The sequence below is a fragment of the Noviherbaspirillum sp. L7-7A genome (assembly GCF_019052805.1).
Lineage (GTDB): Bacteria > Pseudomonadota > Gammaproteobacteria > Burkholderiales > Burkholderiaceae_D > Noviherbaspirillum_A.
In genome coordinates this window covers 1-56,372 of record NZ_JAHQRJ010000002.1, presented here as the reverse complement: position 1 = coordinate 56,372, position 56,372 = coordinate 1, and the positions used below count along the sequence as shown (strand labels likewise).

Annotated in this window: 52 protein-coding genes, 5 pseudogenes and 1 riboswitch (1 of these 58 running past the window's edge); of the genes and pseudogenes, 29 read left to right on the top strand and 28 right to left on the bottom strand. The window is 62.3% G+C overall.

Annotated elements, in window-relative coordinates; translation table 11 throughout:
* The 3 genes in view from KTQ42_RS18475 to KTQ42_RS18465 are tightly spaced (at most 3 nt apart) and all read left to right on the top strand, a layout consistent with a single transcriptional unit that may run on beyond the window.
* Positions 1–392: the 3' portion of a copper-binding protein gene (locus tag KTQ42_RS18475; RefSeq protein WP_217347098.1), read on the top strand. Its footprint begins 73 nt before the window's first position; the window shows 392 of its 465 coding nt (coding positions 74–465); its start codon lies beyond the left edge, outside the window; it ends in the stop codon at positions 390–392.
* Positions 389–1,663 (top strand): hypothetical protein, encoded by a 1,275-nt coding sequence (locus KTQ42_RS18470; RefSeq protein WP_217347097.1) that lies wholly within the window; start codon positions 389–391, stop codon positions 1,661–1,663. Before KTQ42_RS18475 ends, KTQ42_RS18470 begins: the two co-directional genes overlap by 4 nt.
* A 3-nt stretch (positions 1,664–1,666) precedes the next feature.
* The gene (locus KTQ42_RS18465; RefSeq protein WP_217347095.1) at positions 1,667–2,923 is read left to right on the top strand and encodes a copper oxidase; all 1,257 of its coding nucleotides are present in this window, start codon (positions 1,667–1,669) and stop codon (positions 2,921–2,923) included.
* Between the two features lie 29 nt (positions 2,924–2,952).
* On the opposite strand, the gene KTQ42_RS18460 is transcribed toward KTQ42_RS18465, so the two are convergent.
* From KTQ42_RS18460 to KTQ42_RS18450, 3 genes are all read right to left on the bottom strand, one after another.
* A complete protein-coding gene (locus KTQ42_RS18460; protein ID WP_217347094.1) occupies positions 2,953–3,147 on the bottom strand; it encodes a hypothetical protein in 195 nt (64 codons plus the stop codon).
* Between the two features lie 648 nt (positions 3,148–3,795).
* Complete coding sequence (locus KTQ42_RS18455) at positions 3,796–6,030, bottom strand: NADP-dependent isocitrate dehydrogenase (protein WP_217347093.1); 2,235 nt, start codon at positions 6,028–6,030, stop codon at positions 3,796–3,798.
* Between the two features lie 376 nt (positions 6,031–6,406).
* Entirely contained in the window at positions 6,407–6,586 is a 180-nt protein-coding gene (locus KTQ42_RS18450; protein ID WP_249222983.1) for a YjfB family protein, read from the bottom strand.
* 281 nt (positions 6,587–6,867) lie between these two features.
* On the opposite strand from KTQ42_RS18450, the gene KTQ42_RS18445 reads away from it, so the two are divergent.
* Positions 6,868–7,215: a hypothetical protein gene (locus KTQ42_RS18445; protein WP_217347091.1), complete on the top strand. Its 348-nt coding sequence runs from the start codon at positions 6,868–6,870 to the stop codon at positions 7,213–7,215.
* Between the two features lie 54 nt (positions 7,216–7,269).
* Here KTQ42_RS18445 and KTQ42_RS18440 read toward each other — a convergent pair whose 3' ends face one another.
* The 3 genes from KTQ42_RS18440 to KTQ42_RS18430 form a co-directional block, all read right to left on the bottom strand.
* Complete coding sequence (locus KTQ42_RS18440; protein ID WP_249222982.1) at positions 7,270–7,725, bottom strand: PAS domain S-box protein; 456 nt, start codon at positions 7,723–7,725, stop codon at positions 7,270–7,272.
* A 71-nt stretch (positions 7,726–7,796) separates the two neighbouring features.
* The gene (locus KTQ42_RS18435; protein ID WP_217347090.1) at positions 7,797–8,465 is read right to left on the bottom strand and encodes a hypothetical protein; all 669 of its coding nucleotides are present in this window, start codon (positions 8,463–8,465) and stop codon (positions 7,797–7,799) included.
* Complete coding sequence (locus KTQ42_RS18430) at positions 8,462–9,868, bottom strand: selenium-binding family protein (protein WP_217347089.1); 1,407 nt, start codon at positions 9,866–9,868, stop codon at positions 8,462–8,464. Before KTQ42_RS18430 ends, KTQ42_RS18435 begins: the two co-directional genes overlap by 4 nt.
* A 392-nt stretch (positions 9,869–10,260) precedes the next feature.
* Between KTQ42_RS18430 and KTQ42_RS18425 the strand changes: the two genes are divergently transcribed.
* Positions 10,261–10,836, top strand: coding sequence for an H-NS family nucleoid-associated regulatory protein (locus KTQ42_RS18425; RefSeq protein ID WP_217347088.1), 576 nt, complete (start codon positions 10,261–10,263; stop codon positions 10,834–10,836).
* A gap of 44 nt (positions 10,837–10,880) precedes the next feature.
* Here the strand turns inward: KTQ42_RS18425 and KTQ42_RS18420 are convergent, their stop codons facing one another.
* A complete protein-coding gene (locus KTQ42_RS18420) occupies positions 10,881–11,264 on the bottom strand; it encodes a cupin domain-containing protein (RefSeq protein WP_217347086.1) in 384 nt (127 codons plus the stop codon).
* 573 nt (positions 11,265–11,837) lie between these two features.
* Between KTQ42_RS18420 and KTQ42_RS18415 the strand changes: the two genes are divergently transcribed.
* Positions 11,838–12,200, top strand: a complete 363-nt coding sequence (locus KTQ42_RS18415; protein ID WP_217347085.1) for a DUF3140 domain-containing protein — start codon at positions 11,838–11,840, stop codon at positions 12,198–12,200.
* A 220-nt stretch (positions 12,201–12,420) separates the two neighbouring features.
* Positions 12,421–12,951 carry a hypothetical protein gene (locus tag KTQ42_RS18410; protein WP_217347084.1) on the top strand — a complete coding sequence of 177 codons (531 nt, stop codon included), beginning with the start codon at positions 12,421–12,423 and terminating at the stop codon, positions 12,949–12,951.
* Between the two features lie 84 nt (positions 12,952–13,035).
* Here the strand turns inward: KTQ42_RS18410 and ttdB are convergent.
* From ttdB to KTQ42_RS18395, 3 pseudogenes are all read right to left on the bottom strand, one after another.
* Positions 13,036–13,644, bottom strand: a pseudogene (gene ttdB / locus KTQ42_RS18405) (L(+)-tartrate dehydratase subunit beta).
* Between the two features lie 5 nt (positions 13,645–13,649).
* Positions 13,650–14,573: pseudogene (gene ttdA, locus KTQ42_RS18400) on the bottom strand (L(+)-tartrate dehydratase subunit alpha).
* Positions 14,574–14,584: 11 nt separating this feature from the next.
* Positions 14,585–15,513, bottom strand: a pseudogene (locus KTQ42_RS18395) (tripartite tricarboxylate transporter substrate binding protein).
* A gap of 156 nt (positions 15,514–15,669) precedes the next feature.
* Between KTQ42_RS18395 and KTQ42_RS18390 the strand changes: the two are divergent.
* The 4 genes from KTQ42_RS18390 (at position 15,670) to KTQ42_RS18375 (ending at position 18,535) form a co-directional block, all read left to right on the top strand.
* Positions 15,670–16,602: a LysR family transcriptional regulator gene (locus tag KTQ42_RS18390; RefSeq protein ID WP_217347083.1), complete on the top strand. Its 933-nt coding sequence runs from the start codon at positions 15,670–15,672 to the stop codon at positions 16,600–16,602.
* Between the two features lie 125 nt (positions 16,603–16,727).
* Complete coding sequence (locus tag KTQ42_RS18385; RefSeq protein ID WP_217347082.1) at positions 16,728–17,768, top strand: SDR family oxidoreductase; 1,041 nt, start codon at positions 16,728–16,730, stop codon at positions 17,766–17,768.
* 176 nt (positions 17,769–17,944) lie between these two features.
* Entirely contained in the window at positions 17,945–18,103 is a 159-nt protein-coding gene (locus tag KTQ42_RS18380; RefSeq protein ID WP_217347081.1) for a hypothetical protein, read from the top strand.
* Between the two features lie 69 nt (positions 18,104–18,172).
* Positions 18,173–18,535: a hypothetical protein gene (locus tag KTQ42_RS18375; RefSeq protein ID WP_217347080.1), complete on the top strand. Its 363-nt coding sequence runs from the start codon at positions 18,173–18,175 to the stop codon at positions 18,533–18,535.
* A gap of 93 nt (positions 18,536–18,628) precedes the next feature.
* Here KTQ42_RS18375 and KTQ42_RS18370 read toward each other — a convergent pair whose 3' ends face one another.
* A complete protein-coding gene (locus KTQ42_RS18370) occupies positions 18,629–18,940 on the bottom strand; it encodes a hypothetical protein (protein ID WP_217347079.1) in 312 nt (103 codons plus the stop codon).
* Between the two features lie 90 nt (positions 18,941–19,030).
* On the opposite strand from KTQ42_RS18370, the pseudogene KTQ42_RS18365 reads away from it, so the two are divergent.
* Positions 19,031–19,456 (top strand): annotated as a pseudogene (locus tag KTQ42_RS18365) (methyl-accepting chemotaxis protein); the annotation flags it as partial.
* Positions 19,457–19,481: 25 nt separating this feature from the next.
* On the opposite strand, the pseudogene KTQ42_RS18360 reads toward KTQ42_RS18365, so the two are convergent.
* Positions 19,482–20,365, bottom strand: a pseudogene (locus tag KTQ42_RS18360) (methyltransferase domain-containing protein).
* A gap of 257 nt (positions 20,366–20,622) precedes the next feature.
* On the opposite strand from KTQ42_RS18360, the gene KTQ42_RS18355 reads away from it, so the two are divergent.
* A complete protein-coding gene (locus KTQ42_RS18355) occupies positions 20,623–23,502 on the top strand; it encodes an insulinase family protein (protein WP_217347078.1) in 2,880 nt (959 codons plus the stop codon).
* Positions 23,503–24,015: 513 nt separating this feature from the next.
* Here KTQ42_RS18355 and KTQ42_RS18350 read toward each other — a convergent pair.
* The gene (locus KTQ42_RS18350; protein WP_217347077.1) at positions 24,016–24,507 is read right to left on the bottom strand and encodes a GNAT family N-acetyltransferase; all 492 of its coding nucleotides are present in this window, start codon (positions 24,505–24,507) and stop codon (positions 24,016–24,018) included.
* Positions 24,508–24,659: 152 nt separating this feature from the next.
* Here KTQ42_RS18350 and KTQ42_RS18345 point away from each other — a divergent pair, with 152 nt between their 5' ends.
* From KTQ42_RS18345 to KTQ42_RS18320, 6 genes are all read left to right on the top strand, one after another.
* Entirely contained in the window at positions 24,660–25,013 is a 354-nt protein-coding gene (locus KTQ42_RS18345) for a hypothetical protein (protein ID WP_217347076.1), read from the top strand.
* Between the two features lie 185 nt (positions 25,014–25,198).
* Positions 25,199–25,933 (top strand): C39 family peptidase, encoded by a 735-nt coding sequence (locus KTQ42_RS18340; protein WP_217347075.1) that lies wholly within the window; start codon positions 25,199–25,201, stop codon positions 25,931–25,933.
* A complete protein-coding gene (locus KTQ42_RS18335) occupies positions 25,930–27,399 on the top strand; it encodes a RimK family protein (RefSeq protein ID WP_217347074.1) in 1,470 nt (489 codons plus the stop codon). Before KTQ42_RS18340 ends, KTQ42_RS18335 begins: the two co-directional genes overlap by 4 nt.
* Positions 27,396–28,610: a glutamate-cysteine ligase family protein gene (locus KTQ42_RS18330; protein WP_217347073.1), complete on the top strand. Its 1,215-nt coding sequence runs from the start codon at positions 27,396–27,398 to the stop codon at positions 28,608–28,610. Before KTQ42_RS18335 ends, KTQ42_RS18330 begins: the two co-directional genes overlap by 4 nt.
* Before the next feature lie 6 nt (positions 28,611–28,616).
* Entirely contained in the window at positions 28,617–29,396 is a 780-nt protein-coding gene (locus tag KTQ42_RS18325) for an N-formylglutamate amidohydrolase (protein WP_249222981.1), read from the top strand.
* Positions 29,397–29,547: 151 nt separating this feature from the next.
* Positions 29,548–31,533 (top strand): alkaline phosphatase PhoX, encoded by a 1,986-nt coding sequence (locus tag KTQ42_RS18320; RefSeq protein ID WP_217347072.1) that lies wholly within the window; start codon positions 29,548–29,550, stop codon positions 31,531–31,533.
* Between the two features lie 149 nt (positions 31,534–31,682).
* Here KTQ42_RS18320 and KTQ42_RS18315 read toward each other — a convergent pair whose 3' ends face one another.
* The 3 genes from KTQ42_RS18315 to KTQ42_RS18305 form a co-directional block, all read right to left on the bottom strand.
* Positions 31,683–33,173 (bottom strand): diguanylate cyclase, encoded by a 1,491-nt coding sequence (locus KTQ42_RS18315; RefSeq protein WP_217347071.1) that lies wholly within the window; start codon positions 33,171–33,173, stop codon positions 31,683–31,685.
* A 413-nt stretch (positions 33,174–33,586) separates the two neighbouring features.
* Positions 33,587–35,107: an alkaline phosphatase PhoX gene (locus KTQ42_RS18310; protein ID WP_217347070.1), complete on the bottom strand. Its 1,521-nt coding sequence runs from the start codon at positions 35,105–35,107 to the stop codon at positions 33,587–33,589.
* A 150-nt stretch (positions 35,108–35,257) separates the two neighbouring features.
* Positions 35,258–35,824, bottom strand: a complete 567-nt coding sequence (locus tag KTQ42_RS18305; protein ID WP_217347069.1) for a restriction endonuclease — start codon at positions 35,822–35,824, stop codon at positions 35,258–35,260.
* Between the two features lie 193 nt (positions 35,825–36,017).
* On the opposite strand from KTQ42_RS18305, the gene KTQ42_RS18300 reads away from it, so the two are divergent.
* Positions 36,018–36,581 carry a septal ring lytic transglycosylase RlpA family protein gene (locus KTQ42_RS18300; protein WP_217347068.1) on the top strand — a complete coding sequence of 188 codons (564 nt, stop codon included), beginning with the start codon at positions 36,018–36,020 and terminating at the stop codon, positions 36,579–36,581.
* 438 nt (positions 36,582–37,019) lie between these two features.
* Here KTQ42_RS18300 and KTQ42_RS18295 read toward each other — a convergent pair whose 3' ends face one another.
* Complete coding sequence (locus KTQ42_RS18295) at positions 37,020–38,240, bottom strand: YsnF/AvaK domain-containing protein (protein ID WP_217347067.1); 1,221 nt, start codon at positions 38,238–38,240, stop codon at positions 37,020–37,022.
* A gap of 171 nt (positions 38,241–38,411) precedes the next feature.
* Positions 38,412–39,038: a hypothetical protein gene (locus KTQ42_RS18290; RefSeq protein ID WP_249222980.1), complete on the bottom strand. Its 627-nt coding sequence runs from the start codon at positions 39,036–39,038 to the stop codon at positions 38,412–38,414.
* Positions 39,039–39,238: 200 nt separating this feature from the next.
* Here KTQ42_RS18290 and KTQ42_RS18285 point away from each other — a divergent pair, with 200 nt between their 5' ends.
* On the top strand, positions 39,239–39,643 hold the full coding sequence (locus KTQ42_RS18285) for a carboxymuconolactone decarboxylase family protein (RefSeq protein WP_217347066.1): 405 nt from the start codon (positions 39,239–39,241) through the stop codon (positions 39,641–39,643).
* Positions 39,644–39,713: 70 nt separating this feature from the next.
* Here KTQ42_RS18285 and KTQ42_RS18280 read toward each other — a convergent pair whose 3' ends face one another.
* Together KTQ42_RS18280 and KTQ42_RS18275 are read right to left on the bottom strand one after the other, a co-directional pair.
* A complete protein-coding gene (locus tag KTQ42_RS18280; protein WP_217347065.1) occupies positions 39,714–41,675 on the bottom strand; it encodes a diguanylate cyclase in 1,962 nt (653 codons plus the stop codon).
* Positions 41,676–42,463: 788 nt separating this feature from the next.
* Positions 42,464–44,146 (bottom strand): L-lactate permease, encoded by a 1,683-nt coding sequence (locus KTQ42_RS18275; RefSeq protein WP_217347064.1) that lies wholly within the window; start codon positions 44,144–44,146, stop codon positions 42,464–42,466.
* Positions 44,147–44,693: 547 nt separating this feature from the next.
* Here KTQ42_RS18275 and KTQ42_RS18270 point away from each other — a divergent pair.
* Together KTQ42_RS18270 and KTQ42_RS18265 are read left to right on the top strand one after the other, a co-directional pair.
* Positions 44,694–45,173 (top strand): Hsp20/alpha crystallin family protein, encoded by a 480-nt coding sequence (locus KTQ42_RS18270; protein ID WP_217347063.1) that lies wholly within the window; start codon positions 44,694–44,696, stop codon positions 45,171–45,173.
* Positions 45,174–45,290: 117 nt separating this feature from the next.
* Entirely contained in the window at positions 45,291–45,656 is a 366-nt protein-coding gene (locus KTQ42_RS18265) for an Hsp20/alpha crystallin family protein (protein WP_217347625.1), read from the top strand.
* 52 nt (positions 45,657–45,708) lie between these two features.
* Here the strand turns inward: KTQ42_RS18265 and KTQ42_RS18260 are convergent, their stop codons facing one another.
* Positions 45,709–47,226, bottom strand: a complete 1,518-nt coding sequence (locus tag KTQ42_RS18260) for a hypothetical protein (protein ID WP_217347062.1) — start codon at positions 47,224–47,226, stop codon at positions 45,709–45,711.
* Positions 47,227–47,987: 761 nt separating this feature from the next.
* On the opposite strand from KTQ42_RS18260, the gene KTQ42_RS18255 reads away from it, so the two are divergent.
* Entirely contained in the window at positions 47,988–48,431 is a 444-nt protein-coding gene (locus KTQ42_RS18255; protein ID WP_217347061.1) for a hypothetical protein, read from the top strand.
* Positions 48,432–48,478: 47 nt separating this feature from the next.
* Here the strand turns inward: KTQ42_RS18255 and KTQ42_RS18250 are convergent, their stop codons facing one another.
* From KTQ42_RS18250 to KTQ42_RS18240, 3 genes are all read right to left on the bottom strand, one after another.
* Positions 48,479–48,772, bottom strand: coding sequence for a hypothetical protein (locus KTQ42_RS18250; protein ID WP_217347060.1), 294 nt, complete (start codon positions 48,770–48,772; stop codon positions 48,479–48,481).
* Positions 48,773–49,160: 388 nt separating this feature from the next.
* Positions 49,161–49,595, bottom strand: a complete 435-nt coding sequence (locus tag KTQ42_RS18245; protein ID WP_217347059.1) for a CBS domain-containing protein — start codon at positions 49,593–49,595, stop codon at positions 49,161–49,163.
* Positions 49,596–49,658: 63 nt separating this feature from the next.
* On the bottom strand, positions 49,659–50,288 hold the full coding sequence (locus KTQ42_RS18240) for a class I SAM-dependent methyltransferase (RefSeq protein ID WP_217347058.1): 630 nt from the start codon (positions 50,286–50,288) through the stop codon (positions 49,659–49,661).
* Between the two features lie 239 nt (positions 50,289–50,527).
* Between KTQ42_RS18240 and KTQ42_RS24275 the strand changes: the two genes are divergently transcribed.
* The 3 genes from KTQ42_RS24275 (at position 50,528) to KTQ42_RS18230 (ending at position 52,350) form a co-directional block, all read left to right on the top strand.
* The gene (locus KTQ42_RS24275) at positions 50,528–50,653 is read left to right on the top strand and encodes a hypothetical protein (RefSeq protein ID WP_283093310.1); all 126 of its coding nucleotides are present in this window, start codon (positions 50,528–50,530) and stop codon (positions 50,651–50,653) included.
* 187 nt (positions 50,654–50,840) lie between these two features.
* A complete protein-coding gene (locus tag KTQ42_RS18235) occupies positions 50,841–51,740 on the top strand; it encodes a TorF family putative porin (RefSeq protein ID WP_217347057.1) in 900 nt (299 codons plus the stop codon).
* A gap of 82 nt (positions 51,741–51,822) precedes the next feature.
* Positions 51,823–52,350, top strand: coding sequence for a hypothetical protein (locus KTQ42_RS18230; protein WP_217347056.1), 528 nt, complete (start codon positions 51,823–51,825; stop codon positions 52,348–52,350).
* Positions 52,351–52,519: 169 nt separating this feature from the next.
* Here KTQ42_RS18230 and KTQ42_RS18225 read toward each other — a convergent pair whose 3' ends face one another.
* The 4 genes from KTQ42_RS18225 to KTQ42_RS18210 form a co-directional block, all read right to left on the bottom strand.
* Complete coding sequence (locus KTQ42_RS18225; protein WP_217347055.1) at positions 52,520–53,068, bottom strand: hypothetical protein; 549 nt, start codon at positions 53,066–53,068, stop codon at positions 52,520–52,522.
* A 420-nt stretch (positions 53,069–53,488) separates the two neighbouring features.
* Positions 53,489–53,866, bottom strand: coding sequence for a hypothetical protein (locus KTQ42_RS18220; RefSeq protein ID WP_217347054.1), 378 nt, complete (start codon positions 53,864–53,866; stop codon positions 53,489–53,491).
* 207 nt (positions 53,867–54,073) lie between these two features.
* On the bottom strand, positions 54,074–54,373 hold the full coding sequence (locus KTQ42_RS18215) for a hypothetical protein (RefSeq protein WP_217347053.1): 300 nt from the start codon (positions 54,371–54,373) through the stop codon (positions 54,074–54,076).
* A gap of 295 nt (positions 54,374–54,668) precedes the next feature.
* Positions 54,669–54,875: a hypothetical protein gene (locus KTQ42_RS18210; protein ID WP_217347052.1), complete on the bottom strand. Its 207-nt coding sequence runs from the start codon at positions 54,873–54,875 to the stop codon at positions 54,669–54,671.
* A 5-nt stretch (positions 54,876–54,880) separates the two neighbouring features.
* A riboswitch (guanidine-I (ykkC/yxkD leader) is annotated at positions 54,881–54,994 on the top strand.
* 50 nt (positions 54,995–55,044) lie between these two features.
* Here KTQ42_RS18210 and KTQ42_RS18205 point away from each other — a divergent pair.
* Positions 55,045–55,866, top strand: coding sequence for an ABC transporter permease (locus KTQ42_RS18205; RefSeq protein ID WP_217347051.1), 822 nt, complete (start codon positions 55,045–55,047; stop codon positions 55,864–55,866).
* Positions 55,845–56,372: ATP-binding cassette domain-containing protein (locus tag KTQ42_RS18200; RefSeq protein ID WP_249222979.1), on the top strand; the 528-nt coding region annotated here is incomplete at its 3' end. The genes KTQ42_RS18205 and KTQ42_RS18200, both read left to right, overlap by 22 nt.

Here is a 56,372-nt window from a genome sequence, read left to right as displayed (position 1 = left end):
CGGCGGCGGCCGACAGCGCCAGCGAAGGCGGCCCCGCCAATCCGGCGGCCGCCACGGCGCTGCTGGAGTACGACAGCGGCCTTGCCAGAATGCCGGCAGCCGACCCGCCTGCCTTGCCCTGGGGCGTGGTGGCGGTGCGCCAGAGCGCGCAACACAACGCCGGGGCGGCGCAGGCCGATACCCTTGCCCGGGTGTTGTCGGTCAACCGGCGCACTGGTGAAGTGCTGCTGGAGCATGGACCGATAGCGCGCCTGCACATGCCGGCGATGACCATGCAGTTCAGGGCGGCCAGCGCGGCTGTGCTCCGCCAGCTGCGCGAGGGCGAACGGGTTGGCGTCGCCATCGCGCCAGCAGGCCCGGACATGCTGGTGACGGCGGTGTTCAAGCCATGAAGCGGCGCCTTACTTCTGTCGCCAGGCTGCTGCCGGCGACTGCTCTTGCGGCCCTGGCCGGCTGCGCTTCGTTGCCGCCATCCAGCGGCGGCGCTTCCGTGCCGAACCAGATTGCCAGCCAGTCCGCTGCAGCCCTGCGGGAGCGCCAGGACCGTCTCCTTGCGCAGCCGCTGAGCCAGGAAGCGGCTGCCGAGCTGGCCCTGCTGCATCCGGCCCTGACGCCGCACTTCGCCGCGCTGCATATCGATGCCGCAAGCCGGCTGCGCTTAGCCTACACGCCAGCGCCCGGAACGGATGCGGCACGATCCTATGGCGCGGCGGAAAGCAAGGTCGAACGCACGCTGACCATCCATCTCGTCAGCTGGCTGGCGGCGTCTGCGCTGCGCTCGCAGCAAGTTCTTGCAGCGACAAGGCCGGGCGAGGCGCCATCCGATACCGATATCCAGACCGCAGCGGCGGATGTCATTGGCGACTGGGTCTTCGCCACGCGGCGCGACTGGGTCCGGGCCATCGCAGCAAGGCAGGCCTTGCGCCACGCGAACGAGGCGGTCAGGCTGTCCGGCGCCGGCCAGGAGCTTGCCAGAACCATGCGCCAGGTCGGCAGCGCCGCCGCGCTGGACCTGCTCAAGGCGCAGCAGCTGCATGCGCAGACGATGGCGCTGAAGGCGCAGCGCGATGCCAACGCCCGGCTGCTGCGGGAACAGTTGCAGTACCGTACCGGCATCTGGGGCATGTCAATCGAAAAAATCCGGCTCCCCGACCGGCTCCCCGACCTTCCGCCATCGGGCGTCAACGCCGAAGGCTTGGAAGCGATCGCGGTATCGCAGCGGGCAGACATGCAGGCAGTGCGCGCAGCCGTTGCCCGCCACGAGGCCGGGACCGCCCAACCCGCCCTGCATGAAGCGCACCAGGCCATGCTGGACTCCACCGCGCTGCGCGCCCGCGCCGAAGTGCGCGGCGCCTGGATAGCTTATCGCTCGCGGCTTGAGCTGGCACGCCATGCCTGCGACGTGATGCTGCCCCTGGCACAGCGCATTGCGGAGGAACAGGGCCGGCGCTACAACGGCATGCTGACAGGCGTGTTCGAACTTATTGCCGGCACCGCGACGCATATCGACGCCGGCGCACGCTGCGCGGCGGCGCAGCGTGAATTCTGGCTTGCCGAAGTGGACCTGCAGCAGGCACTGGCCGGCATGGGCAAGCTGGCTGCGCCGGCAGCGGTCGCGATGAGCCCGGCACGCATTGCCCTGCCCCATGCGGGAGACCACTGAGCCATGATATCCAGACGACAATTCCTGCAGGGCAGCGCCACACTAATTGGCGCCCATGCCATATCACCGGCTGCACAGGCGGACCTGCCGCCTCCTTCGATGGCACCCGCCGGCATGCAGCGACCGCCGCTTGCTATGCTCGGCGTGAGGCCTGTGACGACGCTCAATGGCTGGTCGCTGCCGTTTCGCCTGCGCGACGGCGCAAGGGAATTCCATCTCGTGGCCCAGCCCGTGGCGCAGGAGATCGCGCCCGGCATGAAGGCCAAGCTGTGGGGCTACAACGGCCGGTCCCCGGGACCGACGCTGGAAATGATCGAGGGCGAGCGGGTGCGCATCTTCGTCACCAACCAGCTGCCGGAGCCGACCACAGTGCACTGGCATGGCATGCCGGTGCCGAACGGCATGGATGGCGTGGCCGGCGTCACCCAGGCGGCGATTGCGCCCGGCGACACATGGCAGTATGAGTTCATGGCGCGCCGCTCGGGCAGCTTCATGTACCACCCGCATGCCGACGATATGATGCAGATGGCCATGGGCATGATGGGCTGCATCGTGGTGCATCCGAAGGACGCAAGGACGATGCGGGTGGACCGGGACTATGCCTTCGTCATCAATGCCTACGACATCCAGCCCGGCACCTTGGTGCCGCGGGTGGGCACCATGACCGACTTCAATACCTGGACCTGGAACAGCCGGGTGTTTCCCGGCATCGAAACGCTGTTTGCGCTGCGCGGTGAACGGGTGCGCATCCGCATCGGCAACCTGAGTATGGACAGCCATCCCATCCACCTGCATGGGCACAGCTTTGAAGTGACCGGTACCGACGGCGGCTGGGTGCCGAAATCGGCGCGCTGGCCCGAGGTAACGGTGGATGTCGCGCCAGGACAGATGCGGGTAATCGAGTTCATTGCTGAGGAAGCCGGCGACTGGGCGCTGCATTGCCACAAGTCGCATCATGCGATGAATGCAATGGGCCACGGCGTGCCGACCATGCTGGGCACGGATGCCGGCGAAGCCCATGCCACCCTGCGCAGCATGGTGCCGGGCTACATGCCGATGGGGACTAATGGCATGCACGAGATGGCCTCCATGCGCATGCCCATGCCCGACAATACCCTGCCGATGATGAGCGGCCAGGGACCGTACGGGCCGATCGGCATGGGTGGCATGTTCACGCTGCTGAAGGTACGCGACCGCGCTGTGCAGGGGCCGCTGGAAAACGACTGGTACGACGGCGCCGCACGCGCACGAAAGGTATGAGCCGGCGCGCGTGAGGCCCGGGCCACCGATCAGGAAGCGTTGCGTTCATTCTCGCCAGCATCCCAGGCCACCGTGCCGCCCTCCTTGCCGGCCACGGAAGACAGTGCGCCGGGCGCATTGCGTTTTGTCGGAGGGTTTGCAGCGATTTGCTGGGCGCTGCCTGGCTCGAGCAATAATGCGGCGTCAGCCAACGAGTGAAATGCACCGAAGGGCAGTTCATCCATTTTGCCAGTGCTGTTGGTTTTGACTTACGCGCAGCGATAGTTGCCGTTGCAGTGAAGTCCCGTTGAGCGCGCCGTGTCAGCGATGCCCGGAGCGGGAAAAGGTGCGGGTCTGTCTGAGCGCACCGAAGTGGAGCAAGTTTAGCCGCGCCCCGCTCCGGGTACCGCTGACAAGAGAACCCTGCGTCAGCAGGGCGCGATCATTGGGGCCGCTTTTTAGCTACTTTTTTGGCAGAGCAAAAACATAACCCGGCCGCCGGGATGGACTCCCGGCTTGTCTCCACGGCGGTGCAATCGCCTTGCGTCACCCGGCAAGGCACGGCAGTACTGGCGATTTGGATGTTGATTTTAGCTTTAGAACGACAGATAAATGCAACGCCTTTGCTTGATCGACCAATGTGGAATGCTCCTTCGGGGTATTCCACCTTACGAAAGACGCCGCACCTTATTCGCTTCAGGCAACGCCGTCACGGCGCGCTCAAGGGAATTTCACGGCAAGGGCCGCTGTTAAAGCAACTGCCGTCCGTCGCGATCGTAGAGTGGAATACCCCGAAGGAGCATTCCACCGAACCCCGTAATTCGCTGTGATCAGTCAGAGCAAGGAAGGATCGCCCCGGCACCGGCGCGCCTGGCGGCGCGCCGTTTGCTTCATCAGGCGCCGAGGGTGTCCAGCGCCGCGTTGAAGGTGGCGCTCGGGCGCATCACGGCTTTCACCTTGGCTTCGTCAGCCTTGTAATAGCCGCCGATGTCCGCCGGCTTGCCCTGCACTTCCAGCAGCTCGGCTACGATCTTCTGCTCGTTCTCGGTCAGTTGCTTGGCCAGCGGCGCGAAGTAGGCGGCCAGTTCGGCATCTTCGGTCTGCGCGGCTAATTCCTGTGCCCAGTACATCGACAGGTAGAACTGGCTGCCGCGGTTGTCGAGCTCGCCGGTCTTGGGCGAAGGCGATTTGCGGTTGTCCAGCAGCTTCCCGGTGGCAGCGTCGAGCGTCTTGGCCAGGATCTTGGCGCGGGCATTGCCAGTCTTGATGCCGAGGTCTTCGAAGCTCACCGCCAGCGCCAGGAACTCGCCCAGCGAATCCCAGCGCAGATGGTTTTCCTGTACCAGCTGCTGCACATGCTTGGGCGCGGAGCCGCCGGCACCGGTTTCATACAGGCCGCCGCCCGCCATCAGCGGCACGATGGAAAGCATCTTCGCGCTGGTGCCCAGTTCCATGATCGGGAATAGGTCGGTCAGGTAGTCGCGTAGGATGTTGCCGGTCACGGAGATGGTGTCCAGGCCGCGCATTACGCGCTCCAGGGTGTAACGCATCGCGCGCACCTGCGACATGATCTGGATGTCCAGGCCGGTAGTGTCGTGATCCTTCAGGTAGGTACGGACCTTCTTGATCAGTTCGTTCTCGTGGGGACGGTACGGGTCCAGCCAGAACACGGCGGGCATGCCCGAGTTGCGGCAACGGGTAACGGCCAGCTTGACCCAGTCGCGGATCGGCGCGTCCTTGACCTGGCACATGCGCCAGATGTCGCCCTTCTCCACGTTCTGCGACAGCAGCACTTCCCCGGTGGCGAGATCGGTGATGTTGGCCACGCCGTCTTCGGGGATCTCGAAGGTCTTGTCGTGCGAGCCGTATTCTTCCGCCTGCTGCGCCATCAGGCCCACGTTGGGCACGGTGCCCATGGTGCGCGGGTCGAATGCGCCATGCCATTTGCAGAAGTTGATAATTTCCTGGTAGATGCGGGCGAAGGTGCTTTCCGGGATCACCGCCTTGACTTCCTTCAGGCGGCCGTCGGCGCCGTACATCTTGCCGCCGGCGCGGATCATTGCCGGCATCGAGGCGTCGACGATCACGTCGCTGGGCGAATGAAAGTTGGTGATGCCCTTGGCCGAATCCACCATCGCCAGTTCGGGCCGGTTCTCGTGGCAAGCGTGGATGTCGCGCATGACTTCCTCGCGCTGCGAGTCGGGCAGCTTGGCGATCTTGTTGTACAGGTCGACCATGCCGTTGTCGACATTCACGCCGAGGCTGTCGAACAGCTCGCGGTGCTTCTCGAATGCCTGTTTGTAGAAGATGCGCACGCAGTGGCCGAACACGATCGGATGCGACACCTTCATCATGGTGGCCTTCACGTGCAGCGAGAACATCACGCCGGACTTATAAGCATCGTCAATCTGGCGCTCATAGAAGTCGCACAGCGCCTTGTAGCTCATGAACATCGAGTCGATGATCTCGCCTTCGAGCAGCGATACCTTGGGCTTCAGGACGATGGTCTTGCCGCTCTTGGTGAGGATTTCCATCTTCACGTCGCGCGCGCGGTCCAGGGTCATGGACTTCTCGCCATGGTAGAAGTCGCCGTCATGCATGTGCGACACATGGGTGCGCGATGCCTGCGACCATTCTGCCATCGAATGCGGGTTCTTGCGTGCATATTCCTTCACGGCGCGCGGCGCGCGGCGGTCGGAATTGCCTTCGCGCAGGACCGGGTTGACCGCTGAGCCGATGCACTTGCCGTAGCGTGCCTTGATCGCTTTTTCTTCGTCGGTCTTGGGGTCGACCGGGTAGTCAGGCAGGTTGTAGCCCTTTTCCTGCAGTTCCTTGATCGCGGCCAGCAGCTGCGGCATCGATGCGCTGATGTTGGGCAGCTTGATGATGTTGGCATCCGGCTCCAGCGTCTTCTTGCCGAGTTCGGCCAGGGTGTCGGGTACGCGCTGCTCGGGCTTCAGGTAGTCGGCGAAATTGCCCAGGATGCGGGCAGCAACCGAGATGTCGCTCTGCTCGATGCGGATGCCGGCCGGCTTGGCGAAGGTGCTGACGACAGGCAGGAAGGCGTGGGTCGCCAGCAGGGGCGCCTCGTCGGTTAGCGTGTAGATGATGGTCGGATCGCTGCTCATGCGCTTTTTCCTTGGAATGTGGCGAAGGTTCTGGGGAGTCGTTTTCTGCAAATCATCGCCTGCGCAGGCTTGCGGTCGGCGCACCATGTCTGCTCACCTGACCCACTGGCGGAGCACGGTGGAACGTGGTGGGCAGACCGGCCTTGCGGCGCGATCAAATCTTTATCTTTAATTAAGTCTTCTATAAGACATAAGACACATTCCATATTATGCACGAAGTTTTCACGATGTACCACTGTTTAGCGCGCCATCCCGTTCGGCGCTGGCGGACGGGCAGCCATATTTGGCGGCATTTCAGGCCGGCCCAGCGAAAACGGCACCTTGCCGCAATGGATGCGGCAAGGCGCCGTTCTGGGACTGTCGGTATGCCGGAAGGTCAGGCGGTAGTGTCGATGTTCTGCCCAACATGGGCTGGCTGCCGCGCGACTGGTGTGGGAGCGGGCGCTGCCGCGGCAATCAGCGCCGAGGCGGTGGAAGCCGACAGGTCGAGCGCCTTCTTCAGCACCGTCGTGCCGACCTCCTCGCTGGTCTTGGCCGTTGTCAGTGCCGTAGACAATTTTGCAATGCCGGTGACGTCCATTCGATGGTCCTTTTCCTTGGTCAGAATTTATTAACGGCAGCGCCAGAGGGATTCTGAAGCAGGTTGCTTCTTTCCCTGTCTACCGGCTTCCGGCCAGGAAGATTTCAGTCAAGACAGGTGGCGTTCTGTCAAGCCGACGACGTTGCATATGCAAGACAGACAGGCCCTGACCAGCCCAGTAGAATCTTGACCCGAAGCCACGCCAGGCCCGGCCCCAGCATGCCTTGCCTGGCATCGGAAACAGAAGAAGGGCAGTAATGACCGCAGTCTATAAATCGATTTTTGCAAACAGGCAGTCGGATTCCCTGCTGGATCGCTTGCTGGTGCGGCTGGACCAGTCAGAAGACTCGGCGCAATGGAAGGAGCACCGGGCCGCTGCGCTGGGTCTGAACAATCCGACCTCGGCGGCCCGCAAGTTGCGCGTATCTCCCGGGCGGGTTACCAGCCTGATCAAGTCCGGCACTGTCCGGCTTTATCCGGTTAACAACCAGTACCGCTACGTGAAGGTAAAGGAAGTGGCGCAGGCCCTGGAAACCGAGCAGGCGCTGCACGAGACGACGCAAGCCGGCATGCACGGCGAAGGCATGGTGGCAGCGCCGGCCTGATCCGGCGCATGCCGGCGACGCGGCCGCGGGCGCAATCCCGGCCGCCTTGCCTGCCTAGGCCGCGGGCGTTGCACCCGAGGCAGCCACTCTGGCTGCGCGCTCGGCCATGTAACGGGCAGTGGCATCGCGCGCTACGGCCAGCGAGCCTATCATTTCGCCGGCTTGGTTCCTGACCATGGCAAAGCTCATGTCGACATACAGCGCATCGCCATTCTTCTTCAGCGCCCGCGTCATGCGCGAGCCGGGCGCAGACAGGATGTCGCCATGCTCGACCGCCTTGTTGAAACCGGCCCAGTGCGCCTTCCTCAGCTTTTCCGGGATGATGATGTCCACGCTCTGCCCGACCGCCTCTTCCGCCGTGAACCCGAAGACATGCTCCGCGCCCTTGTTCCATAGCCTGATGATGCCTTTCAGATCCGAATACACCACCGCTTCCTGCATGCAGGAAAGGATGGCGTCAGCATCCGCCGCGGCATCGCCCTGCTGTTCCGATGTCATCTGCTCGTTCATTTCCGGCTATCTCCATGTAGGTCTTATCGGCGCATGATACAAGCACCGCGGCGCATCGATGCACGACGGCGTCATATTGCCAGCGCGATGCCGGCAGCGCCGGCCACTGCTAGGCTGGCCCCCCACACCAGATCCAGGTTCAGCCAGGCCTGCCGCAGAAAGCGCAGGCCGAGGTAGCGATATACCAGCCAGGCCATGCCAATGGCAGCGACGAAGCCGGCCAGGGTATGGACGGCGGTGACCAGCGCCGCGATGCCCAGCGTCGAGCGCGCCGTGTAGTTCATCACCGCGGCATGGCCCATTCCGGCCGCGCCCGGCGCCGGCCCTGTTGCCACGCAAAGGCCCAGCATGAAGGGCGCCAGCATCAGGCCGGCGCCATGGGCAGTGGCCATCAGGAAGGACCACCATGCAAGCCGGGTCGGCGGGATGCGCGCCAGCGCCCGCGGATGTCGCCGCCAGAACAGCTTGAACAGGCCCAGCAGCAGCAGCGCTAGGCCGGCACCGATCCGGATGGCGCGGCCGTATTGCACATACCAGCCCAGCCAGGCCAGCGGCGCCAGCACCACCGCCATGGCCATCAGGTGTCCGCCGCTCAGCGGCAGCAGCGTGGCGAACAGGGACCGGGCGCGGCGGTCCGCCATTGCATTGGCCACCGCAAGCGGCCAGCCCATCGCGGGATTGAGGCCATGGTACAAACCGAGCGCGATGATGGTCAGCCAGAGCGCCGTGGTGCTGTTCAAGCCGATGGATAGCAGAAGGAATCGGTCGAGCAGTCGCCGCCCTGCAGCCGGATCTGATGCGCGGCGTAGTGCGGGCCGAAGTCCACATGGAAGTGCGGATCGAGTTCGATACCGCCGTTCGCGCCCACATGGCACATCACCTGAGCGCCGCCGATGCCGTCCGGATAGAACTGCTTGTCCCAGCTGCTATAGAGCGAGTTGGTGAAATACACCCGCTTGCCGTCACGGCTGATCTCGGTCATCTGCGGTCCGCCGCCAAAGGGCTTGCCATTCGGATGGCTTCCCCGCTGCACGATGCCACCGATGCGCACGCTGCCTGCCAGCACCGGCTTCATCGGATCGGTGACGTCGTATTGCCGCAGCTCGCCGGTGCCCCAGCAGGCAACGTACAGGAAGCGGTCGTCGAGGGAGAGGTCGATATCGCTGATGAGCGGTGGCACCGCGCCGAAGCCCTTCAGCAGTGGCGGCAGCTGCGCCGGGTCGGCCGCCTCGGGCGGCACCGTGGCCGTCTTCCTGATCTGGAACTTGCCGTTCTCGCGATACCAGGTCCAGATCGATCCTTCCAGGTTGGTGGTGTCGACCACCACGCCCAGAAAGCCGTACTCGCGGGTGGGGTCATGCGCTGGCCGGATCTCCAGCGCCATCTGGTGGTTGGCGCCGAGGTCGATGGTCTGCACATGCCGGCGCTCGCGCAGGTTCCAGAAATGCACTGCGTGGCCATACTTGTTGGCCAGAAGGTCTTCCGGCACGATGCCGTTTTCGAACTGCGGCGGCAGGCCCCATTCGCTCGATACCATGTAGTCGCGTGGCAGGTTCCACCAGAAGTCGTAATGCAGCTTCTGCGGCCCGCGGTCGATCTCCCAGCGGCCCAGTATTTCGAAGGTTTCGCAGTCCATGATGAACACGCCCGGCGGCCCTTCGGTGCCATCGACGCCTGCGCCGCCCAGCGTGCTGATGTAGATACCCTCCGGTCCGCAATGCACGGTATGGGGACGCGAATAGCCGGTCTTGCGCATCAGCTCCTCGGGCTCGATGGTTTTAACCAGCCTGGGGTTCCTCGGATCGGGCTGGGTGTCGACGATGTAAACGCGCGACGAATGGATGCCGGGAATGATCAGATACCTGCGCTGTAGGAAGGCATGGCCGGACAGCGGGGAAAGCGCCGAGCTGCAGGCATTCCAGCCGAAATGGTGGAATTCATCGCCGGTGTTGGGCATGGCCAGGCGGCTGATGACGGTGCCATAGCTGCCTGACTGCGTGTCGACATCGATCACGGCCAGGGCGTCCGGCTGTGACCTGTCCGGCGACAGCAGCACGGTATAGGCAAGATGTTCAGGTTCAGCCTCCATCGCCAGCCGCGGCGATGGATGAAAGCTCGGGTCGGGATGTAGTGTTTCCAGCATGATGTCCTCGCATGAAAAGAAGCGGAATGTCATCTGATAGAAGAATGTGGAGCGAGCCAAGGCTGCTCGCCCAACATGCCAGTGTCAATAGACGAGTTTGACCGGATTTGGCGTGGATCAGAAAAGCTGCGCCGTTACGCCGGGACTGACCTCTGCAATGAACTGCTTGCCGGCTGACCTCGCAACGAGGCTCATGCATGCTACAAGCAGTACCGCAGCGGCGGGCACGAGCCATGCCCTGGAAATGCGCCCGAAAGCAAGTCTTGCATATTGCTTGCGCTAAATGCGTGGCCATTTTTCTTGCATTCGTGCAGACTTTGCACTGCGCACAGGCGATTCATGAGAAGCCGCAGTTAATCGTGGCAAAAGCCGGCGCCTAATAAGGAGGAGTCATGATCAGCAACCTCGCATCGGCAAGGGCGTTACTCCAAGCAGACCTCGAGCATGCGCGCAGCGTACTGAATCTGTGGGCGCATCAGGTGGCGGAACTGGAAAAGGCACTGCAGCAGATCGACGCTGTCAGCGTTTCACGGGACGGCCTGCAGGCACAATATCAGGCGACGAAGGAAGCAGGCCCGTTGCTCGGCGCGCCGGCCGCGATCGGCAAGCCGCCCAGGCGCGGCAGAAAACCCGGCCAGACAGCCAGTACATCGGCTGCATCCAAGGCAGGCAGCGTCCATGCACCGGCCAGGAGAGGACGCAAGGCCGCAGATACCGGCAGCGCAAGGACGTCCGGGCCAGCCGGCAGGGTCAAGCGTACAGCCGCGGGTAATGGTAGTGCGTCGCCGAAATACCAGGATCCGACATCGGGCAGGACATGGACTGGCCGGGGCCGCCATCCGCTCTGGCTGAAGGGCGACCCGGGCCAGTACCTGATCCACGCCAATGGCGAAGCAGCAGGCGGTGCAGCAAAGCCTCCTGCGAGTGCGTCAAACAGGCGCGAGGCAGCGCCTGCAACAAGCGCGTAGCCGTCTCATGCACCCGGCGCTGGCGACACGCGCCGGCGGTGACCCTAGACCGCCTCCACCTCATGGGTGGTGAAGTCGCCGGGCATCACGATCTCGAGCATTTCGACGTCGTCGCTATGGCCGACTTCGCGATGGCGTATGCCCGGCGGCTGATGCACGCAGGAGCCGGCTTCCAGGCGGACCCGCCCTTGGCCTTCATACTCGAACTCGATCCAGCCCTTGAGGACGTACACCAGCTGGAAGCTGGTTGCATGGGCATGAGGCTGGCTGGAAAAATCGGTCCCGGCCGCTGCCCGGATCACATGCGCGGCTACCCTGCCGGCCGTCGCATCCTTGATACCCAGGTCGCGATATTCGAAGAAGGAGCGCAGGCCGCGCGTGAAGCTGGCGTCCTTGGCATGGGAGACGACGAAACCTTGTGTTGTCATGATGTGTGCTCCATGGCTATAGAGGGGTGCAGACATGCTGCTTGTGTTCGGGCTGAATGTCCAGGCTGCCAGGCATCTGTGCGGATAAGCAAAGGACCTACTTGTCGGAGCAAGCGTAGCAACCGTAGCTTGGGTTGAGCGAAGCGAAACCCGAGCTGATCCTTATATCTTCAAACCTAACCTTCGACTTCAATGGCGACGTCATCCCGTTTCCTCCTTCAATAACGCGAAGCAAATAGGCTTGCAAGCGCTGGCCTTGCCTGCCGTGGGATGGCCGTTCGGCGCAGGCTATCCTTCACATCGCTCTATTGCAATGCGCTTCATCCCTGATGGTTTGCAAATGCGGCTTGGAGTTAGTGAACGGTGAGGCCCCGGGTTTCGTTTTTCCTCAACCCAGGCTACGCTTGGCCAGGTTGATAAAAACAGGGCCTTTATTGCGCGCGCCGGCATCACGTAGCAATCACAGCGAAACCTTCCTTGACACGCTTGTCCAAAAAAGGAATCGACGACCGCTTCGGACTTGCTCAGCCAGGCCGGTGCGAAATACGCCATGTCCCTTGATTGGAAAAGCCCATGAATACAAACGCAGGCAGCAAAGACCAGAACGACGAAAAGCGCAAGACCATTGCCGATTTCAAGCAGGCAGTCAACATGACACCAGCGCAGCTGGAGAAATGGCTCGGCAGCGACGATTCGAAGCGGGTCGGGCAAAAGCAGGGCAGCAGCGAATCGGTGGGACACCAGTCCGGCCGGCGCATTATCGATCTGTTGCATAAGCCGGCGGCCGACCTGAGCGAGGACGACTTGGCGCACATGCGCCAAGTCGTCGGCTATGTGCATCGTCATCTGGCGCAGGGCCCCAGCAGGAGCGATCCCGCCACCAGCGACTGGCGCTACTCGCTGATGAACTGGGGGCACGATCCGCAAAAGGACTGAGGCCCTTCTTCCCGCAATCCTGCATAGCGCACGCTATGGCGGGCGCTATGGCGCGGAACCGGTTCGGCAAGGCGTTCCCGCGGTTTGCCGAAGTGAAAATTGTTCAGTCTGACAATTTGTTACAACCTGGACAGAACCTTGGCGGGACGCATGGACTCCATAAGGGTAACTCACGCAAGCACGCATCCCTGGAAGCGGGAGCCAACTTCAAGGAGAAACCATGCGACGCAAAACTGAACGATACGCTTATCTGGTAGCAGCATTCATCACCGCCGCTTCCGCCACCGCCTACGCGCAGACAGGTGCCACCACCGGCAGCACCAGCACCACGGACAGCAGCGGCTTCGCCGCAGGCCGGCATGCCGATGGCGGCACGGGCGTGCGCAAGGCGCAGAGCAGCAGCACGACGACAACGAGCGGCACAGGTAGCACTGGTAGCACTGGCAGCACCGACGGCACGACAGGCAGTGCGAGCACGAGCGGCAGCGGCGTTAGCGCCTCGACATCGGGCAGCGGCGGTTCTTCGGCTGGAACGCGAAGCAACGCTGGCGGCACTGCTAGCAGCGCGAGTCGCCCGGGCAGCAGCGCAAGTGCAAGCGGCCCGAGCGGCATGACCACATCCGACGCTTCAGGCAGCGCTGCCCAACCTGCGCCCGGCGCGTCCGGCTATGCGCATGACAAGACTTCATCGTCCACCCATGGCAAGAGTGGCGCGCCAGGCCAGCAGGTGAAGCATGACGGCAAGCACTGAGCAACGGGTCTGACGGGCTTCATCACGTAAGCCGCCATGGCCAGGCAATCGCCCGGCCATGAATCGGCGCCACTACACGTGCATTCAAGAAATAAACTTCACCTGCGCATTGATCCGCTCCAGGATCGGCTTCTTCTTCTCATTGAAGCGCGCCTTGTTCTGCTCGATCAGGTTATTGCCTTTTGTGTCGATGGAAATGATCAGCGGTCCGAATTCATTGACCTTGTTGATCCACAGGGTTTCCGGCATACCGAGGTCCTTCCATTCGGCGTCTTCGATCTTTTCCACCTTGGTGGCAGCCAGCACCGCACAGCCGCCGGGGAAGATCGCATGCACCGCCTTGTTCTCGACGCAGCCGGCGGCAGTCTCGGCGCCTAGGCCGCCCTTGCCCACCACCAGCTTCACCCCGGTCTGCCTGATGAATTCTTTCTCGAACTTTTCCATGCGCATGCTGGTGGTCGGTCCGATCGATACCATCTCCTAGTCGCCATCCTCTTTCTGACGCACAATGGGGCCGGCATGGAAGACCGCGCCGCCTTCAAGATTGACTGGCAACTCGCGCCCCAGCTCGATCAGCCGGCGGTGCGCCACGTCGCGGCAAGTCACCAGTTGTCCGGTCAGGTAGACCACGTCGCCCACGTTGAGGTCTGCCAGGTCTTCATCTTTGATTGGCGTGGTCAGTATTTTTTTCACGGCGTTCACAGCGTTACTCCCTGGTGCGAAACGATGTGATGGCTCAGATCGGCATTGATCCTGATGCAGCCGCGGCGATGCGCCCAGCAGCCGGTGGATACCGCCACGCCTATCTTCGATGGATGGCGTGCCGACGATTCGATATTGACGCCCATCACGCTGGCATTGCCCGTTAGGCCCCGCCGCCCGAGGCCGACTTCATTTAGGCCTTTCTCCAGCAGCGCTTCCATCCTTGCCGCGTTCTCGTTCGGATGGCGCGAATCGACCGGCCGCAATATGGCTTTCTTCGATAGCCGGGCCGCAGTCTCGGCCGAGGTCGACACGCCCACGCCCACCAGCAGCGGCGGACAGGCATTGACACCGCGCCACGTGATCACATCGAACACGAACTCCGCCACGCCTTCGTAGCCTTAGCCCGGCATCAGCACCTTGGTCGCACCCGGCAGCGTGCAGCCGCCGCCGGCCATATACCCATCGATGGTCACGCTGTCCTCATTGGGTGTGATCTCCCAGTCAAGCCAAGGAATCTTCGAGCCGGTATTGGTGCTGGTGTTCTTCTCGGTGAAGGTTTCCACCGCGTTGTGGCGCAGCGGGCCCTTGCGGGTGGCTTCCAGCGTGGCTTCGCGCAGGATGTCTTCCAGTTCGCCCAGCAGCGGGAACTTCGCGCCGTCATTGATGAAGTACTGGATCACCCCGGTATCCTGGCAGCTTGACCGGTCCAGCCGGTCTGCCGCTTCCTGGTTTTCCTTCATCGACTGGTACACCGCCTTGGCCAGCGGATGGGTTTCCTTGCTGCGCAGGTCGGCCAGCTTGTACTCCACATCGGTGGGCAGCCGCTTGCCGACATAGGCGGTGAACTTCGCCATCACATCGGTCCGCGACCTGACTGCTGCTTCCCTTGCCGCTTTCTTGTCTTCAATGACTATCATGGTTTCCTCGTTCAATCGATTCTGACGTTGCCGTTTTTAAGCAGCACTGCAAACTTTTCGGTTTCTTCCGCGATCTGCCTCGCCATCTCCTGCTGGCTGTTGCCCATCGGCTCGATGCCAATGTCAGCCATCTGTTTCTGGAATTCCGGGGTGTGGATGATCCTGACGATTTCCCGGTTGAGCTTTTCAGTAATGTCCCTGGGCGTGGCCGCCGGCGCCAGTAGGCCGAACCAGGTGCCGATATCCAGCCCGGCGATGCCCGCTTCCTGCATCGTGGGCACGTCCGGCAGTGCGGAGGAGCGGCGAGCGGTAGTCACTGCCAGGGGCTTGAGCTTGCCCTGCCTATGAAGGACAGCACCGGCGTGACGGTGTCGAAGGACATATCGACCTGGCCGCCCAGCATGTCGGTCGTCAGCGGTGCGCTGTCCTTGTAGGGCACGTGCAGGATGCTGGCGCCGCTAATCATCTGGAATTGGGTGCCAATCAGGTGCTGGGCCGTGCCATTGCCGTTGGAGCCGTAGCTCAGCTTGCCAAGGGCGGACTTCGCATCGGCAACCAAGTCGGCCACAGTTTTGTAGGGCATGGTGCTGCTGACCACCAGCACGTTCGGCACGAGCGCCACCGTGGTAATGGGCGCGAAGTCTTTCTGGAAACTGTAGGAAAGCTTCCTGTACACGCTGGTGGCAATGGTGTGATCCACAGCGCCCATCAGCAGGGTATGGCCGTCCGGCGCTGCCATGGCCACCGACGCCGCGCCCAGCGTGGCGCCGGCGCCGGGCCGGTTGTCAACGATCACGCTCTGGTTGATCACGGGGCCGAGCCTGGTGGCAATGGCGCGCGCCAGCACGTCGGTGGTGCCACCTGCGGGAAAAGGCACCACGATGGTCACCGGCTTGGCGGGCCATCCCTGCGCGGCACACAGGCTGGCCGCGCCGAGCAGGCAGGCAACAGCGCCCTGATCAAATGGTTCAACGTTAGTAGATGCTTCACGGTCGTCTCCTGTGCATGTGATGACGCTGTCAGGGAGGCGATTCTAAGTTGACTGCATATTAAATCTCGGCTAAAAAGTAAGACTGTCATTTACCTAAAGTTAATTATGCCCAAGGCGATCAATCCCGCCGATTTCAGCTTCTTCTCCACGCTGGTGTCCTGCGGCAGCCTGGCGTCCGCCGCCCGCGAGCTGGGCATCACCACGGCAGCCGTGAGCAAGCGGCTGGCGCTGATGGAGTCGCGGCTGAGCCTGAACCTGGTCAACCGCACTACCCGTCGCATGAGCCTCACGCCAGAAGGCGAGGCCTATCTCGAAGGCGCGCGCCGCATCCTTGGCGAGATCGATGATCTGGAAGACGTGTTGTGGGGCACCAGGCAGACGCCCAAGGGGCTGCTGCGGGTCAATGCCACGCTAGGCTTTGGCCGCAGCTACGTCGCGCCGCTGGCGCGCAGCTTCGTGCAGCAGTACGGCGACGTCGACGTGCAGCTGCACCTGACGGTTGCGCCGCCGCCGCTGTCCGACGATGCCTACGATGTCTGCGTGCGCTTCGGCCCGCCGCCGGACACCCGCGCCGTTGCCTGCCTTCTTGCCAGGAACCGCCGCATCGTGTGCGCCTCGCCCGGCTACCTGAAGCGCCATGGCGAGCCGAAAACGCCGCAGGAACTGAGCAAGCACAATTGCATTGGCATCCGGCAAGGCGATGAATACGGCGTCTGGCGCTTCACCCACGGGCGGCAGAAGGGCAAGGCGGCGGCGGAATCCGGCGAGCAGAACGTGCGCATCCGCGGCAATCTGACCACCAACGATGGCGGCGTGGCGGTCAGCTGGGCCCTTGCCGGTAATGGCATCCTACTGCGCGCAGAATGGGATGTGAAGGATTACATCGAGAAAGGCAGGCTGGTTCGCCTGCTTCCCGGCTACGACACGCCCGATGCCGATATCTACGCGGTCTACCCGCAGCAGCACCGCGCTACCACCCGCGTGAAAGCCTTCGTCGACTACCTTGCGGCCTCGTTCGACAAGGCGCCGGGCATATAGGCGGGTGCACGTTGCGCAAGGGCCGCATGCGCCGGATGCATTGAACCTGGCCCCGCCGATGCCAGTCAAATGCCTTCCTGGCTGGCAAACAAAAACAGCCGCCGCTTCTTCACCGGAGGCATGTGATGAACAATAGTCAGCATCCTGAAGTGGTTGTCATCACGGGCGCGAGCGCAGGCATTGGTCGCGCCACCGTGCGCGAATTCGCCAGGCATGGCGCTTCCATCGCCTTGCTGGCGCGTGATGCCGACCGCCTGGAGGCGGCATGCGCGGAAGCCCGTGGACTGGGCGCCAAGGCCATTACCATACCGACCGACGTGGCGGACCCGGACCAGGTCGAAGCGGCCGCCGCCCGCGTTGAGGAAGCGCTTGGGCCGATCGATATCTGGATCAATAACGCGATGGCGACCATCTTCGCGCCGCTGTCAAAGATCTCGCCCGAGGATTACCGCCGCGTGACCGACGTGACCTACCACGGCTATGTATGGGGCACCATGGCTGCCCTGAAGCGGATGCGGCAGCGCAAGCGCGGGACGATCGTTCAGGTCGGCTCGGCGCTTGCCTATCGCTCGATTCCGCTGCAGTCGGCCTATTGCGGCGCCAAGCATGCAATCAAGGGTTTTACCGAATCGCTGCGCACCGAGCTGATGCATGAAGGAAGCGGCATCCATCTGACGATGCTGGAGATGCCGGGCGTGAACACGCCGCAGTTCGAATGGTGCAAGACCACCCTGCGCAAGCATCCCAGGCCGATGGGGCTTTATTACCAGCCGGAAGTCGCGGCCCGGGCAATCTACTGGGCAGCGCATGCGCGACGACGCGAACTAGTGGTCGGCGGGCCGTCGGCCATGACCATCCTGGCGGAAAAGCTCGTGCCGGGCCTGATGGACCGCTATCTGGCGCGCACCGGTTTCAGGGGGCAGCATACCGACGAGCCAGTCGCTGCGGACCGGGCCGCCAACCTGTGGGATCCGGTGCCCGGGCCGTATGAGGCAAGGGGTGCCTACAGCGCTGGCGCGCATGACCACAGCATACAGCTTTGGGCCAGCATGCATCGCAAGTGGCTGCTTGCCGGCAGCCTCGCGCTTGGCCTGCTCTGGCGGGCGCGTTCCCATGGCGAGGAGCGGCGCAGTAAGGAAGACACTGGCCGGCGGCGCTTGAGCTGAGGCATAGTGTCCCAAGCCGATCGATGGCATCTGCACGAGATCTACAACCTGTTTGGCCTGACACAAGAAACATCGCGCTGGATTTCACCACCATCAGTCGGATGGAGGCTTCCGTGCTGATTACCGCTGCAAGGCAAGGTTGCCGCGTCGGTACAACATCACGCCAAGGACACACCATGAAACCGAACTCCTGGAAAGCGGCCCTGCTGGCCTGCGCCCTGTTTCTGATGCAAGCCATGGCAATGTCGCCATCCGTGGCGGCGGTGGTCACCTTCGAGAACCTGGACGAGGGTTTCCGGCCCGGCGTCGACCGGTTCGAGAGCCGGATGAATTAAGCAATCGCCCGGAACTTCGTTCTCTCGGCAAGCGTCGGCAACCCGCCCAGCGCGCTGGTCGCCAATCCAGTGACGCAAGGCACAGTGTCCGGTGCGCCCAATGCGCCGACGGTGTTTTCCACGTTCACGGGTCGCGACTTCACCGTTGACGGCTATGACATCGCGGCATTGGGACCGGTCGCACGAGGCGATGCCTGGCTGTTTCGCGGCTTGCTGGACAATACGCTGCAATTCTCCTTTCTTGACACCGCGCCGCAAAGCTTCGTGACCCGCGCGACCGGCCCGAGCCAGCTGATCGACAGGTTGGAAGTCTGGGTGCAGCCGGGCACATCGGTCGCGTTCGCCGCTGACAATTTCCGCTTCACGCTGGAAGGCGAAACGGCGCAGGTGCCGGAACCAGCGGCCCTGCCCTTGCTTGGCCTGGGCCTTTGAACGCTGGTATTGGTTCATTTGCGCAGGCGCGACAGGCTGGTTTGATACTGCCAACACCGGCGGCTGCCAGCTGATGGCGCGCCGCTACTGCCATCAGCGCTGCAAGGCACCTGCAAGCTGACGAATCTCTCCGTCAATCGCCTGTTTCAGCGCGTCATGCATGAAGGGCGCGGTCAGAAAGACGCTGTTGTTGTTGTCGGAAGAGACACAGAGCTGGATCTTCCATGGTCTCCCGGCTGCATCCATCAATACCTTGACCGTGCGGGTCGACCGCGACGGATGCCATTCGACCCTTCTCCAGAAATAGGTGCGCCAGCTGCCGCGATGCGGCGCCTCGGCAACCAGGCCGAATTCGTGGGTCAAGCACTGGTGGAGATCCTCCAGCGTGGAATAGGTTGCGCCCATCTGCTGCCCGTCAAAATAGTGGGATCAGTTGCTGGTCACAAGGTAATGCAAGCCCGGCATCATGTCACTGCGGCCCCGGATTCATACTGGCTGGTTGGCCATGCCGGAGAAACCATGGAAGGCATCGTAGGCAGCATGCGTCGCGTGACCGACATGATGGCCGAGATCATGGCGGCGTCGCAGGAACAGAGCAGCGGCATCGACCAGATCAATCAGGCGGTTGGACAGATGGACCAGGTCACCCAGCAGAATGCCGCGCTGGTCGAGGAAGCCGCAGCCGCCGCGCAATCGCTGCAGGAGCAGGCTGGCAGCCTGGCCCGCGAGGTCAGCATCTTCAGGCTTGACACCGGCGCGCCTGCCCAGCCTGCTCTGCCGGCCACGGCCAGACATGCGGCAGCTTCCCCTTCCCTGCCCGCGATGGCGCCGGCCACCGCAAAGGAGCCTGCCGCCATGCACAAGCCCAAGGCACTGGCGCGCCCTGCTGCCACTGCTGGCGACGGTTGGGAAGAGTTCTGATCGCCGGGCTGCGACGCAGCCGCGTTCAGGCCGTGCGCTCCACCACCACTTCCAGGTAGGGACTGGGCAGCACCAGCGTGGCATCGCCTGAACGGTTCAGCCTTGCCATCAGGTCCAGCAGGTCTTGCGCGAAAGCCTGCTGGGCATGCTCATCGAGCGCGCCAAATGCTTTGTTCATATCGCGCCGTAATAGGTGTGAAACACGTCCAGCCAGTGTTGCGGCGAGCGATAGCGTAATACGAATGCCCGTTCTGCGATGAGGATGTCCGCGGCGAACTGGCCAAACATCTCCTCCAGCCTGGCCCTGGTGCCCCACAATGCCGGCAACTTCACGCCTGCCGCAGGCGGGATGTATTTCCCTATCGTCCTGAACACCTGCCCGATGAAGCTTTCCGGCGTCCAGTTCGCCAGGCCTTTCCGGCCGCCCGGCCGGCACACCCGTGCCATTTTGCTGGCCGCCTTTTCCTGGTCCGGCGTGAACATCACCCCCAAAGTCGACAGCACTACATCGAAGGCCGCATCGGCGAAAGGCAGGTTTTCTGCATCGGCTTGCTGGAATTCGATGGAAAAGCCATTAGCTTCGGCGCGCCGGCGGGCGCTGTCGAGCAGCGCCGGCACATAATCGGTCGATGTGACCTCGCACTAGCGGCGGGCCGCCGCGAGCGTGGCATTGCCGTTGCCGGGAGCGACATCGAGCACGCGCATGCCGGAACGCAGGTCGCGCGCCTCGCACAAATTCCCGCCGACGATCTGCAGGGTGCTGCCGATGAGGGCATAGTTGCCGGTGGACCAAGCCGCCTGCTGGCGCGCCTTGACGGCCGTCAGGTCGGCGACCGGTGTGGGAGTGGGAGTGGGTAAGCACACGGAATGCTTCTTCAAGTAGCCTGGAAACGGTTGGAAGCAACGCATCTTCAGAGACACACGCGATAACAGCCTGCCCAATCGTCATGCGCAGAAAACCTGCGTCATGCGCTGGCGCTAACGCTGGCGGCTGATCTTTGTCATACTCCCTCGCGCCGCCACGCCATTGATCTTTGCTAACGGCGCCACCAGATGAGTAGATGAAAGCTGCAAGGTGCTGCAATCGCTGGCGCTGGCCTGCGACGCAGCGTCTGGCAATCTGCGATAAAATGCTATACAAATTAAATCATTAATAGGATTAGTCAATGACCTTCATTGAAAAGCGTGTCCGGCCCGTCAAGGTCATGCAGGCAGTATTGAAAGAATACGAACATCCCGCCAGTGGCGCCCGCCACATTCATCTGGCAACCGACGATCCCGAAATGGTTTTCCTGGTGGCCTTTCCCACCGTGCCCGACAAGGACGACGGCCGCGCGCATATCCTGGAGCACTTGGCGCTGTGCGGCTCGCGCCGCTACCCGGTGCGCGACCCGTTCTTCTCGATGCTGCGCCGTTCGACCGCGACCTACATGAATGCGATGACCTATCCCGACCGCACCGTGTACCCGTTCGCCAGCACCAGCGAAGCCGACTTTTTTAACCTGCTGGGCGTCTACCTGGACGCGGCGTTCTTCCCGCAGCTGGAATACCTGGACTTCCTGCAGGAAGGCTGGCGCCACACGCTGGAGAACGGCAAGCTGGGTTATGGCGGCGTGGTGTTTAATGAGATGAAGGGCGCATTTGCCGACCCGATGCGGGCATTGGCCCAGGGCATGGACGCGATCCTGTTTGCCGGCACCACCTATGCCGTCGAGTCGGGCGGCGACCCGCTGGCGATTCCGTCGCTCACCCACGACGACCTGAAGCAGTTCCACGCCAGCCACTACCATCCATCGCAGGCGGTGTTCATGACAGCTGGCGCAGTCGATCCGGCCGCGGTGCAGCGGGTCATTGCCGAGCATGTGCTGGACAAGCTCTCAGGCCAGGCGCCGCGCATGATGCCGGAATTGGCGCCGCAATGGGAGGCGCCGCGCAGTACCACCATCCGCATCCCATCGCCCACCGCGCGCGACGACGAGTACGGCATGCAGCTGGCCTGGCTGGCCGGCGAATCGGCTGACCCCGTGGCGTATTACCGGGCGCAGCTGCTGGAAGCCGGCCTAGTGGGCGACGCTTCGGCGCCGCTGTTGCATGCGATGGAAACGGCTGGCTATGGCAGGCCGTCTGCCTTCAATGGGATGGACCCGAGCCATCGCCAGCTGGTATTCCATCTCGGCATGGAAGGCCTGACCCGTGAACAGACTGAAGAAGCGCGCGCGCTGATATGGCGCACCCTGGAAAAGACCACGCAGACCGGCGTGCCGCATGCGGTGTTGCAGGCGGCACTGCGAGACCTGCGCTTCTCGCAGCGCGAGATCCAGGGCGGCCAGCTGCCCTACGGCATGCGCAAGCTGCTGCAGGCGCTGCCATTCGAAATGGCAGGCGGCGACATCATGACAGCCTTCGATAGCGAAGCCACTCTAGCGAAGCTGGAGCAGGAAATCCGTCATCCGGAGTTCTTCAAATCTATGGTGCGTGACCTGCTGGCCGCGCCAACCCGGCTGACTGTGACGGTGGAGCCGGATGCCCGCTATTTCGACGCACGCAACGCGATCGAGGAGGAACGCCTTGCGCAGCTCTCTGGCGCAATGGACGAGACCGAGGCGCAGCGCATTGCGGCCGAAGCCGAAGCGCTGCTGGCCCGCCAGCGCCAGCCCGTCAACAACGACCTGTTGCCGCGTATCCGTCCACAAGACGTGAGCCCGTTGCCGCGGCCCCTGCACGATTTGCCCGAAGACGCCGGACGCCTGTTGGGCCTGCGCATTGCCAGCAACGGCATCAGTTATGGCCGGGTGGTATACGACGTGTCGGCCTTTGAAGAAGCCGACTGGCCGTGGCTGGACCTGTATGCCGAACTGCTGCCCGATCTCGGCGTGGGCGCGATGAACTTTGCCGAAGCCGCATCCTGGCGCAAGCAGCTGGCGCCATCGTTCTCGGTGGACCTCGATGCACAGGAATCCCTGAAGGCGGAGGGGCCAGCCCTGCGCGTCAATCTGTCCTTTTCCTCGCGCAATGTGCGCGAGGAGCAGGACGCCATTGCACAGCTCCTGTCGAATTCCATCCGGGAGGCCCGCTTCGACGAAAGCGAGCGGATCGCCTTCCTGATCGACCAGATCGCGGAAAACCAGTTGCAGGACCTGGCCGACCAGGGTGACCAGTACGCCGCCATTGCAGCGGAGCTGCCCTATTCCCTGCGGCGCCACTTCCAGGATGCAGTCGACGGCGCCGGCGCGCTGCGCTTCTACAGCGCCCTGGCGCGCCAGATCGAATCGGACGATGGTTTGCAAGCCATCTGCGAGCGGCTCTCCGCTCTGCACCAACGGGTCCTGGCTGCGCCGGTGCGCATCATCGGCGCAGGCGTGGAGGAAGACGGCGCGCATCTGGCGCGACTGATCGATGTGCCTGGCGCCGACCCGGACAGCACAGCCACCGCGCCGCAACGCGAGCGTGGCGCGCCGGCCAGCGTGGCGCTGATGGCGCCGGCGCAGGTCAACCACTGCTTCGCGAGCTGGGCGGTGCCGCGCCTGGGTCATGAGGATGCGCCAGTGCTGTCCGTGCTGGCTAACCTGATGACCAACCAGGTGCTGCACCAGGCCTTGCGCGAGGAGGGTGGCGCTTATGGCGGCACCGCGCGCTATGCGGCGCACAGCGGCGTTTTCACCATGCTGTCCTACCGCGACCCACGGCTTGCCGGCACCTACGAAGACTTTGCTCGTGCGGTGGCCTGGGTGGTGGAAGCGCCGCTGCAGCGCGAGCATATCGAGGAAGCCATCATTGGCGTGATCGGCGAACTCGACAAGCCGCGCAGCCCGCATCATGAAGCGCTGCAGGCATGGCAGCTGCGCGAAGCCGGTGTTACCCAGGCGATGCGGGAGCAGTTCCGACACGGCGTGCTCGAATGCACCGATCTTCAACTCAAGGCCGTGGCCATGCAGTACCTGCAGAATGCGCAGCCCAGCCGTGCCGCGTTCGCCGGGAATGCGGCACAGGACCTGGCGGGTTTGGAAGTGGTGGACCTGATGGCGCTGGCTGGCCAGGCGGCTTGAGGGCTTGAGCGGCAGGCGACTTTCGAGACAAGTTGGGCGTGCCGTGAAAGTGGCGCATGGAGTTGATCAGGTGCGACGTCTGCAGGCGCTGGCAGGGTGCAGTGCAGGGGCGTCGCACCCTTTATTCATCTAGTAAGTTGGCTGAGACCGCAGTCTAGTTTGAGATTGTGATCCGATGCACGTTGGGTACTGCATCTACAGAAGCACCTGGAATGGCCGATGCCGATGCCGATGCCGTTAGGTGTGAAATCTGATTGAGCGCGCCGTGTCAGCGGTGCCCGGAGCAGATAAGGTGCGGCGTCTGTCTGAGCGAAGCGCAGCGTAGCGTAGCGTAGCGAGTTTAGCTGCGCCCCGCTCCGGGTGCCGCTGACACGGCGCGCTCAACGGGACTTAATTGCCTCGTCAAAAGCAACTGCAGCTGCAACGGCAACAGCCATTGCAAAATCCCTACCACCCCGATCCCCTTTAAACACCACCCCTTACAAATCCCTCTCAGCAAGGCCCACAAACCAGCTAATCATGCCCCTTCAACGGCATGCCATAACTGATCCCATGCTGCCGAAACCCAAGCTGCTCATAGAAGCGATGTGCATCGCGCCGTTTCAGATTGGATGACAGGATCAGCTTGTAGCAGCCGGCCTGCCTGGCCATAAAAAGCGCTTCCCGCACCATCACCTCACCGATGCCACGCCCGCGCTGCGCGCGGCTTACCACCACCGCATCCAGCAAAGCCTGAAGCTGCCCGCCCTGCGAAGGCGAGGCAAAGATCATCAACGAAAAACTGGCCACTGGCTGGTTGTCCTTGTAGACGATATAGGCCCGAAAGTGCGGATAGGCAGCCATGTCCGCCAGTACGGCGCGCATCGCGGCATGGTCGGCATCGGTCGTGGCGGCCGGGTCGCCGTCGTCCATCTCAGCCTGCAGCGCGGCCAGCAATGCGGCGTCGTCCTCAACGGCAACGCGCAGCTCGATATCGGGCAAGGTGCCCGCATCCATCATGTTCATCGATATCTCCCTTGATTGGCATGGCTAACTATGCACCTTGTCATGCGCGCTTACAACCGTAACCAACGCTTACATCTTAATGGTCAACTAGCTGTCATCAGGTCCCGTTAGTGAGGGGCAGGCAAACTGCTCAACCACTTGATGAGGGCTTTATGAAAAATCTGATCGCCATGTCCGTTGCTACCTTGTTCGCCAGCGCCGCCTTCGCACAGGCACCTGCAACGACAACCACGACAACGCCAGTCGCACCTGCAACCACTACAACCACCACCACAGCCCCCGCCACCAAGGCAGCTGTCAATGCCGAGGCGAAGTCCGAGAAAGCTGATGCCAAGGCCGGTGAGAAAATCGCCAAGGCGAAGGCCGATGAGAAGGAAGCCGTGAACAAGGCAGATGCCAAGGCCGAGAAGTCCAAGGCAGATGCGCATGCCAAGGCGGACAAGAAGGTAGCCGAAGCGAAGAAAGACAGCAAGGAAACCAAGGTCAATGCCACGACCACGAAGTAATCGTCATCACTAAAAGCAAGCCGGGTTCGCCCGGCTTTTTTATTCCCAGCCGGCATCATTCCGCGCTGTCATCAGTGCAGCGATTGACCGAATTCGAATTGCTGGCTCGCCAAATACCGTTGGGCCGAAACTTTTGTCGCCATGGCAAATCTGACTGGCAATGCCGCTATCGACTGCCCGCCACCGTGCTTACCAATCGCATCGAGCTTCCTGTCAGCATCCTTCCCCAGCCGGACGAAACGACCTGTGGCCCTACCTGCCTGCATGCGATCTACCGCTACTGGGGAGACGACGAGCCATTGGGCAACCTGATTGAGCGTACCGGTAAGCTGGCGCAGGGCGGCACCTTTGCCGTGCTGCTGGCCTGCGATGCCCTGCGCCGCGGCTATGACGCCACGATCTATACCTATAACCTGAACGTGTTCGACCCCAGCTGGTTCAGCCAGGCCGGCATCAATATCGCCGAGCGGCTGCGCATGCAGCGGGAAGTGAAGGCAGACTACCGGCTGCGCCATGCGACCGAAGGCTATCTGGAATTTCTCCGGCTGGGCGGCCAGTTGCGCATGAAGGACTTGACGCGCGGTCTGGTGCAGGGCCTGCTGCGGCGCGGCTTTCCGCTGCTCACTGGCTTGAGTTCCACCTACCTCTACCGCGCCATGCGGGAATACGGCACCGACGACACGCCGGACGATATCCGTGGCTTGCCCTCCGGCCATTTCGTGGTGCTGGCCGGTTACGAGCGCGAACGGCGCAAAGTTTTGGTGGAAGACCCCTATCAGCCCAACCCGTTCGCCGGCGCGCACCAATACTGGCTGGGCATGGACCGGGTGCTGGGCGCGGTGCTGCTGGGCATCGTCACACATGACGCCAATCTGCTGGTGATCAGACCACGGGATGCCAGGCAGCGGGATACCCGATGAAGATATTGTTCGTTGTAAGCCGGCCGGAAGACTGGCCATTCGATATTCCCGGCATCACCGCCATCGCCGCCCGCAACTACCTGATCGACCCGGCCTTTGGCGAGTCGGCCTCGACCCGGGTGTTCAACCTGTGCAGCAACTACCGCTATCAGAGCCATGGCTATTATGTGTCGCTGCTGGCGGAGGCGCGCGGCCACCAGCCGCTGCCGGGCGTGGAAGCGCTGAAGGACCTGCAGTCGAGCGAGCTGCTGCAGACCGTTAGGGACAGGCTTGGCGACCTTGCCAGCTGCACCTTCGCGCCGCTGGAACAGGACCAGGTCGAGCTGCGGATTTACTTCGGTCATGATGCCAGCGGCGACCGCCGCAACGAGCATCTGTGCATGGAATTATTCCGCACCCTTTCCGCACCCATCCTGCATGCCCGCTTCAAGCGCACCGCCGGCTTCTGGCGGCTGATGACCATACGCGCCGGCGAGCCGGGCGAGATTCCCGAGGCCGAGCGGGCAGTGTTCTGCCAGTCGGTGCTGGCCTACATGCAGCAGCAGAGAATACGCAGCACGCGGCCGGCCAGCGAAGCGCCGCTGATCGCCATCCTGCATGACCCGCAGCGCGAGGAAGCGCCTTCCAATCCGCAGGCGCTGCACAAGTTCTGCGAGGCCGCCACCATGCTGGGCATGAAGCCCAGCCTGATCACGCGGCGCGACGCCGGCCGCCTAGCCGAGTTCGATGCGCTGTTCATCCGCGACACCACCAATGTCAACCATTACACCTACCACCTCTCGCGGCTGGCGGCGGCCGCCGGGCTGGTGGTGATCGACGATCCGGATGCCATCCTGCGCTGTACCAACAAGATATACCTCGCCGAGTTGCTGACCCGTCACCACATTCCGATACCCAGAACGCTGGTGGTCCATCCCGACAATATCGACCGCATCATCCCGACGCTGGGCTTGCCCTGCATCCTCAAGCAGCCGGACGGCGCTTTCTCGCTGGGCGTGGCCAAGGTCCACACCGAGGAGGAACTGATGGCCAAGGTGCGCGAGCTGCTGCGCCATTCGGAACTGGTACTGGCCCAGCAGTATCTGCCAACGGAATTCGACTGGCGCATCGCTGTGCTGGACAACCGGCCGCTGTTCGTGTGCAAGTACTACATGGCGCCGGGGCACTGGCAGATCATCCGTCACGACAGCGCGCAGACCAGCGAAGGCAAGACCGAGGCACTGTCGATCGGCGAGGTGCCCAACGAGGTGATCGACATCGCGGTGCGCGCGGCCGGCCTGATCGGCGACGGCTTCTACGGCGTCGACCTGAAGGAAGTGGATGGCCAGTGTTACATCATCGAGATCAACGACAATCCGAATGTGGATGCCGGCAACGAGGACGGCGTGCTTGGCGATGCGCTGTACCGGGAGGTGATGGGCGTGTTCAACAAGCGCATCGAGGCGTTGCGGGGACTCAAATCATGAGCGCGCCGCTGCATGCCTTTGGCGGGGTCGGCATCGAGCTGGAATACATGATTGTCGATCGCGAGACCCTGAACGTGCTACCCATTGCCGACAGGCTGCTGGCGGCGGCGCCCGGCAGCGAGGACTATGAGGTCACGCATGGCGGGATGGGCTGGTCCAATGAGCTCGTGATGCATGTAGTGGAGGTCAAGAACCTGGCGCCCGCGGCGTCGCTCGACGGCCTGCCGGCCGCCTTCCGTGGCGAGCTTGACCAGATCAATAGCCTCCTTGCCGGCATGGGCGCGCGGCTGATGCCGGGCGCGATGCATCCATGGATGGACCCGGACCGCGAAACCCGGCTGTGGCCGCATCAGAACCAGGAAATCTACGCGGCCTACGACCGCATCTTCGATAGCCGCGGCCATGGCTGGTCCAACCTGCAGAGCATGCATGTGAACCTGCCGTTCGCCGGCGACGACGAGTTCGCCCGACTGCATGCAGCGATCAGGCTGGTGCTGCCGCTGATCCCCGCACTAGCTGCTAGTTCGCCCTTCGCCGACGGACGCGATACCGGCTACGCAGATTACCGCATGCATGTCTACACCCACAATGCCGACCGCATGCCATCCATTGCCGGCCTGGTAGTACCGGAAACCGCGCGCAGCCAGGCCGATTACGAGGCCCGCATCCTGCAGCCCATGTATGACGATATCGCTGTGCTGGACCCGGACCATGTGCTGCGTTATGAATGGCTCAATTCACGCGGCGCCATCGCCCGTTTCGACCGCGACGCCATAGAGATTCGCGTGATCGATACACAAGAACATCCTGGCGCAGACCTTGCCGTGGCCGCCGCCGTGGTTGATGTAACGCGCCGCCTGTATGACGGTGGCGACCTGGATGCGCAGCAGGAGATCGCCACCGAAGCGCTGGCCGGCGTGCTGACCGACTGCATCCGCGATGGCGATGCAGCCATCATCGACAACGCCCGCTACCTGAAGCTGCTTGGCTTTACCGAGGCGCGCCTGCCTGCAGCCGACGTCTGGCGCGCCCTGCTGCAGCCTATGATGGCCAGCCAGCAAGATGCCTGGTGGACGCCGCCGCTGGAGACCATCCTGCGGCATGGCACGCTGGCACGGCGACTGCGGGATGCATACGCACGCAAGGGCCTTGCGCATGCCTGCCGCCGGCTGTGCGATTGCCTGGAGCAGGGCCATGCCTTCCTGCCATGAGGCGCAATGCCGGCATTGCACACGGCCGGCCGCCGCGACGGGGCCGTCAATGTGACCAAGGACGACGGCTTCCTGATTAGTTGCGAGCATGGTGGCAACCGCATTCCCGCCGCCTACCGTCGCCTGTTTGCCGGCCACGGCCAGGTCCTGCGCAGCCATCGTGGCTATGATCCCGGCGCACTGCGCATGGCGCGCGACTTGGCGGCCGCGCTGGCTGCGCCGCTGCATGCCTGCACCGTCAGCCGTCTGCTGATCGAGCTGAACCGGTCGCCGCGGCATGCTCGCCTGTATTCAGAGTTCACCAGAGATGCCGGCGCCGAACTGCGCCGCGAGCTGCTCGAGCGGTATTACCTGCCCTACCGCGACGCGGTGGAAACCCGCATCGGCGCAACGATCGCCAGCGGCCTGCGCGTGGTGCACCTGTCGTCCCACAGCTTTACGCCGGAGCTTGATGGCGCCGTACGCGATGCCGACATTGGCCTGCTCTACGACCCGCGCCGCGGCGGCGAGCGCGCGCTGTGCCGCGAATGGCGGCTTGCGCTCGGCCGGCATGCGCCGGGACTGAAGGTGCGCATGAACTATCCCTATGCCGGCACCGCCGACGGCTTCACCACCTATCTGCGGCGCCGTTTCACGGGGACTGACTATCTCGGCATTGAGTTGGAGATCAACCAGCGCCATGCGGCATTAGGCCCGTCCTGGCGTGCCTTGCGCGAGGCTGTGATCAGCTCGCTGCGCGACGCCCTGCAGCCAAGGCACGACGACGCCGGCACCGGTCACGCCTGAGCCCTCCGTCGACGATGATGTCCTTGTCATAAGGCCGTCACACGTCCTTCCTATACTCCACTCACCCTGAACGCTGCGCGGCCATGATGGATGCAAAGGTCGCGATGCTAGCCGAAGCAGGGCAACCCGTTCCCACTGCACATTGAAAAAGATGACGACCAAGTCCCCGCTTTCCCGCCGCCAGGCACTCAAATTCCTCGCCAGCTCGCCGCTGTTTCCGCTCGGTCCCGCGCTTGCCTCCTCGCTGCTGACCGGATGCGGCGGCGGTGGCTCCGACAATGTCGCCGCCGCAGCAGTGGAAGCGCCGAAAACCACGGCTACGTTCGCCTCGGCCAGCTTCAGCTCGATGCCGGCGCCCAACCTGAGCACGCCGGCGGCGATGGCCACGACCACCGTGGGCTCGACCATGACCGTCAATTACAGCGACGCCAGCAAGGTCGACTACAAGCTGGCCTACCAGCCCTTCTTTATCACCGGCGACCGCGTCCCCGACGGCAATGGCGGCACCATCCTCGCCGGCGGCTATGTCGACATCTACAACCAGCCCATCATCGACAGCAGCCTGCCGGCCAGCCCGCGCCAGTTCTTTTCCGATTCGCCCGACGGCACCTCGCTGCTGACTGTGCCGAATGCCAAAGTCAATGGCGTCAAGGGCAATACAGTGTTCGCCGTGGTGCAGTTCGAATACACCAGCCTGGCGCAGGACGGCGTGACCAATATGTACGGCAAGCTGCCGTCGCCGATCGCGGTACTGACGCTGGATCAGGACCCGGCCACTGGCAAGCTGGCGCTGGTGAAGTATCACAATGTCGATACCTCGTCCGTCAACGGACTGTGGATCACCTGCGGCGCCAGTCTGTCGCCATGGGGCACCCATCTGTCCAGCGAGGAATACGAGCCGAATGCCTTCAGCGCTGCGACCGACGCCCAGTTCCGTGCCTTCAGCAAGAACCTGTATGGCAGCGAAACCGTGGCCAATTCCTACAACTACGGCCACCTGCCCGAAGTCACGGTCAACCCCGATGGCACGGCGTCGATCAAAAAACATTATTGCCTGGGCCGCATCTCGCATGAACTGGTGCAGGTAATGCCGGACAACCGCACCGTTATGATGGGCGACGATGCCACTAACAGCGGCTACTTCGTCTTCGTGGCCGACCGGGAAAAAGACCTATCTTCCGGCACGCTGTACGTGGCCAAGGTCGGCGCCGGCTTCTCGCTCGACCCCAACGGCAGCGGCGCGCTGCTGACCTGGATCAGGCTCGGCTCGGCCAGCAGCGCCGAGATCCAGCGCCTAGCCACCACGCTGCGGCCAACCGACATCATGGATGTCAAGACCGCCGATCCTGCCGACGCCACTTATACCAAAGTGGCCGCCAACGGCCGCACCGAGTGGATCAAGCTCATGCCAGGCATGGAGAAGGCTGCCGCCTTCTTGGAAACCCATCGCTATGCTTCGCTGGTGGGCGCGTCAATGGGCTTCACCAAGATGGAAGGCACCACGGTCAACACCCGCGACAAGGTCGCTTATTCGGCGCTGCAGAACTGCCAGAGTTCGATGGTGGCTGGCAATGCGCTCAACGTGCCGGGCAACGGCGTGTCGATCCCGAGCCAGCTGGTAGCCGGCGCCGTGATGGCGCTGAACCTGAAGGGCGGCGTGAAGGACACCTCGGGCGCGGCCATCAACAGCGAATGGATGCCGGTCGACCTGAAAGCGCTGCTGGCGGGCCAGGACATTCCCGCCGATGCATTGGGCAACACCGCCAATCCGGACAAGGTGGCCAATCCCGACAACCTGAAGTTCTCGGAAAAGCTGCGCACCCTCTTCATCGGCGAGGACAGCAGCCAGCACGTCAACAACTTCCTGTGGGCCTACAACGTCGACACCAGACAGCTTGCGCGCATTATGTCGATCCCGTCCGGCGGCGAGTCCACAGGCCTGCATGCGGTGGATGAGATCAATGGCTGGACCTACATCATGAGCAATTTCCAGCATGCCGGCGACTGGCTGCCGATCCACGGCGCCGTGAAGTCCACGCTCGATCCGCTGATCAAGGCGAACTACAGGAACGCCTTCGGCGCCGCGGTCGGCTACCTCACTGCCGACGTCAGCGCGATCCGCATGACGAAGGCATAAGCCGACAACTGCAGTACCTGCGGCGGCATGACGGAAATGGGGCAATCCCCGCTTGCTGTCATGCCGCCGCTTTTTTCACGAAGCCGGGCAGATGCGGCAAAGCGGCAGGCGGCAGGCCACAAGCCGCTGACGGCTTGCGTCGCGGCCAGTCAGCCGGCCGCCACTACCCGGTTCTTGCCTTCGCGCTTGGCCTGGTACAGCGCGGCGTCGACCCGCTGGATGAGCTGGTCCTGGCCTTCATCGATGCCCACCAGCGCTGCGCCGGCGCTGAAGGTCACCAGCACCTTCTGATGCTCGTACATGAAGATGGACTTGGTCAGTTCACGCTGGATGCGGGTTACTGCCTGCACTGCATCGGGCAGCGTGGTGTTGGGCAGAAGCAGCATGAATTCCTCGCCGCCGAAACGCGCGATCACATCCATCTGCCGCAGCGTGGTACGAATCACCCGGACCAGGTGCACCAGGGCATTGTCGCCAGCCTGGTGACCGAGCTTATCGTTCAACTTCTTGAAGTTGTCGATGTCGAGCAGGGACACGCACAGCGGCGTCTGGTAGCGGCGGGCCCGCTGCATTTCGCGGCCCAGCGCTTCCATCATGCCGCGCCGGTTCAGGCTCTGGGTCAGCGCATCCTCGCGCGCCAGTTCGCTCATTTCCTCCAGCTTGGCTTCCAGCGCCTGGATGCGCTTCTGCGCGTCGAGCAGTTCCGAGCGCGCCGCGCCGGCCTGTGCGCTGACGGTGCGGGCATGGTTTTCCAGCGTCGCGGTTTCACGTTGCACCGCGGCCAGGATGGGACGAAGCTGGTCGGCGTCGCGCACTTCCGCCAGTTCGCTGGAATAGGCGCTGATGCGGGCATGGTACTGACTAGTGCTGTCGGCCACGGTATCGAGGCTGGCAATGAAGCTCTGCAGCATGCGCTCGACCGAATCGCGGGCCTGATCGCGGCTTTCCTTGATCCTCGACTGGCGGGCGGCGACATCCTGCAGATTGGCGATCGCCGCCTGCAGCATGTCCACGCTCAGCGGGTTGTCCAGCAGCGCCTGCACCGCGGCCGCCTGGCCGTGCGCCCAGGATTGCTGCTCAGCCAGCCCTGCCATGTTGGCGCTCAGGTGGCGTAAAAGGTCCAGCAACAGGCCCTGCTTTTGCTGTGCCAACTGGCCATGTCCAGCGCAGTCGTCCACCAAGCTGGCCATCTGCTGCAGCGCGCCTTCGGTCTGTTGCGGCCCACTTGCGCTTTTAACCTGCCCTGCGGCAGTCCGGGCGCGCTGCACTAGCGCGCCGTCGGCGGCCAGCAGTGACGGCATGCCGCGCTCGAGCAGCATAGCGGCGGCCGCCTGCCATTCGCCGGCGGAGGATGGCGGCGGAAGTTCAATGGCGTCGCGCCGCACTGGAGCGCGACTGGACAGCTCGGCTGCAATCTCCACCAGGTCCCGCAGCGTCTTGCTGGCAAGTGGCCAGTCTGCCTGGTCCAGCGCCCGACCCAGGCGGGGCGCAAATACGGACAGTTCTCCAAGCAATGGGCGCAATTGCTCGAAGAGCAGCCGCAGTACGGTTTCCGGACCGATGACTGGCGCCGGGTCAGCCTGAGACACGGGAGCAAGCGTCACCGCGGCTGGCTGGATATTCAGGACGCGTTTCAGCATGGGATAACCCCTCCGGTGGCATTCTGGCGAAACGGGTAGCTACGGCGGAAGAAAATGACAAACGTGTGAACCATGGCGGCTGAAAACGGCGGATCGGATGGAGCAGCCACAGTGCCGCATATCAGGTCGATACGGCATTCCTAAACCGCCGCTCCGGAATTGTAAGTAATTCTCAGAATATTACCATCAGGAAATTAGAAATCACGAAAAAATAGCTATTGATAAACAACAACGGGCGCAACGCGGTATTTGCGTTGTGCCCGTCGGGGTTCTTTCTCTGCTAGACAACAATCTTTACCACATGCCATGACGGCATGATTGTCTTGAGTGCCGTACGCAAAACAGCCTGGGTTGGCGACAGCAATACAGCGGCTTCGCCACCCCCGTTTGTTCACCGGGACATTCGCCCTTCCTTACGCGCCGTTGCCGCGGGAATGCAGCGGCCCCTTGGCCCACGGGCCGGTAATGGCGAAGGTGATGCCGGGCGTCTGGATATTGACGAACAGGAATCGGCCGGTCGGATCGAAACAGGCGCCACAGAATTCACGGGTGCGGTTGTCGCCGGCCGCGCTGGCGGCCTTGCCAGCCGCCGCCACCTGCTCTGCCGTCAGGTTGACGTTGTTCTTGGCGAAAATATACGCATCGCCCGCTTCGGTTAGGCCCATCAGGCGCTGGCCGATACCGAAGCGGTCGCCGGTTTCCGCGCCACCGTCCTCGCACAGCAGCAGGCCGCCGCCAGGGCTAACGGTCAGGTTGTCGCCCATGTTGCCCACCAGCGCGCCGGGGCTGTTGTAGATGCAGGTGATGCGCTGGCGCGTCAGGTCGAGCTCCCATACCGTGCCGCGCGAGGCCGAACCGCCGCTGGTGTCCATCACATAGATCCTGCCCTGGAAGTACCACATGCCTTCGCCGCGATTCATGCGCGCCGCGCCCTGCGCCCAGCCCTGCACGAACGGGCCGGCCGCATTGGTGATCACCTGGCCGTTCAGGCCGGTTACATTGCCGCGCGCCTGGTCCGGGTTGGCGATGGTCACCCATTCCAGTTCGTACTGCTGGTCTACCGACACCGTGGCCAGGTTGGCGTTGGGCATGCCCTTGACCCTGGCCATCTGCAGCGTGCCGCCCTGCGCCAGCGTGCCGGGCGCGCCGGGCGTCACCTGCGGCACGTAGCGGTAGAAACCGGATTTGCCGGAGCTGTCTTCGGTCATGTAGACGATGCTGGTGGCCGGATCAACCGCCGCCGCCTCGTGGCCGAAGCGGCCCATGCCGACGATGGGCCGGGCCGAGGTGGACGATGGGTCGGCACGCACTTCGAACACGTAGCCGTGCATGTTGCCGGCGCTGCTGGTGGCGTCCGAGCTGACTTCCTCACAGGTCAGCCAGGTGCCCCAGGGCGTTACGCCGCCGGCGCAGTTGCCCTGTGTGCCGCCCAGGCTGGGCGTCATGCCAACCCATTTGCCATCGCGGAAAGCGAGATTGGTGGTGCCGCCGCCAGGCTTGTTGACAAGGCCGCTGTTGGTGCCGCGGTCATAGACGGCAGGCGCATTGATCACGTTTTCCGGCGCGACAAAGCCGATTTCATGATTGCGCACCAGCACGACCTCCACTCGGTTGCCGCTGCTGCTGGAGGCGATCACGCCCATGCCGTCATGGCCCCCCGGGCAGGGCTGGCCATTGCTCATCAGGTCGCCGCGCCAGCCATAGCTCTTATAGGTGAAGCCGGGCGGCAGCTGCAGCAGCGGCAGGCCGGTGGCCATGTCATTGGCGGGCGCGATCGGGCCATAGGGGCTTTCCACTAGGGCGGTGACGCCGTCGGCGGCCTGAGCTTGCCTTCCCTGCAGCGCACCGAAGGCGCCGATGAAGGGCAGCGCGGAGGCGCCAGCCAGGCCCTTGATCAGGTTGCGGCGCTTGTCGGAAATGTTCTTGTCGGTCATGGTGTTCCTCCTGTTAATGAGCATGGGATTGATGCTTCGCACGCGGTCCGGCGGGTGCCGGCCGCGATGAACTTGCGCAAGATTAATCACTGCATGCTTCATCAGCATGACCACGGGATGACAATTGCATGACCGGCAATGCCGGCTCGGTCAAAGCCCCAGCAGCTCGGCCAGGCGCGCGTCCCGGATGACATCGATGCCGCTGTCGGCCGCCAGGCGGCGCGCCTGCTCGGTCAGTTCGTTCAGCGCGAGATAAGCGCCGCTCGCCGCGCTGGCGACCCGCATGGCCGCCTCCAGCTCGCGCACGGCATCGGCGCCGTGCCTAGCCGCCTTCCAGCGCCGGCAGGCCAGCAGCAGCACCTTGTCATCCTTTTCGGCGCGCAGGTCGGCGCCCGGGCCGGCATAGGGCGTAACGGTGTAGCCACGGCGGCACAGGCCCTGCTCCACCGCCTGCAGGAAGTCGCGCGACGACATTGCGGTGGCGCGTTCCAGGGTGCGCGTCACCGCAGCCGGCGCCGGCGCCTTGAACTGCCGCCAGGCCGCCATGCAGCCGATCACGAAGAAGGGTGCGCCGGAAAACAGCGCCAGCGGCTTGTAGGGCGACGGCATCAGCGCGACCGCCAGCAGGCCGACGGCCGCCGCCACCAGGAAGCTGATCCACCAGCGCGAGCGCAGCAGGATGGCGAACAGGGAGTTTTCCTTCATTTTGATGGGCATGGCGTGCTTTCGCGGGGATGCAGGGGGCGCCATCATAACGCAGCTACGCGCGCCATCCTGCCGGCATGCGATACGCGGCAAGCACGACGGTAATGACAGCCGAACTTTGCCGGCATGCTGCCATCGAAACAACAAAGCCTGACCGCGCCGATGCGGCGCGTTGGACTCCTTTACTCTCTCCAACGGACCGGACATGATCAGTTCACGCAAGAGCCGCCAGCTGGCGGCATGCCTCGTCGCCTTCTGCATCGGCGCGGCCGCAACGGCCGCAACGGCCGCAACGCCGCATGGCAACGGCAAGGCCGAGGGCGGGCATGCCGCGCGCTCCAAGTCGACAAAGACAGCCAAGTCCCCCAAGGCAACCAAGGCAAACAAGACGGCAAAAACCGGCAAGCCGGCGCTGGACCTGTCAGGCAAGGCGCGCCGCGGCAAGGCGTCGTATTACGGCCGCAAGTTCCACGGCCGGAAGATGGCGGACGGCACGCGGATGAATCCGAATGCCAATGTGGCAGCCAGCAAGACACTGCCGTTGGGCACCAAGGCCGAAATCGTGAACCTGGAAAGCGGCAAGAAGGCAGTAGTAGAAATCCGCGACCGCGGCCCGTATGTGAAGGACCGCATCGTCGATGTCACGCCGAAGGTAGCGGACAAGTTGGACATGAAGGAAGACGGCGTCGCGCCGGTGGAGGTCAAGCCAATCGAAGTGCCGCAGCCGGATGGCAGCGTCAAGCAGGGAGAAGGCGCCAGCAGACGTTGACGGGGCGTGATGACAATACTCGGCACGGCGCAGCCATCGTCGTCGCTGCCGCCGTTGTCCTGGCTGTAGTCGTCGCTGCCCTCGCCCGTCGTAAGGTGGAAACTCCAAAGGGCATTCCATCAACCGGTCGATCCAGGCAATACGTCGCCAATGCCATGCCGTACCCCGCCTTCAAAGCAAGATCCACGGCAAATTCAACAAGCTACCGTGGGTTTCGCAGGTTCCATCCTCGGAGGGCGTTGCGCCATGGGTAGTTAAACGGGATGCCGATCTCGGCCACCGTCCCTGATCGGCCATCGGTGCAATGCCCCTTCGGGGTAGTGCGCCCTACCTACCGCTCGTTGTATCGACGCGCGGCGGTTCACCATGCTGCGCGATAAATCATAAAAAAGCCTGTGCGGCGATCCGCACAGGCTCTGGCTTGCTGCCTTGCAGCGCCTAGCGGCGACCGCTCACACGTTCCCAGCCGTGGCGCACCGCGGCCTTGAAGCGCTCCCAGTCGCTGCCCGGATAACGGGTCTGCCAGTCGCTGCGGGCGCTGGTCTCGACCTCGTCCCAGGAGCGGTTGGCATACCGCTGGTCGCCGGCCAGCGTCGAGCCATACTGGTAGGCCGGCGCATAGTCCTCGTATTTGGCGCCGGTGGTGCTGCCATAGCGGGTTTTGAAGTCGTCGCGGAAGTCCATCGTACCAGTGCTCCCTGTGGTACCGGTCACGCCGTCACGCTCGACGTCGACCACGGTCTTCCTCACCGTGTCATTGATTTCCTGCGTCGTGCTGGTGGCGGTCTTGCCCACCACGACTTCCTCGACTACCCGCGCGGTCTTGCTCACCACTGCCTGTTCGGCCGTCTCGCGCACCTCGATGGTTTCTTCCTTGAAGTTGGCGAGATCGGCTTCGGACGCTGGACGGTCGACCGGCCGGCGCTCGATAGCAGCATGCTCCTCCCGCAGCGTGACGCTTTCATTGACCGGGGTTTCCACCACATGCGAGGTGACATGCACATGGCCAGTCTCCACCGAGCGCTTGCCCACTTCCAAGTGCTCTTCGACCACCGGAATGGTGCCCGACTCGGCGCTGGTCGCGGTACGCGCGGTGGCGGTGCCGGTGGTGGCAGTCTTCACGCCTGTCGGCTGTGCGCTGTTCCAGCGGCTGGTGAAATGCTCCCGGTCGGCGTCGGTCTTGGGCTTGACGCCCATCAGGATGCCACCGTTCTTGATGCCCTGTTCGTAATGCTTGACGGTTTCCTCCGGAATGCCCCAACCGATCAGGGCGCCCAGCAGTCCGCCCGCAGCGCCGCCGGCGCCGGCGCCGACCAGCGCGGCCGCCAGCGGGCCGGCAATCACCAGGCCCAGGCCAGGCAGCGCGATCGAGGTGCCCACGGCAGCGATGGCAGCGGCAATTGCGCCCAGCGTGCCGCCGATGCCGGCGCCAATGCCGGCGCCTTCCGCGGCCTTCGTATGCAGGTCGGTCTTGACCGACTCGTCGCCGGAGAAATAACGCTTGCGGGTTTCATCGGTCATCACCACGTTGACGTCGTCACGGCCATAGCCACGTGTGGACAGTTCCTGGTAGGCGCGCTCGGCGCTGTCGCGGTCCGGGAAGAGACCGGTGACGAGCGGGGTCTGCTTGCTGCTGGTGTTATTGGTGTTGGTAACCATGTCTTGCTCCTTTGTCGTTGGCCGCGACCGCCGCATGCGGCATGGTCTTGGCGTGAGGGATAGGTGGTTAGTGGAGGCAGAAGGCCGGCGCCGCCGGCCGCTGCCATTAGAACGCTTTCGACCTGACCAACTTGCCGGGACCGGGGCAATGCCAGTCAGGCCAAACGCGCCCTAGCGTCGGCGCTGGGCGATCTGCCCGAGTGCAACCGCCAGCGCAGCGCCGCCCAGGGCCTTGAACAGCTGGGGATTCTGCGCGTAGTAGCGGCTCATCTGGTCGATGATGCCGGGATGCTCCTGCTCGGCGCGGCTTGCCAGTTCCTGCACTTCCTCCGGGCTCAGGTTCTCCGCGTCCTGCGGCGTGATCTGCGGCGGCGTTGTGCCCTGGCTCATGCCGCCGCCGCCCAGAAGGCCGCCGAGTAGACTACCAAGGCCGCCCATGCCCCCCAGGCCGCCGGCACCCATGCCGCCGGCATTGCCCATATTGCCCATGTTGCCCATGCCGCCGCGGCCGCCTAGCAGCGACCCCAGCACCGCCGGACCAAGCGCGCCAATTAGCTGATTGAGCATGCCGGCACGCTGACCGGAATCGGCCTGCCCGAACATCTGTCCCATCATGTTGCCGAATGGCGGCGTCTGGTCAGAGCGGAAGGCCTGGTTGAAGCCGTGTTCCAGCATGTCGGGATCGGCCTGCCGGCTGACTTCATCAAAGTCCTGTTCCACCTGCTGCGGCGGGGACTGCTGGACGGAGGCATCGCTGTACTGGTCCAGAATGCGTCCGAAATCGGAACCGAATGCCATGATGTTCTCCTGACAATGAATTAACGAATTAATCAGAATGCGTATGGCCGAGATGGTTCCTTCTAGTGTGCAGACCCTTAGCGCAAACGCAAAGGTCATCTGATTAAGGAGAACCGCTGCCTTCATGCACCATGGCGTCGATGACCATGCGGTAACATGCGCCCGATCCCGAAACGATAACGACGGAGCAATGGCAAGCCATGAATATTCCGGAAGAATTTAACACGCCCGAGTTTGCGAAGGGCCTGGCCAAGCGGGTGGAGGTATTGGGCGAAGCCCATGTGCAGCGTTCGCTCGACAATGCCGACGCCTTCAGCCGGCCGCTGCAGCAATATGTGACCGAGGCCGCCTGGGGCGCGATCTGGGGCCGCGAAGGCCTCGATGCGAAGTCGCGCAGCATGATCACCGTGGCGATGCTGACTGCGCTGGGCATGCAGCACGAGCTGGCAGTGCATGTGCGCGGCGCCCTCAACAATGGCGTGTCCGCACGCGAACTGCAGGAAATCCTGCTGCAGTCAGCTGTCTATGCCGGCGCGCCGGCGGCGCTGGAAGCCTTTCGCACGGCAGGCGCGGTGCTCAAGGATGCCGGCGTTCAGGTGGAATGAGGCAAGCCCTGTAGCGGGTACGCACCGCGGTTATTAATTGCCGGTCAATCCGGACGCGCTCGGGGAGCCTCTATGCGCTTGCGCGGCGCATCGATGCGGCCGGATAAGCTTCGGTCTTCTGGCCGTCGTTGCCCAGCCAGGCCTGGTTGCGGCCCAATTCCTTGGCCTTGTACAACGCCTCGTCGGCCCGCTTTGTCAGCTCCTGGGCCTGCCCGCCGTCAGGGCCCATGCAGGCAATGCCAATGCTGGTGGAGACCGCCAGCAGCACCCCTTCGACATCGAACGGCCGCCGCATCGCTTCCAGGATCTTGCCAGCAACCAGCCGCGCCTCGGTTGCGGCGGCCAGGTTTTCCAGGATAATGGTGAATTCATCGCCGGCCAGCCGGCACACGCTGTCGGTGCCTCGCACCGCGCCTGCAAGCCTGCGCGCGAATTCCTGCAGCACCGCATCGCCGCCCGCGTGGCCCAGAGTGTCGTTGATGCGCTTGAAATGGTCGACATCGAGGAACATCAGTCCCACCAGTTGTCCGGTGCGACGGGCGCGCCGGATCGCCTCTTCCAGCTTTTCATTGAAGTGACGGCGGTTGGGCAGGCCGGTCAATGCATCCATGCGGGCCAGTGCCTGCAGCTTCTGCTCGCTGGCCCGCAGCACGTTTTCCGCATGCAGCCGCTGCTGCACTTCCAGCGCCAGCTCCGCATTGCTGTGCTGCAGTTCGCGGGTGCGCTGCTGCACCCGGCTTTCCAGCTCTTCCTGATGCAGCTGCAGCGCCAGCTCGGCCTGCTTGCGGGCATGGATGTCCTCGATCACCGTGATCAGATACGCCGGGCTGCCGTCGGGCGGCCGGTTCACTGACACCGTGATCGCGCCCCAGACCATTTCGCCGTTCTTGCGCAGATACCGCTTCTCCATGCTGTAGGCATGGCGCCGCCCTTTAATTGCTTCATTCAGCAGCGACAGATTTCCCGGCAGGTCGTCCGGATGGGTCACCTGCTGGAAGGTCATGCGCTGCAGCTCGTCGGCATCATAGCCAAGGATGCTGCAGAGGCGCGGATTGACCCGCAGCCAGGCGCCGTCCAGCGATACATGGGCAATGCCGACCGGGGCCATCTCGAAGGTGGTACGCAGGGTCGCCTCACTGGCGCGCAGCGCAAATTCGGCCTCGCGCTGGGCGGTCACGTCCTGGATCAGCGACAGGATAGAGATCGGCGCGCCATCCTCGGCGAACAGGATGGAGTTATGCCAGGCGCAATGCACGATGCGGCCATCGCGGTGGATGCTGCGGCCGTGGCTGACATTGCGCAGACCGCGCCGCGCCAACAGTTGGCGCATGCCGTCCAGCATGGCTGGCGCATCGTCCGGATGCACCAGCCCGGCCTGTTCCAGCGGCACGCCCAGCATGCGCTCGGCGCTCCAGCCGAACAGCTCCTCGGCCCGGTCCGACCACGACACGGTGCGCATCGCATGGTCCCACTGCACTACCGCCAGCGGCGAATTATAGATATGCGAGGACAGATGGCGCAGTGCCGCGTTGAGCTCCTCGTCGCGCGTCATGGCGCGCGCGGCGATGACTGACTTGCGGATTTCCTCTTCCACCATCTCGGCCAGGTGGCGCAGGCTATCGAGATCTATCTCGGCAGGGTCGCGTGGCCTGACATCGACGATACACAGCGTGCCCAGCGCATGGCCTTCCGGACTGCACACCGGGTGGCCGGCGTAGAAACGCACATGGGGCACGCCCTGTACCACAGGGTGCTTGGCAAAGCGTGGATCCTGCAGGGTATCGGACACCACCAGCGGTCCGTTATTGCGCAGCGCATGGATGCAGAAGGCCATTGCATCTGGCGACTCGGATGTGTCCAGGTCATAGCGCGACCTGAACCATTGACGCTCGTTGTCGAGCATGGAAACCAGCGCAATTGGGACCTGGAACAGCTTGGCAGCGATATGGGTGATGCGGTCAAAACGTTCGTCGGTACTGGTGTCGAGTATCTGCAAGGCACACAGCGTATCGAGCCGCTGCTGTTGTTCCATTGCCTTTGGCGGCTCTCTGTGCATCATTCCTCTGCTGATCGGTCATCCGTGCGGTAGTACCAAAATTATGGCATGAAAGCCTTCTTGATAATTCCATGACGCAATATTTCACAATACCTGAAGGAGATTTAAAATTTTACTTGAGGTAATTGTTGCAAATTGACATCGAAGCTGGTGGACAATGCTTGTAAGAGCGAAACATGGGTATGCCTGCGTTAACGGTGCTGAAAAAATTGAAGCGGGCTTCAGGTTTCAACCCTTGATAGATTGCAACTTCAGCTTGAACCTTGTTTTACTCCTGTCAAGAAGCGCAGGAAGCCTAGCTTGGATTGAGCGCAAGCGAAACCCGGGATCAACCCGTCGGGAATCCAAAGCCCTATTGTGAATTTATAGTTTCCAATAGTTGTAGGATGGATTGCACGATGAACCGGCCATCACGCCCGAATCTTGAGTTATCAAGTGTGTAAGCGAGCCCGGATTTCGCTTTGCTCATCCAATCTACGCGCTGCCGGTCAGCCTGCGGCGGCTGTGAACATGGGCAATGTATCCACACAGTACGACAAGAATCGCAAGGAAGACAAAATAATGGGCGGTGTGCAGGAATGGAATTGCAATCCACTGCTGCGGGTAAACGAGCAAACTCAACCGTGAAGTTGCGCGAGTACTGCCTTGAGTCGGGCAACGGAAACCGAAGGCGCAAAAGGGAGGCAAAGACAAAAAATGCCAGGGGAAATTTCGCATTCCACTGGCATTGGTACATCCTTACATCGGTACCTCAACAATCGCGTTTAACGCACCACCATATGGGTGAACGGCGCGACATATGCCTGCAGCGTCACCAGGAAGCCCACCAGTATCGCCAGCGCGATCGAGTGGAAGAACACGTAACGCAGGATGTCACCCTCATGGCCGTACCACTTGGTGGCGGTGGAGGCCACCACGATGGATTGTGCGTCAATCATCTTGCCCATCACGCCACCCGAGCTATTGGCCGCGGCCATCAGTACCGGGGGCAGGCCCAGTTGTTCGGCGGTCGTACGCTGCAAGCTGCCGAACAGCACGTTGGCAGCGGTATCGGAACCGGTCAGCGCCACGCCCAGCCAACCCAGCAGCGTGCCGAACATCGGATAGAACATGCCGGTATGCGCAAACGCCAGGCCCAGGGTTGCATCCAGGCCGGAATACTTGGTCAGATAGCCAACACCGAACATCGCGCAGATGGTCAGCAGCGAATAGCGGACTAGCTTGATGGTTTCCCAGTATTCCTTTAGCAGGCGGGTGAACGAATAGCCCATCAGCAGGCCCGCAGTCAGCGCCGACACCAGAATGCCGGTACCGGCCATCGATAGCACGTTAAAGTTGAACACGGCGGCTTCCGGCGATGGCTTGCTAACCACCGGCGGCATCTTGACGACCATTTGGTCCAGGCCGGGAATGGCGAATTTCCATGCCCATAGACCGTCCATGATCTTCTTGAATGCCGGCGTGCCCCAGATGAACACGAATACCGACAGGATCACCCATGGCGCCCAGGCGCGCACCATGCTGATGCTTGCCGCGCCGGCGTTGGCTTCCACGGCGGCGGCAGAGGTGCCATTCGCGGCGATGTCGTCCATCGAGGTGTCATGACGATTGACGATGGCGGTGGAGGTCCAGATCTTCTTTGGCTTCCAGACTTTCAGGAACAGCGTCAGGCTGCCCATCGACACGATAGAAGCGATCACGTCGACCAGCCAGGGGCCGTGGTAGTTCGACACGATGAATTGCGGAATCGCGAAGGACACGCCGGCAACCAGAATGGCTGGCCAGATCTCGCGCATGCCGCGGAAGCCTGCGAAGGCCCAGATCAGCCAGAACGGCACCAGTACCGAGAAAAACGGCAACTGGCGGCCGATCATCGCGGAGAGTTGCAGCAGGTCCAGGCCGGTCACGGCCGACAGCGCCAGCACCGGTGCGCCGAGCGCGCCATACGCCACCGGCGCGGTGTTTGCGATCAGTGCCAGGCCGGATGCCGCCAGCGGCGAAAAGCCCAGGCCGATCAGGATAGCGCCGGTCACTGCCACCGGGGTGCCGAAGCCGGCGGCGCCTTCAAAGAAGGCGCCGAAACAGAAGGCGACCAGCAGCAGTTGCAGGCGACGGTCCTCGGTCACGCCGCTGATGCTGTTCTGCAGCGCCTTGAAGTAACCGTTCAGCGTGGTCAGGCGATGGAGAAAAATGATGTTAAGTACGATCCAGCCAATCGGAAACAGCCCGGCGGCGACGCCATAGCCGGCAGCCTTGCCTGCCATTGCAACCGGCATGCCGAACACGAATCCGGCAATGCCGATGCCCACCAGCAGCGCCAGACCGGCGGCAAGGTGGGCTTTCATATGGAAAAACGCCAACGCCGCCAGTAGTACCGCGACTGGAATGCCGGCCGCGACGGTGGATAGGGCAAAACTGCCCAGGGGGTCATACACTTGCTGCCACATCTCTTTCTCCTCTTATTGAATCATTCTGTCTCGTGGCCGGTAGGGGTGCGGTCGTGGCGGCAGACCCCGTCCAGGCACTTAAAGCTTCTGGACCCGGATTGTAATACTTTGTTTTTTAAAAAGAATTTCCCCCGAATAATATTCAGATGAAAATTATTACTGCATGGCGAAACATAGTTTCACTTATCGGCGCGCAGTTTAATGGATAAACGGTCCCGTGAAGAACCTGAGTTTGGCATCTCTTTACTAATGCGCAAGGCACATTACGCTGTTCAAGCCTCGCATAGACCATTTATTGTTTCCTTTTTGCACTGCAGGACGAAGTGAACAGTTCGTTAACAGCGTTTCTCCATCCCGGTACAAGCCAACGCCAGGCAAAGCATGCCTGCTTCGCCAAGCGTCAGACCTCGTTTAGTCAAAACCCGGTGCCTTTTCTGGGCACAGTCACCTTTAGCTAGACGCATCTCAAACCGCCTGCATTCCTCTTGATGTTTTGGCACGCCGGATCTATCTAAGCATTCCCCCAACCACACAGGAGGATTTCGCCATGCTTTACAGATCAGTGTTTCCCGGCGACCTGCTCGCCGAAATGGACCGTATTCAGCGCGAAATGCAGCAGGCATTCGGCATGGAGCCAAGCATCCGTGGCGTCGGCCGCGGCGGCTTTCCGGCATTGAATGTGGGCAGCACACCACAATCGGTGGAGCTGTATGCCTTCCTGCCAGGGCTGGATCCGAATGCGATCGAAGTCAATCTTGAACGCGGCGTGCTCACTGTGGCAGGCGAACGGCCTGACCTGGTGGCCGCAGGCGCCAATACCGGCAACAACGCAGGTGGCAGCGCAGGCAACGGCGGCAAATCAACCGTCCATATCAACGAGCGCTTCGCAGGCCGTTTCCGTAAGGTGGTCAGCCTGCCGGAAGATGCGGATCCGGACGGCGTCTCGGCCCAATACCGGGATGGCGTGCTGCACATCAGCGTCAGGCGCAAGCAGCAGGTGCAGCCGCGCCGCATCAGCGTTCAATGAGAAAAAGCAAAGGAGGACATCATGGCTGAAGACAAGAGCACCCGTAACGCTGGCCAGCAGCATGGCGGCGGCACGAACCAGCAACCGGCGCAGCAAAACCAGGGTGGCCAGCAGGCCATGCAGGCAAGTGGCAAGCAGAAGGAAGGCCAGGAACGCGCGCTGCTGCCACCAGTCGACGTGGTGGAGGATGCCAACGGTATCACGCTGTATGCCGACCTGCCAGGCGTTTCCAGGGAAAACCTGAGCCTGCATCTGGAGACCGACAGCCTGACCATCGAGGGCACCGTGGCGCTAGATGTGCCGCAGGACATGCAGTCTAGCCACGCCGATGTGACGCTGCCGCGCTACCGGCGGGTTTTCACGCTATCGAAAGAACTCGATGCCGAGCAGGCGTCAGCTGAACTGAAGAACGGCGTGCTGACCCTGCGCATACCCAAGGCACAGCACGCCCAGCCGCGTCGCATCGAAGTCAAGGTGGCATGACCAACTGCTGCGCGGCCCGAAGAGGACCGCGCAGCGCGGATCCAGGAAGAACTCAGCGCGGGGCGCGCAGGTGGCGGTTGTGACGCTTCTTGCCGCCTTCGCCCTGGCTGCCCTGTCCCTGCCCCTTCGGACCGCGTGGGACGTGGGGACGCGGCTCGGCATTGATCGAGCCGGGGTTATGCAGCCAGGAATTGAGCTGCTCGCGCACCCGCGGGATGCCGCCGGCGATCCGGATATAGCGGTTTCTCAGCAGCCGGCGCAGCAGTTCATCCACCGGCTGCGACACATCCTCGCGCAGACCGATGATGCGCTGGCATTGGCGGAACACATCGGCGCTGCGTACCGCGTCGGGCGCTACCACAGTCAGACGCAACTGCGGATACAGCAATTGCAGGTCATCCAGTTCACGGGTATTGGCGCCTACCAGGCCGATGGTCGGCTTGAAGTCGCTGTTGGCTGAAGGTGGCAGCTTGGGGTCGAACAGGGGCTGCACCTCGGCCGGGTGGCTGCTCTCGTCATCCAGCAGGTCGGGCGCACGCTCCGGCGTATCGATCGGCGCGCTGAATTGCTGGGGCTCGCGCTCTGGCTGAGGCTGGCGCTCCGGGCGCGGCTGGCGCTCAGGTCGGCTGCCGTAAGTGGCATTGCTATTGCCATTTCCATTGCCTGATGCGAATTGCGACAGGGCTTTCTGCATGATGCCGGCAAGCTGCTGCTCGCCCGCCTTGCCACCCATGACCTTGACCAGTGCCAGTGCCATTTCCTCGCATACCATCGCGACAAACGGCCGGGCCGCCTCGATGAAACCGGGTGATGCCTGCGTGGCGGCCCAGGCGCCCTGCGGCCGCGCCTCCGGGGCGCGTTCCCTTTGCCGCTCGCGGCCAGCGGCCGCCGCATTCTGCTCCGGCCGGCGTGGCGCCAGGTCCTGCTGCGGGAAGGTCCGGTTCGCGTCACGTTGCTGTGGCTGCGTTTGCGGCTTTGGCTGGGCTTGCGGTTCGGGCGCTAGCTCGACCGGCACGGCTACCGCTGCAGCGCCGCTCACTGCTGCCTGCTGTACGGGAGTCGCTTCGGTTGCTTCGGCCCGGATTGACGACGGGGCCGCAGCCGGCTCCTGCGGCTGGGCGGGACTTTCTTCCCTTGCGCCAGCCATTGGGGCGGCCTGAGGCGCCTTGTCCCGGCCTGACTTGCGGGTTGGCTGCGAAGGCGCAGCTTCCGGTGCCGACGCCGCTGAGGCTGCGGTGACGTCAGCGGTACCCTCATCCGGCGTGGCGCCAGCCTGTTCACGCTTGAACAGATCGTCCTGGCGCACCTTGTTCATGTTCTGAAAAATCGTGCTGAGTCTGTCTCGAATACCCTGGAATCCCTGGGCGATCGAAATCAGCTTGCGATGACGGTCTTCCGGCAGTGCTTCCTGCGCCATGAATACGTCCTTGGCGCGGATCTCTTCAAGGCGTGGCGATGACAGCAGCACGGCACCCTTTTGCTCGAAAAGATGATTGGCAACGCTGGCCCATTCCTCTTCCGTCCATTTAATGACCTTGGGAGCGGCGGATTTTTCAGTTTTATCAGGCATGGCTTAATTTAACGGTTTGTTTAAACACGGGTGACTCTGCAACACCGTACTCTTATGGTGGGTTCAGCGCGCATTGCCGCATTCAATGAGTGGCTGGCGATGCAATATGACGCAATCGGGCCAGAAGGTACAAGCGCTTGTCGATCGGCTTCATTGATGCAGCCGGACAGGCAGGCCGGCATGCGCTCTAGCCTTCATCAGCCACCGCTGACGATCCGCTTCACAATCGCTTGCTTGGCCGGGCCAGTCCAGTCAGGGCGCTCGCCCGGTGAATGACAGGGAATGCAAAGACCCGGCTCGAGGAGCATGCCGTTATAGCAAAGTCGTAGCGGATGCGGGAGTGTACCGGAAGTGGCGGCAGTCTGCTGCAACGATTTGTCGGAAGATGGCTTCCATCAAGCCCGACTCGGGGTAGCTCGCTTTAGTTTAATGACGAGGCCTGCGTAAGCATTCCACAGATACCGTCGGGTTGCCCCTTTTTAAAAGCCGCCTCATTTGGCGCGGGCACCTTGCTGTAAAGGCAATAGAAGCTTTTGTCACGTTCTGACATTACGCAAAAGTGCTGTTATAGTTCGCCGGTTGCACAAAAAGGGGCTGTTTGTCAAGGGAGCAATGTTACTGCTTCGCATCGGACTCCAGAGCAAATTATTTGCTGCTAACCCTAAATGTTTCCATACGGAAACCGATAACAGGATAGGCGAACAACGCCGAAATTCACAGGACGCGGCTGGAGCCGGCCCACCTTTTCAGAAAGAACCTCCATGGATGCTACGCAGACTGCAGCGCGACAGGTATTAACCCTTTGGTACCAGGATCAGGCGCTGCGCGTCGTTGTCGACCGGGAAGTACGTTTTGCCGTCGAGGATATCCGGCGCATTGCCCGCGCCCACGATCATCGCGACACCGAATTGGCCCGTGATCCGCGGTGGCCAAAAGTCACTACCGACGATAACGGGGAACGGATAGAAACCTTGGGCTGGTCGCAGGCGCTGAACCTGATCGACCTCGGCGACCTTGCCTCGCGCGACATCCAGATGTTTGGAGAATGGTTTCTGACCGGCGTCATCGAACAGCTTTGCGAGGAGTTAAGCCTGACCGGCACCGAGCGCATCGACACGTCCAGCGTCCAGGAAAGCAGTTTCTTCCGCAAGGCCGTCGCGGCAATCGAAGGGCCGCAGGCGCGGGTCATCCAGCAACTGCACTGAGCGCTGCATGCCGGGCACCCCGGCCGATCTGAACACCGCCTTGCGGCTCAAGCGTCCTTTGGCTTGCCCTGGACGTCGCTGAGGCGGTATTTCTGGCGGCGATCGCCCATCAGATCGCGCAGTTCACGGATCGGCAGGTTGGACACTTCATGCATGCGGATCAGGATGGAAGCGCCGACCGGCAGCCGACGATGCCTAATCTTGCTGATCACGGGCGGAGCAACCTCCAGCGCACGGGCCAGCGCCGCATCATTTTTCAGGACCAGCCGATCCAGTAAAGCGTCCAGAAGCTTGTCCGGGTTGTATTCCAGCTGAGAAGTGAGCGGATGCTGTTCGTCCATGACCTTGTCCAAAATTAGTTGCAATAGGTTAATAATATACCAATAAGAAATAAACAACTTGGTGCAGAGCAAACTTTATGGTGATTAAGTTGCAATCCGGGCCTGATCAGGCATCTGCACACTGCCGACGGATTCAAGACCGGCGCCCAGTCATAAACATTTCATATAACGGATATTGAAAACGGGAATTTTATTTCTTTAGGAGCTGAAGATATAGTTGCACCTGTCTCCTCCACCCTCCCAAAGGATGGATTTACCCGCTCCCGGTGAGCGGGTTTTTTTTGCCCATTTTCCTTGCCAAGCAACGGCGCCGCCCGTTTGCAATGCCGGGACAGTGCACAGCAATGACAGACCGCAACAAGCAGTTTGGAAGCTGCCAATGCTAACGCTAGCTACGGTCGGGTTCGGACGGCGTGGAAATCTCAGAAAGGGTACGGTCGACTTCGGCGGAATGCTTGGTGGCCAGGTCACCCAATGCCACGATCCCTGCAAGCTTGCCGGTGGCGCGGTCCATCACGGGCATGCGACGCACCTGCACCTCGCGCATGCGCTGCATCACATCGTCCACCACTTCATCGGTGAAGCAATAACTAATGCCGGCGCTCATCACGTCAGCCACTGGGGTCTGTCCGGGTGCCCTGCCTGCCGACACCGCCCTGACCACGATATCGCGGTCGGTCACCATGCCGACCAGCCGGCCTCCCTCGAACACTGGAATGGAACCGACGTTAAGCTCATCCATCAGTTGGGCTGCCCGCTCGATGGTCTCGTTCGGCCCGAGTGTGGCGACATCGGGTGTCATGATTTCTGAAATCAGCTGCATGCTGTGCTCCTTGTTGATCCGGCATGTTGATTTGCCGGTTCGATGCCGGCCGCCGGACGAAGTTCAGCAAGGCACCTTGTAGACGCGTACTGTCCAGGTACGGCCATCGTCGCCGCGCGCATCCTGCTCGTCCTGCAACTGGTAACGACGCTCCAACAACTGCCAAAGCGCGCCATGCTCCCAGCCGGACATCGCCACGATTAGCACCGAGCAGGGGTGCAGATTGTCGCGGGTGCATTTGTCCAGGATGGCCCCCGGATTGTCGAAGCACTGTAGGGATTCATTAAAGATCACGCAATCGAAGCGGCTGCCGACGGTCTCGCTGTCGTAATTGCGCCTGCTGATCCTGACGCCGGGAAAGCTGGCGGTGGCGCAGCGCACGGCGTCGTCGGCCACATCGACGCCGGTGTAGCAGGAGCTTTCGAGGCCGGTATGCTCGGTCAGGTAGCGGTACAACATGCCGCTGCCACAGCCGATGTCCAGTAGGGCGCCATCGCCGACATGCCGTTGATAAAGTTCGCAGATCGCCAGATAAGGCGCGGACTGTTCCGCGCTGTCCAGATCATCCCAAAGGCCGGCTCGGTATTGCGCGTTCCACGACTGCTGCGCTGCCGGGCAACCATGCAGGTGGCTGCCATTGCCGGTCGACTCACTCTGCAGGCCGGACTGGCCCGCCGTCGGGGTCGTACTCATAAAGGTGCTGAAGCTCCTGTTGTATGCCTTGCCGATGGACCATCGGTCCCGCCGCTTAGTTCGATGCCCGGTGCGAAAAGCAGCGTAGTTGCATTGTCGGGCAATCCTGCGCTGCCGGCGGCCGCAATCGGACTTCGGCTGGCATGTTTCGTGCGAGCAGGCTTGTTCCATGTCCACAATGTAAAAGGCGCTTTTTCCACACGCCGGGAGTCTGTATGCCAGCCTGTCAATCTATTCCAATGAAGACCGTTCGCATCGGCGGCGCCTTGCTGCGCGGCGCTTTCCTGCTGCTGATGTTCCGGCCCAGCTTGTCCGGACAGTGCAAGGTTAAGGCGCCGGCCTGCCTTTCCTTCCTGACGTCCTAGAAGAACTAGCACGGTTGCTAGGCACCCGCCATTTAATAGTGCTCGCATGCACCAGTAAGGCGCACGCCGCACCCCGTATGCGCCTCTCAATAAGTTAAATCCTGATAAGTCAGCAGCTTGCATGGCATACATCTCGCTAAGGTAGCCATGCAGCAAGCAAAACTTCCATGAACAGGAGCCAACCGCAATGACCGCCAGGATCACCTTCGCCGCCCTACTCGCCATGACCACAGCCTGCAGCGCAACTGCTGCCGACGCGCCTGCCGACGCAGCCGCCGCGCCCTACACCTTTACAGGCCATATCGACCTGGTTTCGCGCTATTACCTACGCGGGGCCACCACGACCTATGGCAACGCGCTGCCAACGCTGGGCAACAAAGTTGCCGATGCGCCCGAGTCCGACCGCCCCGCGGTGCAGGGCGGCCTGGACTTCGTGCATGAAAGCGGGTTCTACGCCGGCTACTTCGCGTCCACCATCAACTACTCCTACAAGCAACTGGGCCGATCCTATGACGACCGCAACATAGTCAGCGGCTTCCAGAACGACAAGTCGGTCGAGAATGATTTCTATGCCGGCTATAACGGCAAGGCCGGCGATCTTGGCTATACCGCCGGGCTCACCGGCTATTACTACATCAATGGCAAGCATGCCAACGCATTCGAGACCAAGCTGGGCCTGGCTTATGGCGACTTTGCGGTGTCCGCGCAGACCCTGCTCAACGACGTGGTATGGGGCAACAAGGGCGATACCTATGTCACCCTGAACTACACCCATGCGCTGCCGTACAAGATCACCTTCCTGGGCAGCTTGGGCGGCTACGTCTATAAGAAGGAAGGCAAATTTCTCGGCACCACCGATACCCTGACCAACACCAGCTGCGGCGCCGGCAGCGCTTTCAATATCAGTGGCTGCTATGCCGGGAACACGCCGATTTCCAGCGGCTTCCGCCACCTGATACTCGGCTTTACCCAACCCATCCTGGACACGCCGCTGACCTGGGGCGTGCAGGCCATTATCGCCGGCAAGACCCGCTTCGGCATCAAGCAGGACAACAAGGTGGTGGCCAGCATCAGCTACGGCTTCTGACGCCACTGGCCCGGGCTGCCGGGCGGCATGCGGCTGGTGCTAGAATCAGCCGCCGACTGCTTGCCTGGAGAGTCCACGCCCGATGCGTCGCTTTGATTACCGCCTTGTGCAGAAAATCGTTGCCTGCAGCCTGCTGCAGGCGTTCGTCTGCATTGCCCATGCCAATGCCATTGCGCCCGATGGCTTTCGCGGCATGAAGTGGGGTGACCCGGTGGCGCGTCTGCCCAATGCGATTGCGCTCAGCAATCCGCCTGGCTGCTATGGCAACCGCAGGGAGGAACTGCGCCTGGGCAGTGCCCAGCTGTTCGGCGTGTTTTACTGCTTTGAAAACGACAGGCTGGTCCGGGTGGAACTGCGCTCAGCAACGGGCGAGGACAACCTGAAGGCCTTCGAGGAGGCAGTCATTACCGTGTTTGGTCAGCCCTTGCCGTCCGGGCCCGGCACAAGCCGCAATGTGCGCCATTTCACGCCGCCGGATGCGCCGGTTGGCGTCACCCTGATCCGGGAAGTGCTGGGGGTGCACAAGTACCTGCTGGTGCTGGAAAGCAGACGGACACCGGGCGACGTTGCCGGCGAGAAGGGCGAAGCCAAGAAAGATTTTGGTTTCTGAGCCGTGTCGGCACGTGCGACGGCTGCCTGCACCAGGATGATCCCAGGCTACGGTCAGAAACAGTCCTGCATGCCGTCCCTGATCTTCCTGTTTCGGGTCACGATACGTACCTTCAGCGCTGGTGTAGCAGCGGGAGTGCTCGTAATGGCCGCCGCCTGCAGCGCGGCGATCACGCCGATTTCATGGCCAGGGTTTCCGACAATATTTCCAGGGTGACGAGCGTGCACCGGTGTTGCCTGGCCGCCTGGAACAATGCCGCGTATTCGGCTGCGATGCGCCTGCCATCCGGCAAGCCGTTTTTCAAAGGACAGGGCTGGGCGTAAAAGTACAGATGGGTTCTGATGTTGCTGCCCGGGCTTTTGCGCGGGCCAACGCGGTCTGCCACAGCCGCGCCCGGCGCACCTGAGCGAGCCTGCTGCGCATGGCGCCGCGCCAGGGCCGTGTGCATCGGATCGGCGGAATTGCCGGTGGGCATGATCAGGCCTGGCAGTTGCCTGTCGGCTTCGGTCAGGCAGTCGATGACTTCCATCGCCGGCCGCTCTGTCGGCGGTGATACCACCGGCAGCACTTCCAGCGCAGCCACGATGCACTCCCCGAGCCGGGGCGAGCTTACCCGGATATGGATGGCCGGCTGCAGGCCTTCTTGGTAGCAGCGGCGGACCGGTGCCAGCATGGCTTCCACGCACTGGTCCACCGTGTGCGGGTCGTCGTCAAACACGTCGGTCAGGCAAATCGGCCTGTGCTGCCTGCCTGCTTCCGCAACGGCCGTCTCATAGACCGCGCCAAGCTTGCGGATTGCCGCGTCGTTCAGGTGCCCGTGCTGCTGGCGCCCGCTGGGCGTGCGCCAGCAGCACGGTTCGGGCTTGATCCCGCACCCTGGCGAAGTGCACTTGCTCGATATGCTAATTGCGGCCCAGTTTAACCAGCCATTGGTGGCATGCCGCCGACATCGAAAACAGTCCCCCTTCATTGGCAAGGAGGATGACTGCCTGGCTGTCGATATCCGCCAGGTACAACTCACTCTAACGGTCACAGACAATGTCCTGCGGCGATAACGCCGGCCGGATTGGCTGGGGCGGCTGGAGCAACCGTGGGAGCAGCCAGCGTGGCGCGACTGACAAATTTTTTGCGGCAAGCATCAGCAGTTTCGATGCGGCATGGACAGCGCTGGCAGAACGTCCGGCGCTGCAGGCCCAGAGGGACTGGAATAGGCTGTGCTGCAACGCCGGCAATAAGGTTGAGCGAGGCTGGGAAGAGACTGGCTCGCGGACGGTTGAGACGGCGCCAGCACAAGAGCTGTGCGGTCGCCGCCGGACAACGTCTGCGTCTGCGCCGACGACACGCAGCACAGCTTGTCGAATAGAGGGAGCAACACGTCGATGGCCGCCCAGCATGCCACCACGCGCGCGCTACCGGGGTCGTCAAGCGCAGTTGTATCGGTCTGGCCGGAACCGCTTCGCATTGTTTTTCGCTTGTTGATCAGTGCCATGACCCATGTCAGATCGTTATCGCTCATTAGCCGATTTTCGGCTAAAGCTTTAGTAAATCGCATCAATGCTTGTAGCATTGCTTGTAAATAATATGATTCGGCCTCAGCAAGAATTCCGTTGATCGGATTTTTCGTCCGGCATTTTTATCGATAAATAGCGACAAAGTTGGCATTGTCTTTTCCTGTGTAAACACATCTTCTAAATTTCTGCTCAATTCCTGAATTTGAGGCGATCTACAGAACCCAGTGACAACAGTTTATTTTTAAAACCTGCATTTCCCGTTGGGCGATATCGCATTCCGCAAAGCTAGTCCGAATTTCTTCCGGAACCATCCTGTCCATTCTTCGGGCGCGCAACAGTGCCTTTTCCTGCACAATTGTTCGCATTGCCATCTGGTCAGGTGCTCCCTGACCGGATGGTCCGGCCAGCGCTGCGCAAATCAGCCGATGCGCAAGCGCGCGCTGGGCTTCGGCATTCCACCAATTGCTCAATCTCTCGAACACCGACTCGTTACCATTTCTGAGAAAAAGCAAATAGACTATTTCCTGTTTTCCACCAACCATTCTTATCGATGCCCGGGCACGTAAAGAATAAATTTTTTCTTATCGGACATTTGTTCCAAAAGCGTTTCGATATCGCCAATGGAAAAAGAACAGGCTTCTTTTCTTCGTGCTTTCTGAAACGCAGTCATGCGACCTCCGATCGATTATCAGCTTCAGTGATTGATTAGTTTCTATTAAAAAATAACATAATGCGTTACATTTTTTAAATGATTGAATTGACACATTGATTAGCCCGCTTTCGGAATTCGGTTCAATTCAGGTTAGTTCAATTGATCAGGCGCAATTGCATGCCGTATAACGCACCAGGCTGATGCGTCATCGATAACACCGGCATCACGACAGTGCGCCAATCAGTTTTTTGTGCTTCAAACGCACCACGACAAGGCAAACCCTGTCCGCCTGCGGTGTTGACATAGCTGGCACCGTTATTGCAAAGCTTCATCCCGAGAGTCGCGTCGGCCGGATCAGGCAAGCACGCCTCAAGATCGCTAGGGTTCCGGCCGCATTTGCGGCGACTGGTCCGAGAGCAATCGGCCCCACTGCATTGCGTTATCGCTTGGGGCTCCACGGAGGGACAAAAGCCCGGGAGAACTGCGTTGCTGCGCGCTCTCTCGTTTTTGCAAACCCGACCAGGAGCCACCATGTCCGCATCCCCCCATCGCGCGCCACGCCCACCAGGCATCTGGACCATCGCCGGCAGCCTGGGCCGCCGTCAGTACTGGCTGTTCGCCGCGCTGGGCCTGCTTTCGCCGCTACTGCTGTGGAGCGCGTTGTCGGCCTCCGGCCTGATCGACCCGGTATTTCTGCCCAACCCGGCCATGGTCGCCCGGCGCATCCTGACTTGGCTGACCGAGGACGACCTGCTGGCCGACACCGGCATCTCGATCTACCGCGTCAGCGCCGGCTTCGTGCTGTCGGCGGTGCTGGCCCTGCCACTGGGCCTGTTGATCGGCTCGTTCCGGCCGGTGGCGGCGATGCTGGAGCCGCTGACCGATTTCATTCGCTACATGCCGGCAGTGGCCTTCATCCCGCTGATTATGCTGTGGGTGGGCATCGATGAAAGCGCCAAGATATCGGTGATCTTCATCGGCACCTTCTTCCAGATGCTGCTGATGGTGGCCGAGGATGTGCGGCGCACGCCGAAGGCTCAGATCGAGGCCGCCCATACCATGGGCGCAACCCGCTATGAAATCATCAAGCTCGTGCTGCTACCCTCGGCTAAGCCGGCGCTGCTCGACACGCTTCGGGTAACGATGGGCTGGGCCTGGACCTATCTCGTGGTGGCCGAGCTGGTGGCTGCCAATTCCGGCCTCGGCTATTCCATCCTGAAGGCGCAGCGCTTCCTGAAAACCGACACCATCTTCGCCGGCATCATCCTGATCGGCCTGATCGGCCTGGTGATGGACCAGGGCTTCCGATGGCTGCATCGCCGGCTCTTTCCATGGGCGCAAGCCAGGGCCTGAACATGAACAAGGTGCACATGATGAACAAGGTACAGATACGCCATCTCGGCAAGGTGTTCGACGGCGACGGCAATCCAGTGACGGCGCTGGAGAACATCAGTCTCGATGTCAGGGACAACGAATTCGTTACGCTGGTGGGCGCTTCCGGCTGCGGCAAGTCGACGCTGCTACGCATCCTCGGCGGCCTGGAATACCGTAGCAGCGGCGAACTCGACAGCAATGGCCAGCCCGTCAACGGACCCGGCGCCGACCGTGCCATGGTGTTCCAGCATTACAGCCTCTACCCCTGGCTGACGGTGATGGAGAACATCAAGTTCAGCCGCAAGCTGCGCGCCAAGCGCGGCGACATGAGTTCGGCCGATGTCGAGGCCGCCAGCGGCCGCGCCGACGCGCTGCTGCGCCTGATCGGCCTGTCCAGCGCCGCCCATGCCTATCCCAACCAGCTCTCCGGCGGCATGCAGCAGCGGGTGGCGATCGCCAGGGCGCTGATGTCGCGGCCTTCCATC

Coding starts and splice junctions, on each gene's coding strand:
- KTQ42_RS18220 (WP_217347054.1), bottom strand. CDS start 53,866: ATGAGCGATAACGATCTGACATGGGTCATGGCACTGATCAACAAGCGA.
- KTQ42_RS18260 (WP_217347062.1), bottom strand. CDS start 47,226: ATGCCTGATAAAACTGAAAAATCCGCCGCTCCCAAGGTCATTAAATGG.
- KTQ42_RS18335 (WP_217347074.1), top strand. CDS start 25,930: ATGAAGATATTGTTCGTTGTAAGCCGGCCGGAAGACTGGCCATTCGAT.
- KTQ42_RS18255 (WP_217347061.1), top strand. CDS start 47,988: ATGGATGCTACGCAGACTGCAGCGCGACAGGTATTAACCCTTTGGTAC.
- KTQ42_RS18310 (WP_217347070.1), bottom strand. CDS start 35,107: ATGACCGACAAGAACATTTCCGACAAGCGCCGCAACCTGATCAAGGGC.
- KTQ42_RS18345 (WP_217347076.1), top strand. CDS start 24,660: ATGAAAAATCTGATCGCCATGTCCGTTGCTACCTTGTTCGCCAGCGCC.
- KTQ42_RS18455 (WP_217347093.1), bottom strand. CDS start 6,030: ATGAGCAGCGATCCGACCATCATCTACACGCTAACCGACGAGGCGCCC.
- KTQ42_RS18445 (WP_217347091.1), top strand. CDS start 6,868: ATGACCGCAGTCTATAAATCGATTTTTGCAAACAGGCAGTCGGATTCC.
- KTQ42_RS18460 (WP_217347094.1), bottom strand. CDS start 3,147: ATGGATGAACTGCCCTTCGGTGCATTTCACTCGTTGGCTGACGCCGCA.
- KTQ42_RS18410 (WP_217347084.1), top strand. CDS start 12,421: ATGCGACGCAAAACTGAACGATACGCTTATCTGGTAGCAGCATTCATC.
- KTQ42_RS18425 (WP_217347088.1), top strand. CDS start 10,261: ATGATCAGCAACCTCGCATCGGCAAGGGCGTTACTCCAAGCAGACCTC.
- KTQ42_RS18235 (WP_217347057.1), top strand. CDS start 50,841: ATGACCGCCAGGATCACCTTCGCCGCCCTACTCGCCATGACCACAGCC.
- KTQ42_RS18380 (WP_217347081.1), top strand. CDS start 17,945: ATGAAACCGAACTCCTGGAAAGCGGCCCTGCTGGCCTGCGCCCTGTTT.
- KTQ42_RS18440 (WP_249222982.1), bottom strand. CDS start 7,725: ATGAACGAGCAGATGACATCGGAACAGCAGGGCGATGCCGCGGCGGAT.
- KTQ42_RS18350 (WP_217347077.1), bottom strand. CDS start 24,507: ATGAACATGATGGATGCGGGCACCTTGCCCGATATCGAGCTGCGCGTT.
- KTQ42_RS18325 (WP_249222981.1), top strand. CDS start 28,617: ATGCCGGCATTGCACACGGCCGGCCGCCGCGACGGGGCCGTCAATGTG.
- KTQ42_RS18430 (WP_217347089.1), bottom strand. CDS start 9,868: ATGCTGGAAACACTACATCCCGACCCGAGCTTTCATCCATCGCCGCGG.
- KTQ42_RS18355 (WP_217347078.1), top strand. CDS start 20,623: ATGACCTTCATTGAAAAGCGTGTCCGGCCCGTCAAGGTCATGCAGGCA.
- KTQ42_RS18305 (WP_217347069.1), bottom strand. CDS start 35,824: ATGCCCATCAAAATGAAGGAAAACTCCCTGTTCGCCATCCTGCTGCGC.
- KTQ42_RS24275 (WP_283093310.1), top strand. CDS start 50,528: ATGAAGACCGTTCGCATCGGCGGCGCCTTGCTGCGCGGCGCTTTCCTG.
- KTQ42_RS18245 (WP_217347059.1), bottom strand. CDS start 49,595: ATGCAGCTGATTTCAGAAATCATGACACCCGATGTCGCCACACTCGGG.
- KTQ42_RS18270 (WP_217347063.1), top strand. CDS start 44,694: ATGCTTTACAGATCAGTGTTTCCCGGCGACCTGCTCGCCGAAATGGAC.
- KTQ42_RS18265 (WP_217347625.1), top strand. CDS start 45,291: ATGCAGGCAAGTGGCAAGCAGAAGGAAGGCCAGGAACGCGCGCTGCTG.
- KTQ42_RS18300 (WP_217347068.1), top strand. CDS start 36,018: ATGATCAGTTCACGCAAGAGCCGCCAGCTGGCGGCATGCCTCGTCGCC.
- KTQ42_RS18385 (WP_217347082.1), top strand. CDS start 16,728: ATGAACAATAGTCAGCATCCTGAAGTGGTTGTCATCACGGGCGCGAGC.
- KTQ42_RS18290 (WP_249222980.1), bottom strand. CDS start 39,038: ATGGCATTCGGTTCCGATTTCGGACGCATTCTGGACCAGTACAGCGAT.
- KTQ42_RS18330 (WP_217347073.1), top strand. CDS start 27,396: ATGAGCGCGCCGCTGCATGCCTTTGGCGGGGTCGGCATCGAGCTGGAA.
- KTQ42_RS18420 (WP_217347086.1), bottom strand. CDS start 11,264: ATGACAACACAAGGTTTCGTCGTCTCCCATGCCAAGGACGCCAGCTTC.
- KTQ42_RS18250 (WP_217347060.1), bottom strand. CDS start 48,772: ATGGACGAACAGCATCCGCTCACTTCTCAGCTGGAATACAACCCGGAC.
- KTQ42_RS18315 (WP_217347071.1), bottom strand. CDS start 33,173: ATGCTGAAACGCGTCCTGAATATCCAGCCAGCCGCGGTGACGCTTGCT.
- KTQ42_RS18285 (WP_217347066.1), top strand. CDS start 39,239: ATGAATATTCCGGAAGAATTTAACACGCCCGAGTTTGCGAAGGGCCTG.
- KTQ42_RS18280 (WP_217347065.1), bottom strand. CDS start 41,675: ATGGAACAACAGCAGCGGCTCGATACGCTGTGTGCCTTGCAGATACTC.
- KTQ42_RS18470 (WP_217347097.1), top strand. CDS start 389: ATGAAGCGGCGCCTTACTTCTGTCGCCAGGCTGCTGCCGGCGACTGCT.
- KTQ42_RS18370 (WP_217347079.1), bottom strand. CDS start 18,940: ATGGGCGCAACCTATTCCACGCTGGAGGATCTCCACCAGTGCTTGACC.
- KTQ42_RS18295 (WP_217347067.1), bottom strand. CDS start 38,240: ATGGTTACCAACACCAATAACACCAGCAGCAAGCAGACCCCGCTCGTC.
- KTQ42_RS18275 (WP_217347064.1), bottom strand. CDS start 44,146: ATGTGGCAGCAAGTGTATGACCCCCTGGGCAGTTTTGCCCTATCCACC.
- KTQ42_RS18240 (WP_217347058.1), bottom strand. CDS start 50,288: ATGAGTACGACCCCGACGGCGGGCCAGTCCGGCCTGCAGAGTGAGTCG.
- KTQ42_RS18205 (WP_217347051.1), top strand. CDS start 55,045: ATGTCCGCATCCCCCCATCGCGCGCCACGCCCACCAGGCATCTGGACC.
- KTQ42_RS18230 (WP_217347056.1), top strand. CDS start 51,823: ATGCGTCGCTTTGATTACCGCCTTGTGCAGAAAATCGTTGCCTGCAGC.
- KTQ42_RS18320 (WP_217347072.1), top strand. CDS start 29,548: ATGACGACCAAGTCCCCGCTTTCCCGCCGCCAGGCACTCAAATTCCTC.
- KTQ42_RS18465 (WP_217347095.1), top strand. CDS start 1,667: ATGATATCCAGACGACAATTCCTGCAGGGCAGCGCCACACTAATTGGC.
- KTQ42_RS18415 (WP_217347085.1), top strand. CDS start 11,838: ATGAATACAAACGCAGGCAGCAAAGACCAGAACGACGAAAAGCGCAAG.
- KTQ42_RS18390 (WP_217347083.1), top strand. CDS start 15,670: ATGCCCAAGGCGATCAATCCCGCCGATTTCAGCTTCTTCTCCACGCTG.